Raw genomic sequence first — 57,671 nt, 5'->3', positions numbered from 1 at the left:
CTGAACGACTAATTCACGGATGCGCTGCAGATTGCTGTTCGCCTGCTCCATCGCTGCTTCAGAGTTATCCATCCATAAAAATGCTTCCGAGAGATTTCGGTTATACTGCGTGATTTCATTTAGGTTAGCACGGTAATACATCCCTCTTTGAGCGATGACTGGGTCATCAGATGGCTTGGAGATTTTCTTGCCGCTCGACATTTGCTCTAAGCTTGCCGAGATCCTCCCATAGCTTTGGCTAATATTGCGCAAGGAATGGGACGCAATCATGCTTTGTGTAACTCTCATCTTCTATTCACCTACCTGCCGCCTAATCCTAGGCCGTTAATGATTCGATCTAAGCATTCGTCCAGGAGCGTAACCATCCTTGCGGAAGCATTATACGCCTGCTGGAATTGGACGAGATTCGTCATTTCCTCATCGAGCGATACCCCGCTAACGGATGAGCGTTTGTCGAGAACTGATTGCAGCAAGGTCTCACTATTGCTTGAAAGGCGATCCGCCGTTTGCGTTTTCCCGCCCATTTCTCCAATGACCTTTTGCAAATACCCAATAAGGCTGGATTTTTCCACTGTCGGGGAATCATTCCCGCCCGCATCCTTGTAATTGAATTCGGCATAGATGACATTGGCAAGATTGAGTACATTCGCTCCATCCCCTTTAATGGGGCTTGATGTCGTAGCTGTTGCCAGATTATCTATACTATCTATGATTGCATCCGCAACCTGAATTCGCCCAGCGAAGCCTTTAGCATCAGCGGGCTCTGAACCCCCGTCTTCCTCGGAGAAGAAGAGTGTATCCGTATTCCCATAGCTGATTTCATTCACGCTTAAGCCTGCCTTATGTACCTTATTGAATTCCGTCGCAAAGATGAAGGCCATTTGGTCAAGCTCCTGCATCATGTCAGTCACTTCACCCTTCACATTCCCGTCCGCATCCATGTATCCATAGCCCTCCATCATGGCGAGGAGCTTACCCTTTGATACAAAATCACTCGCCGCAATGGCCGAGTCGCCAATTATCACGGTATCAACAGCCGAATCATCGCCAGCTTGCGTGACAGAAATGACACTATAGCCAGCCTTGTCTACAAGCGTGGTTGTGGATTCGGTTCCGTTCAAAAAGTGAATCACAGCGGTGCCCGCGGCCTGTGCACTGGCATTTCCCCCATTGCTGACATACTCCACCTTGATAGATAACTTTCCTGACAATTCATCAATGAGGTTATCACGTGCGTCATATAGGTCATTCGGCAAAGCGCCATTTGGTTCGACAAGGTCAATCTGCTTATTCAGATTGTCAATTCCCTCAAGCAGACCATTGATTTCCTTTACCGTCACCTGAAGCTCACTCTCGAGATTGCTCCGCACCATCTGCAGGGACTCACTCAAATAATTAAATGTTCCCGCCAAGGCAATGCCCCGCTCACGGACAATGGCCTTGGCTCCTGCATTAACGGAGTTTGCGGCAAGGTCTTGCAATGATTGCCAGAACGTGTCAATCGAATTGGCCAGCCCCGTATCATCCAGTTCATTCATGACACCCTCAATCTCTGTCATCACATTATGAGCCGTGCCATAATAGCCGAGCTTCGAGCTTTCATTACGATATTGGGCGTCGAGAAAATGATCGCGAATGCGCTGGATGGACTCAGCTTGCACACCCGTGCCAAGCTGGCCGGCCATTTGCGCGCGGTTCAAGCCAGGACTCGGGTACGCGGCACCGGCTGTCTGGTTCACACGCTGGCGGCTGTATCCGAGTGTGTTCGCATTGGCGATATTATGTCCCACGACAGACAATGCGGTTTGCTGAGCGACAAGGCCTCGTTTGGCCGTTTCTAACCCATGGAATGTTGACGTCATCATGACTCCTCCGTTTCTTCGTTAAGCCTTTGAGTCAAATAGGGAACGGCTTTGCCTGGACTCCCCAGCCTGCTCTGGCCGTTCATATGTATAGGTGTCCTCTTCAGGCAAGAGGAGAGCCATGTTCATGTTAATGAATTGAAGCGATTGCTGGATCAGCTGCCGATTCAGCTCATTTTGCCCCCGTAACTCTTCGACTAGGCCAAGCAGGCGTTTCCCGTATTCAGAAAGCATCCCCCGTTCATAGCTGGATGCCTTTTCGAGACAATCGGCCAATGTCCCTTCACTGCCGCCTAGATATGTTCGCACGAGCTCGCCACGCTCCTCCTCCAAGCCGTCAATCAGCTGAATAAGCTTCTGTTCCTTGGCGACTATTACGGCAAATGGCTTGAGATTTGATTGCTTGATGGCCTCCGCTTTCTCCTTAGACAGCTTGAGCAAATCCATATGCACTTTTGTTAGCCCATCCATCTTCTCCATAATCAGCTGAACCGTCATCTTTTTCATCCTCTCATCTACATACCCATCAGCCCTTCCCCCCAATATTGATTATTGTTCAATCAGATTATTCGTGGCAGTTAACCACTGGCGGGGGAAAGAGAAAAGCCAGTATCAGCCTCATACTGGCAATTCACGCATTTATTTTTTTGAATAGAAGTTCAGCAGGCTTTCTGCTGTTGCTTTTGTATTGACTTGATAGGTGCCATTTTCAATTTGAATCTTGATTTCATCTATTCTCGCTTGGCGCTCTGCCTGGGCAGCCGGACTGCTTTGAAGCTCCATCGCCTGCTTAGAGATTTCCACCTTATCGGTTTGCGTAGCCTTCATGCCTTCATCAGGCTTATTTATACTCTTTTGATATTGCTGGATTCCATATTGGCTAATTTGATTAATCCTCATCATTGATTCCCTCACTTTCCTATCATTTTGGGCTCTAATGATAGATTCGTTTGCCAACTCCTCTTTATTATCGGCAGGGCAAAACTTTTCTTAACTTTCCATTTGATAAATTATCGCATACCTCTTCAGGCGCTCCAAGCAATCCAGACCTTTACCTTATGCATGACACGCAACCGCTCGGTTTTCATGAACTGGGAGGTGTAGCCCTTTTCTGCAATGCCTGCCCCTTCTCATTAGTGATTTCCGCTTCATTCATCATCTTAATCTCGAAAATTATGAAGCTAGCGTGCAATCGTCACGGAAAGCACCCGCCTTGCTCCTGCCTCTTTTAGAAGGATTCCCGCCTGACGGAGCGTCGTTCCCGTCGTGTAGATATCATCAATCAGTAAAATCGTCTTACCTCTGAATACAGGCGCATCGGGATGTATCTCAAATACTTGACGCCTCTCTATTCGCTCCCGCCTCGTCATTTTCGCCTGCTTCTCACTGTGCATCCGCACCAGTCCCTCCTGCATCTTCAAACCAGCCATCTCTCCAAGCGCCCGAGCCTGATTGAATCCGCGCTCACGCATGCGCTCCTCACTTAAGGGTACCGGCAGAATCATATCTGCCTTCGGTGCAGCCTTTCTTATCTCTTCTCCAAATAGGCGGGCTAGTTCATAATCTCCCCGATATTTGAATCTGGCGATGTATTCCTTCATGAACGAATTATAGGTGTACAGGGAAATATTCTTATCAAGAGCGCCGCCGATCGAAGGCGTTTCCTCCCATCTTATACAATCCTGGCACCTCCCCTGTTCATGCATAGGACGGCTGCATCGATCACACCGATTGCCATGGATAGGCGCTAGCCCGCTCCTGCATCCTTCACAAAGCAAATCAGGCTCTGTCAGAAACAGCAATCCGGCCCACCCTGTCTGTTCCTCAAACGGCATATGGCAATATAAGCAAAGCTCTTTTTGAAAAAACATTAATCAAGCAGCCCCCTTTTCCTGGCTTCCTCATTCATGCGCATGATTTGCTTGACCGCAGCCTTCATCTCCTCTGTTTTGCCGTAATGAAAGAAGATGGCCTCACCTGCTGGATGTTCCTTCGCCCGGCCGACCCTTCCGGCAATCTGGACTAAGGCCGCCTCTGTAAATAAATCATTCTCTGCACCAATCACTGCTACATTTAATTTCGGAATTGTCACGCCTCTTTCCAGGATGGTCGTTGTCAACAAACCTTGGAGCTCTCCGCCGCGGAGCTTCATCACCTTCTCGCGCCGCGCGGGGTCGTCAGCATGGACGGAATCAATCGAGAGAGAAAGTCCGCGGAATAAGGGAAGAGCTTCTTTCATGAGGTCGATGTGGGGGAAGAAAATGAAGAACGGCTCCTGCTTTTTGATAATGGCCGTGAGCCAGCTTAACAAGGGGGAGGGAATCTGTTTTTTCTGTATGCTCTTCTGCCAGTTCCCTCCCCAGCGAATCTCCGGCATCGGAATGGGCTTTCGGTGAAACCTTGCCGGGAGAATAACCCCGCGGAGCTCTCCCTTCCTGAATCGTCTTTGATAATCAGCAGAAGGGGTTGCAGTCAAATAAATGCGCGTGCTATCTTTCTTACCTGCTTTCTGTGCGGCAAATTGCAGGCTAGAATCGAAGGAGAATGGAAAAGCATCGACTTCATCAATAATCATGAGGTCAAAGGCATTGGCATAACGGAGGAGCTGATGGACCGTGGAGAGCACTAAAGGGGCAAAGGCATGCTTCTCCGTACTTTGGCCGTGGAGGGCGATGACCGGTATATGGGGGAACACAGCCTTCAGCCGCGGCTCAAGCTCTAAGATGACATCCGTGCGGGGCGCCGCAATACAGACCCGCTTGCCATCCTTAAGTGCTTCCTCAATCCCGGCAAAGACCATCTCTGTCTTTCCAGCTCCGCACACCGCCCAGACGAGCAGCTCAGCCTTCTCCTGAACAGCCTGGACAATAGCTTTAGACGCCTCTGCTTGAGAAGGGGAAAGAACTCCATCCCAGCTCAGCTTCGCTTCAGCAGAATCCCATTCAACAGGTGAACCGCCCCACCCATACAGGGTACTGCAGGCAGATACCCGTCCCATCATGATGCATTTCCGGCAATAAAGGCAGTCTGTCCCGCATGCCTGATGGGGAAAGCGGGCTAACAGCCGCGGGTCGCTATTGCCGCAGCGCCGACATGCGTTTTGCTCAATAGCTTTCATCGTATAAATATCCGGTGATTGAAGGGAATCATGAAATTCAGAGGGTATTTCTTGAAGGAGAAGCTCTCTTCCAGAGAGGAGGGAATGAAGGGGAGTATAGACCAATAGATTTGGCCTCCTTTTCGATAAAATAAGGGCCAAGCTTTTGATAGCTGGCCCTTTGGTGTGTGTTGAGTATTGTTGAGTATTAACGAATTGTCCAGCCGAGACCCATAGCTCCCTCGCCTAGGTGGGTGCCAATAACAGCACCGAAATAACTGACGATGAATTCAGCATTTGGATAGGATTGCTCCAGCTCTGCTTTCAGCTCCAGAGCTTCTTCTTCGGCATTACCATGAATGATGACAGCCTGAAGCGGTTCACCTTTTTGATATTCCTCTTCGAATAATTCAATGACACGCTTAAGTGCTTTTTTCTTCGTGCGGATTTTTTCGAAAGGTACGATGACTTTATTCTCGAAATGAAGAATTGGTTTCACCTGCAAGAGACTGCCAATCAGAGCGGATGCCCCGTTTAAACGGCCCCCGCGCTGTAAATTCTGCAAGTCATCGACGATAAAGTATGCATCGGACTTCTCACGCAGCTCTTCTAAGCGAGCCATGATCTCACCAGGCTCATGTCCTTCCTGAGCCATTTTGGCGGCTTCTAGGACATAGAAGCCTTGTACCATACAGCTAACTTCTGAATCAAAGGCATGTACATCAATGCCTTCAACCATATTCCCGGCTGCGACGGCGCCTTGGAAAGTACCGCTGATTCCGCTGGATAAATGAATGCTGATTACCGCATCGTATTCTTTAGATAATTGCTCATACAACTCAACGAATTGACCAATTGGCGGCTGGGAGGTAGTGGGAAGTTGGCCATAGCGGCGAACCATCTCATAAAAATCAGAAGCCGTCAGTTCGAGCTCTTCTCGATAGGCTTCTTCACCGAATACAACATTTAGGGGTACGATATGTATATTAAAACGATTACGTAAGTCTTCCGGTATGTACGCTGTACTATCCGTTACTACTGCAGTCCTCATTATTGAAAACCTTCCTTATTTTTGGTATTTACCTTATTTATATTCTCCATTTTATATGATTATCACTCCGTTTGCATTATAATGTTCAAAATGACAAAAATTTAACTATTATGCTTTTCGCTCACGCGTTTCCCTAAAATAACTAAATCACGCTCGACCCCGTCAAGTTCAGCGACGTTGGGCAAATGAGCCCATGTCTCAAATCCGTATCGCTTGAACAGGCGAATACTTGGCTCATTATGGCCAAAGATAAACCCAAGAAGTGTATGGATTCCATAATTCGGCGCCCGACGAATCGCTTCCTCAAGAAAGACTTTTCCAATACCACGCTTTCGGTAGGAAGCATCTATATAAATGCTGACCTCAGCTGTCGCATTGTACGCAGGCCGACCATAAAAGTTTTGAAAACTAAGCCAGCCGATGATGTTCTCCCTTTCTGTCATCACCCATAGGGGGCGCGTGCCTGAATTGTGCTCATGAAACCAATCAATTCGGCTTTCCACCGTAACTGGTTCCAAATCAGCCGTGACCATTCTACCCTCAATAGTTGAATTGTAGATGTCCACAATCCTTGGTAAATCCTCGATAAAAGCCTCTCTAATCGTCAAGTTGGGCTCCATTTCCATCCCCGCCTTTTTGAGTATCTTCCATAAGGGAATGTACCAAAAATCAGCCCATTTGTATAGAAAAAAACGCCTGCCTTAAGGACAGACGCTCATCTTATCGCACCTCAACCCAACCATTTTTGATGGCATAAACCACTGCTTGGGTACGGTCATTCACATTCATTTTTTGCAGGATATTGCTCACATGGTTCTTAACCGTCTTCTCGCTTATAAAGAGCGTTTCCCCAATACCGCGGTTACTCTTACCATCCGCCAGCCGCTTCATCTGTCGCCAAACGGCGATAATCTCTCACTAGATTATGCGTCACTTTCGGATGCAGATAAGACCCGCCGGCTGCGACGACCTTAACGGCTTCAATTAGTGCGTCGGCATCCATTTCCTTCAGTAAGTATCCAAGAGCACCAGTTTTCAAGGCATGCGTCACATAGTTCTCATCATCGTGAATCGATAACATGATGACGCGAGAATCCGGGTATCGCTCAAGAAGCTGAGAGGTTGCTTCAACCCCATTCATCGTCGGCATATTGATATCCATGATGACGACGTCTGGGTGATATGTATCGACAATGGAGAGTGCATCCGGGCCATCATCTCCTTCAGCTACTACTTTAAAGGACGATTCAAAATCAAGAATACGCTTTACACCTTCACGAAAAAGCTGATGATCGTCTATAATTGCAATTGTTGTTGTCATTTTTTGTCTCCTCCATTTCTCGTGCATTTTCTCTACTACTATTATATTCCTGTTTTTTCACAAACTACAAACATTTACCAAAAAATATAACTAGATAACTATTTTCAACATGGATTTACACTTTAGAGGAGGACTTTAGCGGAATATGAATATACACGAGCGTCCCTCCATCAATACTCGACTGGATTGTTAACTCTCCTTCAAGTGTATCAACTCGCTCATTCATACCCATAATTCCAAATGAACCATCAGACTGTTTCTGCGGATCAAAGCCTTTCCCATTGTCACGTACGGTTAATGTCCCTTTATCATTCAACAGCTCCAGTCTAACGACGATTACACTTGCATCTGCATGCTTGATGGCATTTTGGACAGCCTCCTGCGCTAAACGAAACAGAGCCACCTCATAATTGCTCTCAAGCCGCCTTTCTTGTCCGTATACCTGGAACTTAAATTCAATCTGGGGATTGTACTCGCCAATTGTCTGCAAATATTTCCGCAATGTCGGAACAAGGCCAAGATCATCCAGCGCCATTGGACGCAGGTCATATATGATGCGCCGCACTTCTGAAAGGGCACTTCTGACCATCTGCTTCAAGGAGCGAATCTCAAGCAATGCTTCTTCTGGACCGCGTTCCCTGAATATTCGTTCGGTCAAGTCGGAGCGAACCATGACATTCGCAAGCATTTGGGCAGGACCATCATGGATCTCACGCGAAAGCTTCTTCCTTTCAGCCTCTTGCGCTTCAATAATCTTAAACCCAAAATCCTGCTTCTGCTTATACATATCAAGTACATCAGACATCTCTCGCAAATCGCTATTTAAATACTGCAATATAACCGAGATTTTTGATACGAGATTATCGGCCCGGTCAATCGTTTCCTGTAGGCCAACTAGTCGTCTCTCCAGATCATCACGGCGTTTGCGCAGCTGCTTCTCAAGCTCCCTGTTCATCGTTAAGTCAACCTGAAGCATATGCGCCTTCTCATAGGCATCGCGTACCTGTTCTTCCGTAAACTCCTTGAAGCGGGAGGAAACAAAGCTCAGCCGTTTTCTTGATTCCCGGGCCTTTCGCTCTAATTCATCTCCATCAGCGATTACCTTTAACACCATTGACTTCACAGTCTCAAGCTCTGATATAATTTGATCGAAATCCTGCTGGCATCGTTCGCCAATCTCATAGATTTCCGATTTACTATAGTTCACCGTTTCTAGCATATTATCAAGGATATTATCTAATGCTTTGCTATCTATTTTAGGTACTTTCACACAAAATACCTCCTATCCCTCTCCATGTCGTAAATCAAAGACCAATTCTATATCATACGAAAGGCTAGGTAATCATACTATTCGTATATAGTTTTATGCTTTTTGTGGGTACAAGGTCGATATTTAGGATATATTATCTTTATACCGTAAGATAAAATTAGCATTACAGTCAAATAATAACACTTTTTTCTCCTAAATTAAGTAAAATAACTACCTATCTTTCTAATCACACCTACAATAAAACGGTAATAAAAAGTATACTAGACATGAACCAAAGAGAAAGGCGGCAGTTCTCATGCTGAAATCATATAAAACAGTTAAAGGCTATGGAGAGGCCGAACAAACCATCCAAAAGTCCCGCTTTATCACCTATGTAAACCGTGTCGAATCAGAAGAGGAGGCTATCGCCTTCATTCAAACCATCAAGAAAAAACACTGGGATGCCACCCACAATTGCTCGGCATATATGATTGGCGAGCAAGACCTCATCCAAAAAGCAAATGATGATGGCGAGCCGAGCGGCACAGCCGGAGTTCCCATTCTCGAAGTTATCAAGAAAAAGGGCTTAAAAGACACCGTCGTCGTGGTCACTCGCTACTTCGGCGGAATCAAGCTCGGTGCCGGCGGTCTCATTCGCGCATATGGGGGATCAGCCTCCCATGGAATTGACGAAACCGGCATAGTCGAACGCAAACTCATGACGATTATGAAATCAACGTTTGACTACACCCTGCTCGGCAAAATCGAGAATGAACATCGTAATTCTCACTATGCCATCAAGGAGATCCACTACTTAGACAAGGTAATGATTGAATCTTATGTCGAGGAAGACGACAAACAAGCCTTCACCGACTGGATGACCGATCTATCAAACGGCCAGGCATCCATCGAAGAAGGAGAACAGCTATATTTAGAGCAGGACCTATGAGGGAGTTCCGATGAAGGCATTCAGGTACAAGAAAGGTATCTGGATGCCTTTTTGCCAGCGTATTTATTATGACTACGAAACACAAATCCCCTTCAAAACACCCTGAATCTCAATCTTCTACCAGCCAAGCATAAATCGACCTTTATTCTATATCGGCGCAATCCTCAAAAAATAAAGGGACAAACCCGAAAATCAGGTTTGTCCGCACCCATCTTATTTTTCTACAGACACTTTCGCATCCCATTTATTTACGACCGTGACCCCTAGATTTTGAAATGTACTCATCTCTTCGAATATATTCGGCACCTCATCCAGTGAAATGGTCTTGGTCACTAAAGCGCCTGGCCTTAATTTCCCCGACTCAACCATTCCCAGCATATTTGGATAGCGTGATGGCTGCATACCGAGCGATCCAACCAGCTGGATCTCAGCCTGGACGATGAAATCAATCGGAACAGGAATCATTCCATGCTCTTCTCTTGTCGTCAAGCCAATTTGCAGGTGGCGCCCGCGTTTTCGCAAGCCGCTGATGGCTGCTTGACAGGTTTGTTTGATGCCGAGCGCATCAACCGATACATGGGCACCGCCCTTCGTAATCTCCCGTACCGCTTCAACCGGATTGGTTTCCTTCGCATTAACGGTCGCAACCGCTCCAAGCTGCCTGGCAAGCTCTAGCTTGTCCTCCCCAATATCAACAGCGATGACATTTGCTCCGAGCGCACTCGCTATTTGAATGGCAGACAAGCCGACACCTCCGCAGCCATGGACCGCAACCCACTCACCGCCCTTCACATCAGCTTGATCGGTAATCCCATGAAAAGCCGTCATGAAACGGCAACCCATACCGGCAGCCTCCACGAAACTGATAGACTCCGGCAAATGGACCAGATTCAAATCCGCATTGGGCACAGCCGTATAGCGACCATATCCGCCCCATGTCGAAAAACCGAGCAGTTGAATATTCGAGCAAATATTATGATGCCCGCTCTGACAGTAAGGACATGTGCCATCCCCCACCGTAAATGGCGCAATGACACGATCCCCCTTTTTGAAATTCTTCACATTCTTCCCGACCTCTTCAATAATCCCAGAGAACTCATGACCTAATACATGCGGCAGAGGGAGGGTAATCCCAATCCAGTCCCAATCCCCCTGCCATGCATGCCAATCGCTTCGGCAAACACCATTTGCCTCGACCTTGATGACAACCCCGTCATCTGCGCATTCGGGATCTGGCATCTCACGCACGACCAACGGTTTCCGCAATTCCTCCATTACTAATGCCCGCATTTTCTTCCTCCCCAACCAGATTAGAAAGCGCTTACAATTTTAGTTTGACAAGAGCTGCGTTTGAACTAGTTACATTGTACAAGTGCAATAAACAAGAGGTCAATGACAATCGCTCTACATATTCCGGCATGAAACCGCCCATTAAGACAATAAAAGGCCTCCTGCTGCAAGGAAGCCTTCTTTCATATTAACGAATCCGTTTTTTAAACCGCTCTAATGCATCTTTCCAAGTCGGCACAGCAAAACCAGTCTCCTTCACCTTATCCAGTGACATGACTGAATAGGTCGGCCTCTCAGCTTTCTGAGGGAACTCATCTGAACCAACAGGAGTTATCTTTATATTCTGTTCCTTCAGGATTTCCTTTGCGAATCCATACCAGCTAGTCTCACCATCATTAGAGAAATGATAGATTCCTCCCTCAGGGCTTGTATCAATCAAGTACTTCATAAAAAGAGAAAGATCAGGCGCATAGGTAGGACGGCCGAATTGATCTGCCACCGCTCTGAGAGTATCCGTTTTTTCGGCTAACTTCAGCATGGTGTAGACGAAATTATGACCATGCTCCCCAAATACCCATGATGTCCGGATAATAAAGGCATCTGGGCAATACTTCTGGACTGCTTGTTCACCAGCTAGTTTGGCTTTCCCATATTCGTTAAGCGGATTTACTTCATCGTCCGGGGTATATGGTTTGGCTTTCTTTCCATCAAACACATAATCCGTACTTATATAAATTAGCTTGGCACTGACTTCATGGGCTGCTTTACTGATATTAGCTGACCCGTCGCGGTTGATATTCCAATTCGCATCATAGCCATCTTCTTCTGCCTGCTCAACGTTGCTATAGGCTGCACAGTGCAGAATCCAATCTGGCTTCGTATGGACGACCTTTCTCATGACTTGTTCCTCATCCGTTATATCAAGTTCATATCGATTAAAAGCACACACCTCATAATGGCCATCCTGGCGCAACATCCTGACTACCTCTGTCCCTAGCTGTCCGTTTGCTCCGGTCACGAGTATTCTTTTCATTAAATCCCCAACTTTGCCCGTTCTTTCAAAGGACGCCACCAATCTTCATGGTTCAAATACCATTCAATGGTTTCGACAATCCCTGTATCAAATGTATAGTTTGGCCTCCAGCCTAGCTCCGTCTCAAGCTTAGTCGGATCGATCGCATAACGCAGATCATGGCCAAGACGATCCTGGACATACTTGATGCGCTCCTTCGGAAGATTCAAGTAATCAGCAATGATTTCTGCAATCTCATTGTTCGTCCGTTCATTATGACCGCCAACATTATACACTTCCCCGCTTTTCCCTTTATGAAGAACAAGGTCAATGGCGGTGCAATGGTCAGTCACGTGAAGCCAGTCACGGATATTCTTCCCGTCACCATATAAGGGAAGGTCCTTGCCATCAACCCCATTAGTAATCATAAGCGGGATTAATTTCTCAGGAAAATGGAACGGGCCATAATTATTGGAGCAGCGAGTGATATTGACATTCAGCCCATAGGTTTCATGATAAGCGCGCACTAATAGGTCAGCGCCTGCTTTACTGGCTGAATAAGGGCTGTTCGGTGCAAGCGGTGTCTCCTCAGTGAAGCAGCCTGTCTCACCAAGCGATCCGTACACTTCATCTGTTGAAACTTGAAGATAGCGATCCACTCCGCATTCTCTTGCTGCGTCAAGTAAGTTAAGTGTTCCTTGAACATTCGTTTCAACGAAAATCCCTGGATTCGTAATACTCCTATCCACATGGGACTCTGCTGCAAAATTAATAATCGCCTGGATATCATGATCTTTTATTAGACTTTGAACTAGTGCTCTGTCTGTTATGTTCCCTTTTACAAAAAGGTGATTCGGATTATCCTTCAAATCATCCAGATTATGTATATTACCCGCATAGGTCAGCAAATCAAGATTAATAACTTTATAGTCACGGTAAGTTCCAAGGATATGCCGCACAAAGTTGCTTCCGATGAACCCGGCTCCGCCTGTCACCAATAGATTCAAATTCAGCCCTCCCATACAAAATTATTTTCCGCTTCAGATAACCTGGGGTGCCTTGCATCCTTCTCTGATAAAATAGGCTCCGAAACCGGCCAATTAATCGCAAGCTCTGAATCATCCCACGCAATCCCTCTGTCATGCTCAGGTGAGTATACTTCATCTACCTTATACAGCACATTCACATTCTCTGTAATCGTGCAGAATCCATGGGCAAAACCTTTCGGCACAAGCAGCTGGCGCTTGTTGTGCTCACTCAGGATATAACCCTCCCACTTGCCGTATGTTGGCGATTCCTTTCTCAGATCCACGACTACATCATATATGGCGCCAGTCACCACACGAATGAGCTTGACCTGGGCCTTCGGCGCCAATTGATAATGCATCCCGCGAATGACGCCAGCCTCCTTCGACAAGGAATGGTTATCCTGGACAAATCTCTCCGTAATTCCTGCTTCGTGGAACAAATGCTCATTATAGCTTTCAAGGAAGAACCCCCGATGGTCTCCATAGGCCTTTGGCTCAATTAACTTTACACCTCGTAATAGACTTTCGAATATCTTCATGGCAAACCTTCTTCCGCTAGTAACTGTTCTAATTCGACTTACAATGGACAAGCTACTCCTATTATTCAGATTCCTTTTATAAATGATTAATCATCAACAACCAAAATGGAATCCATTGTGCGTTATAAAGAATATGCATTGTATATTATCGTATCCAATACAGGTAAATTATTCTAGTGCTTCGACATTCTTTTTGTAATTTTTTATTTTCTTAAGCAAAGGCTAAATTTAGACGACAAATATCTGCTTATCTCATCCTTTTTCGACAAATAAAAAAACTGCCTCTTCAGGCAGCTTTTTTTATTTTAGAACTAAACCACTTTGCTTACGTATAGCTGATTCACGGAATAGTTTCCGTTCCACATCCGTCATGGCTTTATATTTTTTCACGAAATCCTTATATTCCGGTATGACTTCATCTGTTGTTCCATACTTTTTTAACTCACCATATTCCAGCCAAATAGCCTTATTACAAAAGTCATTGATTTGTTTCATGGAGTGGCTAACAAAGAAGATTGTTTTTCCACTGTCACGAAAGCTGTACATTTTATTCTTCGATTTCTCTGCAAACGCTTGATCACCGACAGATAAAGCTTCGTCAATGATGAGTATATCTGGATCTACCGTGACCGAAATGGCAAATCCTAGCCTGGATTTCATCCCGCTTGAGTATTTCTTGACCGGCTGGTCGATGAACTTGCCAATGTCGGCAAACTCAATAATATCAGGTTCCATCTCCTTGATTTGCTTTTTGTTAAAACCAAGCATAAGACATTTTAATTCAATATTCTCACGTCCGGTCAATTGATTATTTAAACCAGAAGCAATCGCAATCAATGATGTTTCCCCGATTGTTTCCACCGTACCCGAGGACGGCGGGATTATACCTGCAATAATATTTGAAAGCGTCGATTTTCCGGAGCCGTTAACCCCAACGAGGCCAATTACATCCCCTTTTCCTGCCGTGAAGCTGATGTCCTGCAAGGCATAGAAATCTTCGCCACGGCCGCCTGGCAAGATAATGTCGAGCAGCTTATCAGCCGGTTTGGTATGCATACGATACTTTTTAAAGACATTCTTTAGAATTACCGTTTCACTCATAATAAGCTCACTCCATTTTACAAATAATCCACGAATTGATTTCTAAATTTTAAATGTAGCGCGGACCCAATCATCAAGAGAATAATTGTCAGTCCCCAAAAATAGAACGTGTAATTAATATTATCAATAAAATACCAACCTGTGCCTAGTAAGGACGCTCTATAACCCTCCGCAATATAAGTAAGCGGATTGACTTTAATTAGAAACGTCAAGGCTTCTGGAAGTCTAGGATTGTACCAAATCAACGGTGTTATATAGAATACCATCCTCATAACAGCTTGGACAATCATTTGCACATCTCGAATAACCATTGCCAATGTTGATGTAATCAACGTCAGCGCCAAGATAAAGATAACTGCAGCAAGAATGAAGTAGGGCAGCTGCAAATAGTAGGTCGATACATAATAACCTGCAAATTGCAGTATTATAATGACCGGAACTAGAATCATAAAGTGCTGATATAGCTTAGACGTGATAACATATGACGGAATTGTGCTCATCGGAAAGCTCATTTTCGCAATCATATTAATCCGCTTATGAATAGACTTTGTTCCTTCCAAAATAGCCGGACTAGCAAAGAACCAGACGACAATCCCAGAGAGCATCCAGTAAATAAATGGTACACCTTCAATATCTTGGTTGCCTCGGATTCCGAAACCGAAAATCAGCCAGTAAATACCGATTTGAATCATCGGGTTGATAAATTCCCACAAAATCCCCAAGTAATTATTATTGTTGGCACTTTTTATTTCAAACATGGCCAACCGCTGGATCAAATAAAATGATCGGATTTGTTCATGTATTACCTTAAACATTGACTTCATAAGAGTAGAAATTCCCTTCCCATGTTGTTCCGGGCTTTATTATAGTGCCCGCCGCTTTGTAAATGCCGGTTTTCGATCAAATAAATAGGTCACAAGATTCTCACTTGAACGCCCTGTAGAATACTTATTCCATCTACGTGAAAATTCTTCGATTTCGTCTATATTGAATTCATTCTGTTGAATCGTACAAATGATTTCCTCTGTCGTTTTTACGACAGGACCTGGCACATGCTGTTCATAATCCTCCCACAAACCTCGTCCTGCCTGATAATCCTCCAAATCATATGCATAAAAAATCATTGGTTTCCTCAACAAGGAATATTCATATAGGATAGATGAATAATCCGTAATTAACAAATCTGTCACGATGAGCAATTCATTGATGTCATACTCAGAAGAGGAATAATCCAAGACGAAATCTGGGTATTTCTCATTATAATCCTCTACATTCTTAATCGCTGGATGCAAACGCAAAACAAGCACATACTCGTCACTTAATTCCGCGTACATTTTGTCGAGGTCTAACTCCAGCCTAAAGTGATCCAGTTCTCGATCACGATAAGTTGGTGCATACAAGATTACTTTCTTGTTCCATAATAACTCATTTTGCTTAGTAATTTGATTAAATATCCGCTCTTTTTCATTTTGGTTATAATAAAAGTCCGTTCTGGGAATACCAGTTCTAAGGATATTCTCTCCCTTAACTCCAAATGCATTCATGAAATACTGCGCCATGGAATCAGAACCGACAATAACCTTGTGGAAACGGGAATAGACCTTTAGGAAGCGTTCTTTCGCACGCTTTGTTCGAAATTGGACCGAGGAATCTTCAAGCCCGAATTTCTTAATCGCACCTGAAGCATGCCATAATTGGACGCAGTCTACCTCTGGCTTGAAATTTGTTACTGCTAAGAAACCGTAATAATTATCAACCATTACATATTTGGAAGTCGCCAAATGGTAGATGGATTTCATAAATTCTAAGGGATTTAAAGTAACAAGGTGAACAAGACTTACGTCCTCATAAATATGAAATCGATTATAACTGCTTCCTTTACATAAAAAAACCACGTCAAAGGGTATACTTTTTCGACGCATTTCTTCATAAATATATTGAACATTATCACCAAATGAAACCACAAATGTAACTTTATCCCTTAGTGGCATAAGACTACATATACCAAATAACAATCTAAATACGAATAGATATGCTTCTATCAATAATTCTCTAATCATTTTTCACCTTATTGATGTCTGACTTTTATTAATTCCTTGATTGATGTATACAAAGATATAACTTTCACAAGCTATAATAGCTAATAATCTTATACACTTTAACCTAGTAAAATCTTAAAATCCTTTATCTTACTTAAAAACCTCTGGTTTATTATATAACTCATCTCAATAAGTTTCAAACCCGCAAAGAAAGGGTTCATAGCAATTTGATAGTGAAATTTACTTTTACCCGGAAGTTTTTTTGAATACAATGAGAGACTCCTCTATGTACGATTTTGATAGATAAGCTTTTTCAATTACAATGCTTTCTTCTATGGCCCTTTTACGGAATCGCTGGATTTACTATAACCATTGCAGATATTCAACTACATTTTACCAAACCGCACCTTAAATATTCTCTCATCTCAGCTATAGAATGTTTTTCTGGTAAATAATCTTCCATAGTATGCTGCTTCAATTCTTCTAAATATACCTTATTTTTATTAATGGTTCAGCACTGCCGTATTGTAAAACGCTATATAATGATTCTTTTTCAAGTGTTGGTGTGTAAGCTTCTACTCTGCCCCCCTTATCCTAATGAATGAACGATGGTTTTTATATTGATGGTAAAGGAAGATTCTCACATAGAATCGAGTGAAATCCCAGCTTCTTTGTGATTTTAAAGCAGGAGATGTACTATGGGAAAAATATGATGAGCTAAAATAAAGATCGAAGAGTATATCGATTACTATACCAGACTCAAACCAGCCAATCAGCTGCGTAATAAAACTCTAGCTTTTAGATGTCACTATCATGTGTTTGCTCCTTGTTATGTTCATATGTATGGACACCCCAACATTTAGTGTAGAACCTATAAAAAAACCCTTTTCAGCAAGTGAAAAGGGTTTCTATATTATTCAATCAAATCACGCGCAATATATAGGCCAGAAACCCAGCCGGTTTTACCATTGGACAATTTTACCTGATACCAATTATTCTTTGTGACTGGCTTTTTGCTTTTATCTAAAACAAGCTCAACGTAAGTGTAATTAGACAAAGTAGCAACCTTATTGTAACCGGTGCCCGCATCAGCACGAACGTTTAAAGAGTTAGTGGTTATATGGGCTAGATTATAGACGTTCATAAAGTTATTATATCTGCTTAAGCTGATGGCATTTGTATAGTATGCTTTTCCCTTATACTGAATCTTGAACCAGTTATCATTCCATTTTTCCAGTAAATTAAAAGTCTCACCTTTTTTCATTGTTACAGCCACTTTATCAGTCGACCCTTTGGCAGCATAGAGCTTAATAGATGTTTTAGCGGAAGCGAGAATACCGCTTGGGAAAACATCCTTTCCGCTTGGCCTTTCTGGCGCAGAAATAATCCTTGTATCTGGTTTTCTGCTGACTGCCTTCTCATTGCTATAAGATAAAATGTTATTCATATGTGATGCAATCTTCGCTCCCCAGCCCGAATCACTCGCATAGTAAAAGTTCATACCTGTACTTAAGAGATCTACGCGAGCTCCGTTTACATTCTTGACGGTATAACCGAGTGTCGGCCCTTTATACTTCCAATTCCCTTGCGTTAAATATGTTGCTTTTATTTCTCTCGCTATATAGTTGATGTTTTCTTCAATTGTAGCGAAACGGACAGCACCGACAAACGGGGCTAAATCATAGGCGCCAAAGCCGAACAAATTATTCTTCGCTAGTGAAATTGCTGATGTGCCATACCCGCTCTCATGCACAGCATGAGCAGCCAAATAGGCAGCATTGACCCCATATTTCTTGCCTGCATTGATAAAGGCTTGTCCTTTATTAGTGAGGACGCTCGCCCTTCCTGTTCTCTTCACATACCCATCAATATATCCATTGATTTGAGCAGCCGTAACGGATGACTCCTTACGCAAGTCAAGCGTTAAATAAGAGTTTTTTGTGTTTAACAAGGATTTGTAGCGATCATACTCCGCCTTTGTGATTAAATACTGGCCAGAGACATATCCTGTCTTATTCTTATAGTTCACCTCATACCATCCGGTCTTCGTTTTAAAGGCACTAGTCACAGCTGTATTAGCGGGAATCTCATCCAATTTGGCTGAATCAGTCGAGTCAGATTCACGCAGGTTGAGTGACTTATCGACAATGACATAATAAGTACCTTCATTGATGACCTGCCCATCTGGCCGATTCTCTGGAATGGCTGACGGCTTGTATTCTTCGAAATGCTGACTCATAACATAGCCTTTTTTTCCATTTAGGATAATTTCATACCAATCGCCAATTTTGTAGGAAACGGTAATGACCGTTCCTTTGGCTATATTCGCTATTTTGGGATGAGCTGTCCCTGCCGAAGAGTATAGATTTGTGTTTTGGACAGACTTAAAGCGAGTCTTCTCCATAGCTGCAGCTTTTTTGGAAGTAACATTCGTGCTCAGGATGAAATAGTTCTTTTTGTTATAAGAGACACGATACCATGTTTGGCCAATACTGTTCACCACTTTTTGCGTGCTTGTCAGCAAATAATCCTTCGGCAGCGTATAGATCTGCTTTTTCTTCGTGTTTGGGTTCTCATATATACCAACAGATGCCTTTGTGGAATAATAAGTTAAGGCAGTCGTTGAATAGGCATTGTATTCCTTTAAATAGTCATCCAAGACCCAGCCCGTTTTGCCGCCATAGGTAACCTTATACCATTCTCCTGCCCTCTCCTTCGAGACAACCCGCTTCCCTTTTGGAATGGTTAACAATAGCTTGCCTTTTGCAGATGCGCTTGATCTCATCTGAAGATTTGCTTTTGTCTCATATGTGGTAGGTGTGATCTTGGTTATTTTTACAGAAGTCGACGGAGTAGTCGTTTTCTTTGTCGTCTTCTTTATGTATTTGGAGCTAACATAACCGGTCTTGGAACCATATTTTACCTTAAACCAGCTTCCGCTTTTCGAGATATAGGCAACTTCCTTTCCTTTAGGTATGGTAATCAAAACCTTCCCAGATGTCGAAGCCTTCGAACGCAAATTCAAGTTAGAAGTGGTCGTATAGACTGTTTTCGTAGTTGTCTCTGTCTTTGATACAGTCGTAGTCGTAGCTGCCCCACCCTTCTTTAGATAGGAACTGCTCACATAGCCAGTTTTCGAACCATACTTCACCTTATACCAGCTTCCGCTTCTCGAGATATAGGTGACTTCCTTCCCTTTAGGTATGGTAATCAGAACCTTCCCGGATGTCGAAGCCTTCGAGCGCAGATTCAAGTTAGCAGTCGTCTTATAGACTGTTTTCACAGTAGCTGTCGATGTCTTTGATGCAGTCGCAGTCGTTGCTGCCTGAACCTTCTTTAGATAGGAGCTGCTCACATAACCAGTCTTCGAACCATACTTCACCTTAAACCAGCTTCCGCTTTTCGAAATATAAGTAACCTGCTTCCCCTTTGGAATTGTCATGATAATGCTTTTCTTCGTGCTAGTGCCGGACCTCATATTAAGATTGCTGGTCGTCTTATAATAAGTGACTGATGCTGCCTCAGCATGGATTCCCCCTAATCGATAAACGCCTTCGGTATCCATCGATATCAACCCCGTTGATAAAAGCAGAGAGGCGCTGACTGATATAATCATCAGCTTTGTTGGTTTATTCATCATCTTCTCCCCTTTTTCTCATAATTAATCTTTAATAACCGCAGCATTGCATTTACAAAAAATCACATTGATTTACTAAAATACGGCAGATAGTTCAATCTTTTTGATTATCAATATGTAAATATATTGAATATAAATGATTAATTAGACTGAATAATAATCTATATATCGACAATTGAGTTTAAGATTTTAAGACCATTTTACTATATAATTAAAATGCTGAGAACTTTAATTATTATATGAGAATGGATTTCCATGAAAATTGAAGTCATTCTCTTCAAATAACTGTGTTTTCTTATTCGACTTATTAACTACTGTTGGGGTTGTGTTTTGAAATTGAGGTTGAGAGGTTATATATATTATAGAAGCTTTGGTGAACAATATCAGGAGGGAAAATCAATAATGATCTAATACAGGATGTAATATAGGTACGACACCAACACTTAGATGAAAAGTTTTAATAATATACACACATACCTATAACATCGGAGCCAAAAGAGTAAACTCTTTACATTCTTGATAGAGAATATTAAACCTTTTATGCTTTAAGTTAATTAAAAGTAAGTTTTAGGAGATATCAAATATGAAAAATAACTATAGAAGTACAGCACAAGAATTACTACAAGACAAACAATTAAACATTCTTAATCATCCTAATTCATTGAAAAACAAATTATTCAAAAAAAAGAAGCTTGTAACAGTTATCTGTGCCTCCTATAATGCAGAAAAAACCATTAGCAAGATGATTGAATCCGTCATTGACCAAACCCTTGGGATGGAAAACATAGAACTAATCATTGTAGATGATTGTTCCACCGATAAAACGACTGAGATTATTCAAAGCTATACGAATTCCTATTCAAATATTTCATTAGTGAAGCTCAAACAAAACACTGGTACACCAGGAATCCCAAGAAATATTGGTATTGAGCTTGCAACCGGAAGATACATCTCCTTCATTGATGCAGATGATTGGTTTCATCCAAACGGGCTCAAAACTTTGAGTGACATCTTGGAAGAAACAGGAGATTATTATGCAGTAGGCAAAACTATTAAAGTTAGCACCAACGGTGAGAGCATTATTGGTGAATGGCAATCAAATAAAGAAAGACGGAGTGTATCTCCTTTTGATATCCCATATTTCTTCTATCATTTGGGGCCGCCTGCTAGGATGGTAAAATCCTCATTGCTTTATGAACATCATATTGGTTTTCCTGAAATGAAGTTTGCCGAAGATAAGTTATTTTTCATGGATGTCCTATTAAATAGTCCTTCCGTATCGACGACAAAAGAAATTATTTATTATGCCAATCGGCTAGAAGAAAATACACAATCTCTCACAAGAATAACTAGCGTGCTAGATAAAAGATTCTCTGATTTAAAGGTTATCAAGCATATCAAAGACAAGAAACTTCCTGTCGAGCAGGAGAAGGTGCTACTAAATCGTATTTATGAATATGATTTTTTAAGAACGTTTGACAGCATGGTATTCGTCAATTCTAAGGAAAAGCAAAAGTTTTTCGACTTGCTAGGAATGGCATATGAAACGACAAAGGACTTATCCTATAACTTTCTTGAAAATATTGAGCATCCAACATACAAGCTTGCGATGGAGCTTTATATCGAAGGTCAGATAGAGGATTTCATCAAGTTATTTACGTGGGTAAAAAAGGATAAATATAAAAAGTACGTTATCCAAGATAATATTGCCTATTTTGAGGTGCCATTCTTAACTGATGAACGAAGATTTGTTGAAATTGCCATGTTTGTTAGAGCCTTAGACTCTTATTATTCAAACAACCAATTTGTTCAGCAAGTAGAAGTATACAGCAGAAATATAGAGGAAATTAACTCTATACTCATCAGAGACCGTAACCGTGTTGATAATGAAATAGAATGCAGCTTGAAGTTTCTTCCTGGCTCAACGTCTCTGGCCTACTTTGAAGTGGACGTAGCAGCAATTGAACAATTACAGAATTCTGCATTCACATTATTCTTGAAGTATGCTGACTATAAGTTAGCTAATATCAAAAAAATTAACAAAACATCAATTAACTATAAAAACAAAACGCTAGAATTTTATATCACCCTCGCTAATAATCTAGGGCTTTCTATAAAAACCAAATAATTTTCTTTAATAATAAAAACAAAATAGAAGTTTCTATTTCAAAAATGCAAAGCCGGTGAAGGTTTTACAATAAGTAAAACCTTCACCGGCTGTTTTTACAGTAGAATATACATTTTTCTCTTTTCTCTAAATCTCACTTATTCAATTCACGATATAAATATGTGCCTGAGCACCAGCCAATCGTTCCATCATTCAGCTTAACTTGGTACCAGCCATTGCTAGTGACAGGTTTATGATTAGCATCCACAACTAGTTCTACATATTCATAGTTATAGAGTATGCCAACAACGGACCCGGCTGTGCTAGCGCTTGAGCGGACGTTTAATGATGTCGCTGTTACGCGCGCCAGATTTTTCACCGTCATATAATTATGATAGCTGCTAAGGCTAACTTTATTGGTATAGTAGGTTTTCCCGTTGTACTTGATCGTTAGCCAGTAATCATTCCATTTCTCAAGGAGGTTGAAGGTTGCTCCTTTCGAGATGGTTGCAGCGACTGTGCTTGTGCTTCCTTTTGTGCTATATAAGTTAATGCTTGCATTCGAAACCGCGATTGTGCCAGCTGGGAAAACATCCTTGCCGTTCGGATAAGATGGTCTTGATGGCACCGTCGTGTTAGCGGTTTGGCTTTTCGCCCCTTCATTGCTGTAGGAGAGCATCCCAGACATATGTTTCGCAATGGCATTGCCCCAATTGGAGTCACTCGCATAATAGAAGTTCATGCCCTTACTTAAGGAATCAATGCGTCCGCCATTAACATTTTTAACCGTATAACCAAGGTAAGCACCTTTATATTTCCAGTTGCCAGGATTTAGATAGGTTGCTTTCATTTCTTGAGCAATATATTCAATATTGCTTTTAACTGTTGAAAATTTCACTGCCCCGACAAACGGCGCTAAGTCATATGCCCCAAAGCCGAATAGATTGTTTTTCGCCATGGAAATGGTTGATTTTCCATAATTGCTTTCATGAATCGCATGAGCAGCTAAATAGAGAGCGTTCACACCATGCTTCTCAGCTGCCGCAATAATGGTCGCTCCTTCTCCATGCAGTACACTATTAGAGGATGTTGCACTTTTAGCAATATAAGCATTGATTTGAGCTGCTGTTACGGATGATTTTTTCCGTAAATCCATGAATAAATAACTGCTTTGGTTACTTTCATAGCTCTTGATTTTTGCCGCGTTCGCTTCTGTGATCAAATAATTGCCTGAAGCAAAGCCCGTCTTTCCATTATAGGTTACCTGGAACCAGCCGTTTGAAGTTTTATAAGCAGTTGAAACCGTCGTTCCTGCCGGAATCGATGTCAATAAAGTGGCTGATGTTGTATCAGAAGCACGTAAATTAAGGTTACTGGCTGTAACATAATTCACTTTTGTGATGGCTGTACCATTAGGCAAATCAGACGGCTTTGTCGTTGTTGAACCAGATGTCGTACCTGAACCTGTAGCAGCCCCCGTACTTGCCGTAACTTTCGAGAAGTTATTGATTAACACATAACCCGTTTTCCCCTTATAAGTCGTTTTATACCAGTTACCTATCTTATAGGTCGTGGTGATTGACGCTCCTTTAGGAATCGTGATAAGTGACGTATGTTTTGCTCCCGCAAAGGAATAAAGAGTTGCATTCACCTTCGCCTTATAAGTCAATTTCTTGAAGGAGGAGGCCGTCACTTTGGTTACCTCGGTTGATTTAACAAAATAGTTTTTGCCCTTATACGAAACCCTGTACCATGTTTCACCCTTGCTATTTACGACCCTTTGGGTTGACTCAAATGCATTATCTGCCGGTATGGAATATACAGTGGCTTTCTTCGTATCCGGTGTAGAACGCAAAGATGCTTTTTTGGTCGTCTTATAAAGCGTTTTGTTCGTCGATGTATACTGATAATACTCTTTTACATATGTATTTTTGACCCAGCCAGTTTTCGAACCATACTTCACCTTATACCATGACCCTGATTTGGCCGTTGCCGTAACTACCTTGCCTTTCGGAATCGTCGTCAGCACCTTGCCTGATGTCGATGCCTTCGATCGTATATTAACATTAGCCGTTGTTTTGAATTTTGTTGCGGCGATGCTCGTTGAGGTCGTAGTCGTTGTCTTTTTTACATATTTAGAGCTAACCCAGCCAGTTTTCGAACTATACTTTACCTTATACCATGATCCTGATTTAGCTGTTGCCGTAACTATCTTGCCTTTCGGGATTGTCATCAAAATCTTGCCTGATGTCGATGCCTTCGATCGCATATTAACATTAGCCGTTGTTTTAAATTTTGTTGCGGCTATGCTTGTTGAAGTCGTAGTCGTTGTCTTTTTTACATATTTGGAACTGACAAACCCTGTTTTCGAGCTGTACTTAACCTTATACCAGCTTCCTGAAGTGGAAATATAGGTTATCTTCTTCCCCTTCGGAATCGTTAATAAAATGGCTGAAGAAGTACTCGCACTTTTCCTTAGATTCAAATTGGCCGTTGTCGTATACGTTGTTACAGTTGCTGCATCGGCTTCTCCACTAATTGCAGGAACAGCCATGCCACTGGCGAGCATTCCGAACAACAAAAATAGAGACAGCCCTACTACCCTCAGCTGTTTCACTCCAAGTCTCAGCAAAAATAAAACCCCGCTCTCATTTCTGCCGGATTAAGTTGTAATAATATCAATCTCTCAATCTCCTTTACATTTTTTCAGTTTCTTTACATATTACGACAAAAGTTTCGAATTTTCGGGGGGACTAGCAAAAATTCAGCGTAGCAGCCTTAACCAAAATAATCGCCTTGCACCATCACTCTCACTGGCAAATAAGCAAAAAAAGACAGATAGAGACTTGTTCTCCATCTGTCTAGCTAACTTTATTGTGTAATGCTTGTATCCATTTCTGCTGGTGTCTCTACAGCCGGGTTCTCTTCTGCTTGATTTGGCTCAGCTGTTTCAGCGGCCAGGGGTTCTTCAGCCGGTTCTTTCAGCAACTCTGGTTCAGCTTCTAGTTCTTTCTCTGTTTCTGGTGCTGGTTCAGGGGCTGGGGATAAGGCAGCTTCAATTTGCTTGATGAGCTTCTGCTTCCAAGTATTTAAGCTAGCCTCGTAAGTCTTATAGGTTGGATAACGTTTGGAATCTGCCTTTAGTTTCTTCGATTTATCCTCCATGACTTTCAGGCTGTCAAGATTCTTCTTGGCTTCCTCGTATTTCTTCTCTTTTACTTGCTTTTCCATCACAATCAGCAAGTTAACACGGTCTTTTTCATACTGATTATTCATTCTTGTGTTCACAGCTGGTGTGATGTATTTAGTCTTGAAGAGGCTGCGCACTTCAGCTGTATAGACGGCGCCTATTTTTTTCTCCATTGTCGTGATGGATTTGTTCAACGTATTGTATTTTGAGTTAATATTCGTATCTGCTTTACCAGCCTTCATATAATTAATCATGGCTGTTTGGTTCTTTTGTAGTATCGCCCCTTCCTTCACTGCATTCTGGAAGGCGAGCGAACGTTTTTGATGGGTCTTCATATCATTGATGTCAGCCTTGATTCCTTTTGTATATTTAGAAGGAAGAGATTTCACCTTCTTCTCAAGCGCCGCGATATCCTTTGTTACCGTATTATAGAGTTTCTGATGGGCACTTGTGATTTTCAAATCAGCTGTCTTCTTAATGTTTGTTGCATAATACGATTTTAATTTAGCGGCATTTTTCTTCTTCGCCGTTGAGTCCTTCTTCACAGCGTCGGCTGCCTTTTTGTCACGCGCATCCTTCAACTTGATGCTTTCCTGTGCCGCATACAGACTAACCGCTTTATTTTGGCTCCATACACGCGAGAAGGCAGAAAGCGGCAATTCTGTTTCTACGACATATTTGCCGATCTCAGGCGTAAAGCCAGGCTTTTTCTTTTTACTGATGAACCAGTCTGTGAAGCCGCCGCCAGACGGATTAGGGCCCGGATAGACGAGGGAATAGCCTGTCATGCTGCCAATTTTCTTTGCATATATGAGGTCGCGTTTTTTGTTTGCAGCACTTTGTTTATAATTCCAGTATAATACCTCTCCGCTTGAATGATAGGCAATCGCCATTTCTGGGTTGATTTGATTAACGAAGGAGATGATTGCTTTTACCTCTTTTGCGCTTTCAGGGGTCTTTCCTTTGTAGTTTTTGTAGCTTGGTGATTTGGGAGAATTCTTAATTGCGCTCCAGCCGGCATTATATTGCCTGTTCAAGTCAATGCCTTTCGCATTAGCCTTCCATCGCTTGAAATTCTTGCTGCCTTTATTCATCTTAATCAATGAGCTATGTGTGCTTTTCGGAAAAGCATTCAGTCCTTGCTGCTGCAAGGTAACTCCATCCGGATTGACCATGGGCACGAACCATAAAGTTGAGGAATTCAAGAGGCTCCTCACATTGTAGCCGCCAATTTTCTTATTCCCTTTATAGGCTGCCGCATACTGATCAATCAATTCCATATTCAAACTTGTTGTCATCCATTCCCGCGCATGATGGGAACCATTGATGAACACCTTTGCGGAGCCTTTCCCAAGACTGACCGCATAAATATTCCGTCCATATTCTGACTTGCCTATCGTTTTAACCTTAACTAAGTCCGGGTATTGCTGCTGCAGCTCTTTAATATCCTTGCCAAGCTGTGTGTATGTATATTTCTTTGTTGGGTCAACAAATGACTTTGCCGCCGCATTTCCCCCTGTCGGCAGGAATGCCATGATGACTATGATAGACAAAATGAACAACCCATACCTTAATCGAATCCCTTTCACTAATTGTGTACCTCCTCTATATTCGTTCAACTCACAAAATAGAGTATATACTATTTTAAATATTAATAATGTTAAAAATATAATACAAAATTAAGATTCACTGACACCCCCGACTCACAGGTGTATCGCAAAGCTGACTTCATATCATAAACCCCATCTCCCCTCCACCTCTCCTGCGGCTAAAAGACAATCTTCATCTATTCTGTTCAGCACTAACAATCTCTTTTGCTTTTATGAGGCAATCTAGTAAAATGAACAAAGGAGTTCTATTTCGAAGGAGATTTATATGCAGAAGAATGCAACAGACATACAGGGCATCCCTTTTTACCCCACTACCATAAAGGAATTTGTTCATCAGGAATTAAAGGAGCGCATCGATGAGGAAAAACAGACCTTCATCGTGACAGCAAATCCGGAGATTGTGGAATATGCCCGCGTCCATGAAGATTATCGCAATATGATTTTACAAGCTGACTATATTGTCCCTGATGGTATAGGAATCATCATTGCTTCCAAAATACTGAACAAACCGCTCAAGGAACGCGTAACTGGCTTTGACATGATGCATGAATTTTTCAAGATGGATACAAAGCGTCCTCTTCGTGTTTATATGCTCGGTGCAGAGGAAGAGGTTATCGTCGCAGCAGCGAAGAAAGTGACGGAAATGTATCCGCAGATTGAACTCGTTGGATATCATAATGGCTTCTTTGACCTGGAGGATGAAGAATTGGCAGCAGGAATGGCTGCACTTGAACCAGATATTATTCTGCTTGGGATGGGATTTCCACGACAGGAAAAGTGGATTATAAAGTACCGGAGGAAATTTAGAAAAGGCCTGTTCATCGGAATCGGCGGCAGCTTTGACGTTCTCGCCGGCAAATTGAACCGTGCGCCTGACATTTGGATTAAACTCAATCTCGAATGGCTCTATCGCCTCCTCCAGCAGCCAAGCCGCTGGAGGCGTATGATCGCGCTCCCTTTATTCCTGCTAAGAATCATCAAACAAAAAATCACAAACCCATGAATGGATGATGACCTTTCCACCTACCTTCAACAGGTTTAGGGGAAAAGTCATCTTTTATGTTTCGACATAACATGTTAACATTAACCTAACATTTCCCCATGAATCTCCATAGTTAGGTGATTCCAATTTTCATATTTTGGAAGTAATTGTTAAACTATATTGTCATTTTTATTTTTTAGTAGTGTATTTTAGGCAAAACGTATATAATTTATATTTGAGATTGAGATATGCAGGTTATAACAACACTGTTATGTTTCATAAATACACGTCATGGGTACGTGTAATCCAGATATCAAAAGAGGGTGGATATATTGTATCTAATCGCAGCTTTTTTAGTTGCCGTCGTACTGACTTTACTCTTCACCCCATATGTCATTAAATTGGCACACAAAATCGGTGCAACTGATAGACCTAATAATCGCAAAGTACATTCCAAGATCATGCCAAGCATGGGCGGACTGGCTATATTCTTGAGCTTCATCATCACAATGTCGATTTTTTTACCCGGACTATCAAGCTCTAGAACATACACTTCCATCCTTATTGGCGCAACGATTATCATCCTTCTAGGAATCTATGATGATAAATTCGAAATTAGCGCGAAGGTTAAGCTCTTGGGACAAATTGTTGCAGCACTGATTATTGTTGTCGGCGGTAATATCCAGGTGAATTTCATTAACACACCATTTGGCGAACCAATCCATTTCGGGTTTTTAGCTATTCCGCTAACCGTCATCTGGATTGTCGGGATTACCAACGCAATCAATTTAATTGATGGGCTTGATGGGTTAGCAGCCGGAGTATCAACGATAGCTTTGTTAACTATTGCTGGTATGGCCGTATTCAAAATTGGCGATATGTTCGTTGCCTTGATTGCCTTAGTACTGGCAGGCAGCACATTAGGCTTCTTGAAGTTTAACTTCTTCCCTGCAAAGATTTTCATGGGAGACACTGGCGCCATGTTCCTAGGGTTCATGATTGCCGTATTATCCCTGCTTGGATTCAAAAACGTCACGGTGATTTCCTTGATCATTCCAATCGTGATTCTTGGTGTACCAATCTCAGATACATTCTATGCAATCGTGCGAAGGGTCCTTCACAAAAAACCCCTGTCTGCACCAGATAAATCACATCTGCATCACTGTTTATTACGTCTCGGTTATTCACACCGTACAACAGTCCTGCTGATTTATGCAATGGCTGCATCATTCGGCGTGGCAGCGTTCATCTTCTCCATGGCAACATTATGGGGTGCAATTTTCATGATTGCGGTTCTCCTCATTGCCCTAGAGATCCTAGTCGAACGCATCGGGCTGCTCGGCGAAGATTATCGCCCGCTTCATAAATTAATTGTCCATGTTAGAAATCGTCCATAATGTTTCTAGATAACTGCCGTCCCTTGTTGGAGCGGCAGTTTTTTTGTGGTTCCGAGGACTTCAAAATGCTGTCTTGAATAGCTAACTCGAAGTCGGGTTCCGAATGGTTCGGAGGATGAATAATCAGTAATTATAGGATGAGCTAACTATGCGGGAGTTATGTATTTGACTGGCTTATGTTAGAGTACACTTGGAGCGGCTTCCCTAATTGGAACTTCCTTGGTTATAGAAGCCATGCTATTTTCAGCATAAACAAAAACAGACAAAGAGCCAATGCTCCCTGTCTGTTCAGACTATACAATTATTCAGTTTCACTGCTCTCCTGCATAATCACCAGTTGCTGAGGCATCAGTGCTTGATTCCGCTGTTTTTTTCACGTCCATGTGGACTTGCAGTTCTTCTATCGTGGAGGCTAGGGCTGCTTCATCAAGCTGGTAGTAGTACGTTCCGTTGATGTAAGAGTCCGACCCCTTAAGATTAAGTGTTTCAATTCTTAAGTTGCTCGCCATCACATAGTGCGTGAAGCCTTTCATTTCGGAGAATGTCATGTTCGTTTTCATGTTATGACCGATGCCTTGGATGACATTGGCGTATTTCGTGATGGATGAAGCGGATGAGGCTTTCTCCACAATCGCTTGGATGAGCTGTTGCTGGCGTTTTCCGCGTTCGATATCACTGTCTTTCTTTCTTGTACGGGCGAAAGCAAGTGCTTCTTCCCCGTCCAAGGTCTGCTTGCCCTCTTCAATTGTGATGGCACCTGCTTTATCAGTGGAGTCCTGTTCCGTAAATGTGTACGGTACATCCACTGTAACACCACCGAGTGCATCAACAACTTCAACGAAAGCGTTGAAGTTCATTTTGACATAATAGTCTACCGGCACTTTAAGCAGGTTTTCGACTGTGTCAATCGTGTATTCTACTCCGCCATAGGCATGAGCATGAGTGATTTTAGAATAACGATCCTTGCCAGGGATATAGACGTAGGAATCACGCGGAATGCTTAATAATTTAACGGACTTGTCATCATCATTAAATGTGGCAAGCAATAATGCGTCTGTCCGTGATCCCTTCCCGCTGTTTCGGACATCGCTATCGTCGACACCCATGAATAGGACGGATACATTGTCATCGGCCGGATTTACTGGCCGTTCTTTAGCTGTTGAGCCATCATAAGAATCCTTAAGCACATCTGAAGCTGTATAGTAAAGATAGCCAGCATATCCGCCAACAGCTAAGATAAGCGTAAGAATGGGTAATACAATAAAAGCGAAAATTCGACGTCTTCGTATCTTTTTTCGTCTTTTTTCGCGAATGACATGCCTGTTCTGCATATTTTTCTCCTTTATAGTAAAGTAAAAGGTAATTTGATTTTTTTATATCAGTATTCATTCTACTCCTTTTCTCATCTGCCGTAAATTTTTTTTTAAATCAGAAGAACCATTTAATACGAGAAAAACCACTTAGACATGAAAGAATAAGTGGTTTTTTCGTCATTCATTTATTAATGTCCCTACCAAAATGTACCGTTCAGGAGCATCACCGATATAGTCAAAGGGATAGCAGGTTGTCACAGTCAAGGTAGCGCGCGGCTTTGGTACGATGACTGTGCGGTCATCTGCATCGACAATGCGTACCTGACGCACTTTGTAGGTAAATTCCCCTGCAGTTGTTTTTACCTTTAGAAGATCACCGACTCCTACCTCTCCAAGCCGGCGAAAAACAGTGTCACGATGGCCGGAAAGCACGGAGTTATCCTTCTCACCGGGAAGGACACTGTTCGCATAATGACCGACGCCCTTCTCCAGCTCATCCTCATCTGTTCCCTCGACAATCGGCAGGCTTGCCGATATTTTCGGAATGATCAATTCCCCGAATGTCTCGCCTTCAGCAGGATATTCGCTATACAATTCTTTTTCTTCCCGCTTCTCTTTCGGTGCCGATTGCACCGGAGCAGGTAGTTCTTTTTCCTTCACTTCTATATCAGGCACATCGGCTTGGGCAAAGAAGGGCAAGCTATTTTTGATGACCAGACCAATTCCCGCGAGGATGAGCAAGATGGACAACAGAAGAGTTAATCTGGCCTTGCTCATTTAAGCGGATTTCCTTCTGCGGTAGATAAGCATGCCAGTTCCTAGGCCAGTAAGCGCAGTGCCTAGCAGGATGCCTTCAGCATAGCTGCCGGCCGTGTTTGGCAATTTACCGCCGTGTTCCGTTTTCGTCACCTTCTTAATAGGCTTCTTTTTCTCCGCTTGGACTAACGGCTTTGTAACCTTGTCCACTTCTTCCTTGATTAGGTCGGAACCGAAATCCTCTGCGGTGAAAATCATGTCAGCGAGAAACACTCCTTCGCGATTGTACAATTCAATAAGAAGATCAGCTCCATTGGTCGTTTCCATGTACATTAGCTTGTTCAATGTTACCGGCTGCTTGGAATCTCCCTTGACGAGATAGTATTTCGCTTCAATCTGGACGATATTCAAGATTTCATTGAAGACGGACACTAGCTCATTCATTTGCGCTTCGGTCAGTTCGTCGGCACTCTCGAATTCAGGCAATTGCATAAGTCGCTCATCAAGGGCCAGTAAGCGTTCAAAGATTGTTTCGTCATTCTCAGCTACACTAATAAAATGATAGATTAGCCTTTCCAGTTCTTGTTCTGTGAGACCGATTTCACCAAAGCCAGCCATAATGGCATCTAGAAATTCGTCCGTCATGTCCTCATTGAAATAATAGTTAATCAATGCTTCCTCTAAATCCTCAATGTACTGGAAGTTTTCTAAGGTATCACCCATCTCTTCCAAGATTGCATCCAGCTCTGTACGTGTAATCTCAAAGCTATCAAGGAGTTCCTGCAGATTTTCGTCCGTAATTGGTGTTAGCTCTGGAGGCTCGTAAGTATCGAGAAGAATATAAAGAGCATTAACATAAATAAATTCTTCCTCCAGCGTGCTGCCTTCTTCAAGGTCACCATACATCAGCAGTTCATCCGTCAATTCCTGCCTGCTCCCGTATCCATAATAGGCAACAAGCTCTTCGATGTTTTCATTATTCATCTTCGCGCCAAGTATCTCCTTCAGCCCTTCGACATCTTTGACGTTGGAGAGTTCATCGACAAAATAATACTCATAATACTCCTCGAATTCTTCCACACTGGAGAAGCCTTCTGCTTTGACGAATGCCTCAAGTGAAGCCTCATCCGTAATGGCAAACCCAATACCCGGCTTCAAGCAGGTGAATAGCAGCAATCCCGCTACAAGCAACAACCAATTCCGTCTCATCTCATTTCCCCCCGAAAAGTTACTTTCTATTACTCAAGTATAGTATCTTTTTACAATTATTTCTATTCTATTTTTTCAGAACTTTTTGGTTATAACCCTTGCTTTTATTGCCAGCTTCATCTATAAGAATGACCTTGATGACGGTGCCGGTCTTTTGCTTCTTGATGCTTATGGCAAACTGGCCATTTTTGTCTGCCTTCACGGGCTTTGCCAACTGTTTTTTCCCAACCTCTAGGATAACCTTTGCCCTCGCCTCAGTCTTTCCTGTGATTTTTGTCGTTGTTTGAGTGATTTTACTGATTTTCTTTAATGCTGGCGGTGTTTTATCCTTTACAGTGACTTTTGTTGCCTTGCTGACATTCTTCGCTTTATCTGTCGCCGTAACCATTAAAATGGATCCGGCCTTTTGCTTTGATTTCAGCTTAAGTGTATACTTGCCGGCTTTGTCTGCCGCTCCGCACGTAATGGTTTGTTTGCCATTTTTGATGGAGATGACTGCTGCCGCCTCTGCCGTTCCCTTTATGGTCATACTGTTGTCAGCCACTTGTTGAACCTTCGGCGCATTTGGCGGTGTAACGTCCTTGACCGTTTTCGTGACCGGCCAGCTCTCATTGCCTTCTCGGTCTATGAGTTTCACGCTAACCTTGCTGCCAGCAGACATTTTCCCTGCGTCAAGCGCCAAGGAAAAAGCAGATGAGTAGTCAGCAGCCCTTGTAATTGTCTTCCCATTAACCGTCACATAAATATTCCCTTGAAAACCGCTTGAATAGGCCAAGGATATTTTCGTTTGTTTATCTGTAACATCTGCCACCTTTGGTGAAGTGAGCAAACGATATTTCAGCACATTCGCTGCATCGACCCTTGGGTAGTCATAATACTTTCCTGTCCGCGGATTCTTCAGCCTCTTGCCCTTATTAAGTATACGGTGGGTAACCTGCTCGGCCGTTAATTTCGGCTCCTTCGACCAGATTAGCGCAGCGACACCGGCTACAATTGGAGTAGCCATCGAGGTACCTGAATAGGTCCCATATTTCCCCTTCGGTAAGGTTGACAGGATGTCTGTTCCTGGTGCCAAAATATCAACCGTTCTGCCGTAATTGGAGTACTTGGCCATGACGTCGTATTGCGTCGTTGCACCGACTGAGATGACATTATTATAGCCAGCCGGGTAATTAACCGTGTAGATCCCATCATTTCCTGCTGCCGCAACAATCAATACACCCTTATTATAAGCCTTCTGGATGGCTTCATTTAACGCTTTGGAATACATCTCCATCCCCATGCTCATATTAATGATATCCGCTCCGTTCTTGACGGCGTATTCTATTCCTCGGATGATTTCAGAGGTATACGCCAATTGCCCACGAAACACATTGACCGGCATAATTTTGGCACCGGGAGCCACTCCAGAGACGCCAACCCCATTATTGGCGCTTGCCGCGATAATGCCGCCAACATGGGTTCCGTGTTCACCGACAGGAACTTTTGAATTGCTTGTTAAAACATTGAATGGTTTGACGATATTACCTTTAAGATCGGGATGCTGGGCATCTATTCCATCATCTATGACAGCAACAACGATTTGTCCGCTGCCCAAACCAGACTCCCACGCTCTCTCGCTGTGAATGATTTGATGATGCCATTGTTCGGCATATCTCTCATCATTCGGAATGACCTTACGGGTTACTGTGTAATCAGGCTCTGCATAGACAACACCCGGCTGACTCTCCAACTCTTTCAAAAAGGCAGTCATGGATTGATTTGATGGTTTCTTCAGAGTGACGAGCTTATCCTGCTTAGCCAGGACTGTCGCACCAGCCTTCAGCAAACGACTGATTCCCTGGAAGTTCTCCATCTTTACAATAACTCGTTCTAAAGTCGGGTTGACAGAATTTCCGACAGCATGTCCCGATGACAAATGTGCCAATGGACTTGCGAATAGGAAAACGAGCACCACGATTAGGGAAATAAGTCTTTTCATGTCGTTTAACCTCCAGTATATTACCCATTTTTCTCTAGTTTATCATTCTTATAATGTAATAACATGATACTTTTTACGCATTACTGTAGAAACATGTTTTATCTTAATTTTTCCTGTGTTACTATAATATAGTAGACAAATTGAAAGGAGCGAAGTCGAAAAAATGAAGAAAGAAGCAGTCGCATTTGCTGCCGTTGCCATCATGGCAACTTCATACGCCAGTTCCGCTTCCGCTGATTCCTTAACCTACACAATCAAAAAAGGCGATACTTTATCAGCCATAGCTAATAAAAGCGGAACAACCGTTGCAGCATTAAAGAAATTAAACAATTTAAAATCTGATTTAATTTTCCCTAACCAAGTCCTTCTTCTAGAGAAAAAGGCTGCAGCCAAACCGGACAAGCAGCCTTCAAAAAGCTCAGCCAAGACCTATACAGTGGTCGCTGGAGATAATCTTTCAAAGATTGCCTCAAAAAACAAGGTAACCGTCAATAACCTCATGGCCTGGAATAATTTAAAAAGCACGATCATTTACCCAAATCAGGTATTGAGACTATCAGGATTCTCTACGAGCACTCCGGTGGAAAATAATCCACCGAAGAAGGATAACCCGCCAAAAAGCGGCAGCACGACAGCCTACACTGTAAAACGCGGTGATACATTAGGTGCCATCGGGAAAGCTTATGGGATGAGCGTCTCTTCACTCAAATCATTAAACGACCTGAAATCTGACATGATCTATGTCGGACAGAAGCTCCAGATATCTGGCGGGATAACTCCAGCCCCATCTGTGACGCCGCCAGCAAAAGAAGCGCCATCTGAATCCAGTGCCTTCGTAAACAAACTCATTGCCGAGAGCAAGAAGCTGATTGGCATTAAATACGTCTTCGGCGGAACAACGATCAATGGCTTTGACTGCAGCGGCTTCATTTACTATGCATTCAATAAGGCAGGCCATAAGATTGGGCGTTATTCGGCCGCAGGCTATTACGACCGCTCCTACTACGTGAATACACCGAAGCCGGGTGACTTAGTATTCTTTGAAAATACGTATAAGAAGGGAATCTCCCACTTAGGTATTTATATCGGGAATAATCAGTTCATCAATGCGGATAATAGCGGCGTGAGGATTGTAAGTTTGGATAATTCTTATTACAAGAAGCACTTTTCTGCTTTTAAACGTTTGTATTAATAGTTTCTAAAAAAGCGCCCTTTTCGAGCGCTTTTCTTTTTCCTATAATCACTGGACAAATTACATAGAGGTTTTATATGATTATTTATGGGTTACTATATAGAGAGTGTTCATTTGCATTCTCATATCATTGTCTATCTCTAAGTCTATGGAAAGTGAAATCACTAGTTAAATAATGACATAGGAGGAGACCCATCATGAAGAAAGTAATCACGTACGGCACATTTGATCTGCTGCACTGGGGTCACATCAACCTGCTCAAACGGGCAAAAGAAATGGGCGACTACCTAGTTGTTGCCATATCATCTGATGATTTCAATAAACTCAAGAAAAAGAAATCCTACCATAGCTTCGAAAACCGTAAAATGATTCTAGAAGCCATCCGCTATGTGGACGAGGTAATCCCTGAAAACACATGGGAGCAAAAGATTCAGGATGTCATCGAACATGACATTGATATATTTGTGATGGGAGATGATTGGAAAGGAAAATTCGATTTCCTAAAAGATTATTGTGAAGTTGTTTACCTTCCACGTACCATCGGAATTTCTACAACCCAAATAAAGAAAGATTTATTAGCCACAAATAATAAGTAATTAAGATAAGCACTCGTATATAAATCCGAGTGCTTTTTATGTATCCATATATTATCCCCAATCACACTAGGATTATGCTTGCTTTCTCAAACCAGACGAAGTTGGAAATATCCGTAACCAAAAAAGCGAATGATACAATCTCTATCCCAACAGAACTGACTAAGCTTCTGTCAAAGTACTAAGAGCTCACACCCCACCTCTTTTTCCCTTTTAACATTTAGGTACTACACCTAGTGTTTTTTCTACAAAAAAGGACTAATTCCTAGCACTTCTCTAAGATAATCCTAGACAATACACCATGTATTTCGTATCATTAATACCATGGACTGCTTTAGCAAAACACGACATTATTTACCATTTATATATACCATTTATCTCTAAGCCTTTAAAAGGCTGCGATAGAATTATTTAGGAGGGGTCTTTATGAAGAAAGTAATTACTTATGGCACATTTGATTTATTGCATTGGGGTCACATTAATTTGCTTAAACGAGCAAAGGATTTGGGCGACTACCTAGTTGTTGCCATATCATCTGATGAATTTAACAAGTTAAAGAACAAGAAGTCTTACCACAGCTTCGAGAATCGCAAAATGATTCTTGAGGCCATCCGATATGTGGATGAAGTTATTCCTGAACACACATGGGAACAGAAAGTTCAAGATGTCAATGATCATGACATCGATGTATTCGTCATGGGCGATGACTGGGAAGGAAAATTCGATTTCTTGAAAGAACATTGCGAAGTTGTCTATTTACCTCGTACAATCGGGATTTCTACAACTCAAATTAAGAATGATTTATTAGCAGTCAATAAATAAGTGCAGGTGCCTGTTTTTAAACAGGCGCTTTTATTAAGTAAAGGGACAAGCGATTTAAAATCCACGCTTGTCCCTACTTACTTATTTGACTATAAAATCAGACGGTCGTTCAGCTGCTAATCCATTTGCCTGCAGAATGGCTTGTACAATCCTTTCGGATGCCTTTCCGTCCCCATAAGGATTTGAAGCCTTCGCCATTTTGTCATGTGCCTCTTTATTGGCGAGCAGCTCATCTGCCATCTGGAATATGGTCTCCTCATCCGTTCCCGCAAGCTTTAGTGTCCCAGCCGCAATCCCTTCCGGACGTTCGGTCGTGTCACGCAGCACAAGGACAGGTACACCAAGGGATGGCGCTTCTTCCTGAACACCACCTGAATCACTCATGATTAAATATGCTCTAGAGGCAAAGTTATGGAAATCAATGACATCAAGCGGTTCAATTAGATGAACCCGCTCATTCTCCCCAAGAATCTCTCCTGCGAGCTCCCTCACAACCGGATTCATATGGACCGGATAGACAACCTGGATATCCGAATACTTGTTAATCAATCGATTGATTGAACGGAATATATGGCGCATCGGCTCACCGATATTCTCGCGACGATGGGCTGTCATGAGGATGAGACGGTCACCGCTAAGTTTATCAAGCACCGGATGATGGTAGTCCTCCTTCACAGTCGTTGCAAGTGCATCAATAGCCGTATTGCCGGTCACATAAATAGACGACTCCTGCTTATTCTCCTCAAGCAGATTCTGCTTCGCCTGCTTGGTCGGCGAGAAATGATAATCCGCAAGAACACCAGTCAGCTGACGGTTCATTTCCTCTGGATAAGGCGAATATTTATTATGCGTCCGAAGACCTGCCTCGACATGACCGACGGCGATGGAATGATAGTACGCAGCGAGGCTCGCGGCAAAGGTCGTTGTCGTATCCCCATGAACGAGTACGAGATCAGGCTTTACCTTGCCAAACACTTCATGCAATCCTTCCAGCGCCCTAGTCGTAATATCTGTCAGGGTTTGCTTATCCTTCATGATATTCAGGTCGTAATCCGGTTTTATTTCAAATATATTCAGCACCTGGTCCAGCATTTGACGATGCTGGGCCGTTACAGTTACATACGGTTCTATGTATTTAGGATATTTCTCCAGTTCCTTCACAAGCGGAGCCATTTTGATAGCTTCCGGCCTTGTTCCAAAAACGGTCATGACCTTCAGTTTCTTACCCATTTCATTCACTCCCTTATTCATCCATGCTGTCTTTAGTATAAATTAGCCTCTCACAAGGGTCTACCTGATTATGCTTTAAATCCATAACCCCTTTATATATTTCCATAAAAAAGCCATACTAACTGCAAATAATAGATAAAATATGCTAAAATTTAATATTGAAGTACATTAACCTATCGTCTATAAGGAGTTAAAGATGCGCACGAATGACTTGCGACAACAATTAACTAAAGTATACAGGGCTATAAGAAGCGGCGGGCTTGTCCAAAGGGCTTTTAAAATAGCTTTTCTCATTGTCGGAAAATTACCGGCAAAGAAGAAGTTGGTTGTATTTGAAAGCTATCTTGGTAAACAATATAGCTGTAACCCGCGGGCTATTTATGAATATATGATTGATCATAAACCGGACTACACACTCCTCTGGAGTGTTGACAAACATTCGACAGAACCCTTCGAGAGCCGCCATATACCATATGTTAAACGATTTACACTGCCCTGGCTTTTCGCTATGGCACGAGCTCAATATTGGGTCAGCAACAGCCGCCTGCCACTTTGGATTCCAAAGCCAAAGCATACAACGTATTTACAGACTTGGCACGGTACCCCATTAAAAAAGCTTGCCAACGATATGGATGAAGTTCATATGCCTGGCACAAACACCGCAGCTTATAAACGGAACTTCACACAGGAAGCGAGCAACTGGGATTATTTAATCTCCCCAAACGCATACTCTTCCGCTATTTTTAGAAGCGCCTTCCTATTCAACAAGGAAATGATTGAATCCGGATATCCGCGCAACGATCTTCTCCATGCACCTGACACAGAAGGAAGAGCAATGGTGATTAAGCAACACCTTAAGTTGCCGCTTGATAAGAAAATCATTCTCTATGCACCTACTTGGCGCGATAATGAGTTCTACGCACGCGGAAAATATAAATTCACTATTCAGCTTGATTTAGATAAGATGAAAAAGGAGCTTGGCGATCAATACATCATATTGCTTCGGATGCATTATCTTGTCGCCGAAAATCTAGACCTTTCAGCTTATGAGGGATTTGCCTACGATTTCTCTCACTATGGGGACATAAATGAGCTCTATTTAATTTCTGATTTACTCATTACCGACTATTCCTCCGTCTTCTTTGACTTTGCTAATTTAAGGCGGCCAATGATTTTCTTCACCTATGATTTAGACACATATCGCGACCAGCTGCGCGGCTTTTACTTCGACTTTGAAGAGAATGCACCTGGCCCGATTGTCAAAACCTCTGACAAAGTCATTGAAACGATTAAAGAGATTGACCGAAATGGCAAGCACGCTAATTACCCAGCCTTTTATGAACAATTCTGCAGCTGGGAATGCGGTGAATCAGCAAAACGGGTTGTGGAGAGGGTTTTTAAATAAGGAACATCTTGGGAGCTAGCTTTGCTAGCTCTTTTATTTGGCTCTATATAGGTTGCTCGTTATAAAGGGATAAAAAAATCTACATGTGTGGACTGTATGTGGCAACATACGGGTTGTTGGTAGGTTTATCAACATTACATATATCTCATTGAAATACGAGATAATGAAAAGCAGAAGATAGCATTAGTAATATTAAAATGGTACCTGTAGATAGAATCCTCTTGTCCTAAAAGCAGGTACCATATAAAATCAGACTATCCTTTTTCTTATTATTTCTTAACTGTTACTGTTTTCGATTTACTTTGGTTCCCCGCTGAGTCTTTAACATAGATTGTTAATTTAGCCCCATTCTTTTGCTTCTTGATACTCACACTATAACTGCCTTTTGCATTTACTTTTGCTGTACCAAGCTTCGTTTTTCCGTTGTAAACATAAACAGTCGCATTTTTTTCAGCTGTGCCTGTTACTTTTGTGGTTGTTGTCTTCACCGTTTTAACAGTTGGTATTGCTGGTGCTGTTTTATCCAATACCTTTATTGACTTTGTCGTTGCATTCTTCGCTGCATCTGTAGCGACGACCTTTACAACGACTCCTGCTTTTTGCTTGCTGATTTTGAAAGAAAACTTACCTTTCGAATCGGCCTTTACGGTTGTCTTTTGTAATTTTCCATTCAGATATAACTTCACCGTTGCTTTTGCTTCAGTCGTTCCTGTTATTGTTGTGCTTTTATCACTGACCTGATTTACAGATAATGTAGGCGCTGTCTTATCGACTACTGTTGTTGACTTTGTTGTTGCATTTTTCGCCTCATCTGTAGCGACGACCTTTACAACGACTCCTGCTTTTTGCTTGCTGATTTTGAAAGCAAACTTATCTTTCGAATCGGCCTTTACGGTTATTATTTGTAATTTTCCATTCAGATATAACTTCACCGTTGCTTTTGCTTCAGTCGTTCCCGTTATTGTTGTGCTTTTATCACTCACCTGATTTACAGATAATGTAGGCGCTGTTTTATCAATCGTAAATACCGTTGTTGTTTTATTTCCTGCCTCATCTGTTACAACTAATGTATACTTGCCATTAGCACTTACCTTGCTGCCACTTGTGAAAGTATTACCGTTTAATGTTGCATTTCCTTCATTAAAAGTTATAATCACATCTTTGTTATAATACTTATTGTGACTTACTCCATCTACTACTGGTGCTGTTTTATCAATCATAAATACCGTTATTGTTGTATTTCCTGCCTCATCTGTTACGACTAACGTATACTCGCCATTAGCACTTACCTTGCTGCCACTTGTGAAAACTTTACCGTTTAACGTTGCATTTCCTTCATCAAACGTTACTATCACATCAGTATTGTAATAGTATTGACTTACTCCATCTACTACTGGCGCTGTTTTGTCAATTCTAAAATCTATTACCGTTTTATTTTCATAATCGTCTTCTACAATTAATTGATAGTTGCCTTCTTCATAAATTGTTGTCCCATTTTCTATTTCATTTATTATGGTATTATTACTCATTAAATGAGCTATTCCTTTATCAAAATAAATAGTTACATGATTATTATAGATACCATTATGACTTACTCCCGTCACCGATGGTCTAATTTTACTACCCAAAAGCTTTTGACATATTCGAGCACTATAACTAAATCGCTGATCTTTTTCTGCCCTTACATATTGTATTAGTTCACCATAAGTAGGAATGCTTTTAATTATGGCTCTTCCTCGCTCAACTTGATAAGTACCGGAATCATTTCCATGCATATTATACAAACTTACACTAGAGTGTCTAGTTAAATTGGTCCCGTCTCTATCGTAAACAACTGGAGGAATATAGGTAAAGTCATCCCCCGGCTTTACTTCCCCCACTTCTTCTAATTCTACAAATTGATCATCCATAGAAATATATGCTGTTAAATCTTTAATTGGACGAACATCTGTAATTTGATTACGTTGCAAATAAATAGTTTCTAATTGATAAAGATTATTCAACGGACTAATATCTTTTATTTTATTATCACTAAGATACAGATATTCTAATTTTGAAAGTTGCGATATCGGTTCTATATTTTCAATCTGATTGTTATTTAAATTCAGCGCAGACAAATTGGAAAATTTAACAACATCATTAATATCCTTTATATTATTATTAATTAAATCCAATGTCTTTAAATTCACTAAATTCTCTAGGATAGACAAATCTTCAAAGTCGTAACCGATAACTCTTAAGTATTCTAAATTAGTTAGATTAGATAAGAAGCACAAATCTCCTGTATTATACTCATAACCTAATGACCTTAAATTACTTAATGAAGATAGATTTAGTTTTTCTGGTTCTAATTCACAATTAGATATCACCAGTTGCTCTAATTTACTAAATCCGTTCGTAAAATCAACATTAAAAATACTACTATCGGAGATATCAATATAAGATAAATTAGGTAGCCCATTAAGTATATCTATACCCTCTATTTCTTTTGCCCCCCTTAAGATAAAACCTCCTAAGTTTTTAGCATGCTCCAATCCCGTTAAATCAACTTTATCCTGAGCCCAGATAGTCAAGCTTTCTAATGAGTTTAATATTTGCGGCGTAATCGGTACATCATCATCAATATCTAATTCATTTCGAACTGCTTGATCCACAGTGTAATCTGGAAGTGTAACCGTTTGTATAGGGGCATCTGAATTAATAATAACTTTCTGTGTTACAGTAACAGTTCCATTAAAACCACTATCATACCGGTATGTTATTTCTCCCATGGTGTTTTCTGCTGTATATACAGTAATACTCGCCTTGTTATCTATAACATCAAATGTTCGAGTTCTTTTTCCATCATAAAGGGAGATGTAATTTATGTTTTTCCTATTTCCATTTCTATCTTTTAGGTCAATAACCTCGTAATCTATTTTTTTCTCCTCTTCAATTATTAAAGTATCTAATTGGATTTCTTGAATACCTTCGCTAAAATTTTCAAGATTTTTCAAGCTTTGTATTGGAGAAAAATCAGCTATTTGATTCCCGCTAATTTCTAAACACTCTAAATTAACCAGAGTCGTCAACGACGAAATATCTTTTATATCATTCTCACCTAAATACAATACCTGCAGATTTAAATTACTTTTCAACGGTGAAATATCTTTTATGTTATTCCCATCTAAATACAGTACCTGCAGATTTAAATTACTTATTGATCTCAAATCTGTAATTTTGTTTTCTTGTAAATATAGTCTTTCTAGTGAATTTAATTCCTTTAGGGGAGTTAAATCACTAATCATATTTTTGGGCAAGCTTAATTCTTCTAAATTAATTGCGTTCTCAATCCCTGATAAATCAGTGATATTTTCATTATATCCATGTAATGAATGTAGATTCTGCATATCATTTGTTGTAATTTCACTGCTAGTGTCTATTCCAAGGCTGTTACAAATAAGCGCTTTCAAATTAGCATCTTTTATATTTACAATTTCTGTTGATTTCACACTCAAATTTTCTTCAAATGCATCATCGCTAATTGCATATATTGACACATTAGGTATAATACAGTTTAAAACCATAATTAAAATTAGATTAATTGATAAAATCCTTGTGAATTTTCTCATAATGATTCTTATTCCTCCACTAAATATTAGTACGCCATATCCCCTTATCAGGGATACCCATAATATTATTTTAACATAATAATTTCATTATATATTTTGATAAATTAAATTATAGATAATTTTGGGGAAGACCTAGTTCCACTTATCCTTATCGAAAATTATATAGATTTTAAGGTAATCACTTATTCTTAAACTCAAAAAATAATTACCAACACACTTCTAATCTGAAATAATCCACCGATGAAAGTTATCAATTAATTTGAAGAGGAATAAACTGAGGTTCTCTCATACCTTGAAGAGCTGACCATTTTATTCACCGGTTAAGAAAATCACTTGTACAGTCGAAGGACACATCCGGATCCAATACACGTTTATAAATCCGATACCGGAAACATAAAAAGGCAGCGCCCCCCTACCTAAGAGGGCTTACTGCCTTATTACAATACAAGCTTTGCGACGTTCTCCACATGTCTGGAGTGTATAGAGCATTCCATTGGTCAGATAGTTCATAATCTTTATTTACCGTTTCTTAAGTTAAATGAAAACATATTAGATTCGATTTTGAAGTAGAAATATGACAAAACAGTATTTATCTTTGAGCCAAAATAGCTATTTCTTACTTATAAAAAGACAACCTACTTAGGTTATCCTTTTTCATTAATGAACATTGAATTTCAAAAAAGTTGTTTAATAATTTTCTAATATCTCATTAGTTAATTCTAATAAGTATTGGAATGTCTTATTAGCCTTAATCAATTCATCATATAATAAACTTAATTTACTTCCGCTTGCATCACTTTCTGGTACATTTGGCTGTTGTGGATTCGGAACCGGACCTATTTGATCATGGCTATCTTGAGAACCACCTGATGAATGATCATTATTACTCCCATTATCTTGCGTGTTACTTCCTCCACCATTATCAATATCGCTATCATTTTGATTAGTATCACTCTGATTGAGATTGCCTTGCGAAACGCTAGATGAAACATCATTATTACCACTGTTACTTTGTGTCATATTCGCAGTACTATTTTCGGAATTACTATTTAGTGAACCACTTTCATTCTTATTCGTTTGATCACTATTTTCTTGAGCTACATTTTCTTCTCTATCTTTCCCCTCATCATTAGGTACTGTATTTGTAATCCCCTGTTCATCCTCAAGACTTTCATCTCTTGAGCAAGATTTAAATGAAAATAACGATACCAGTAACAATACCAATACAATTGCTATTACTACATTTGTTTTCTTAGAGCTCTTAGTAGTTGAACGATTATTTGCCATTATTCTACCTCTAATTCATTACTAACCTGGGGTGGCTCTTCTTGAACGGACTCTAAGCTTTGTATTTGTTCTTCTAATTCTTTTATATAGCTTTCTTGTTCTTGTTTATCTTGTTCTCGCTTCTCTAATTCTTTCTTTAAACGATTAACCTCTGATTCTAGACTATTACTATCCTCTTTATCAGTAGCTTCTTTTAACTTGGTGTACTCTTTATATAATTTCATATACTTATCTATGATTTTTTCCTCATTACGCGAAAAGGCTACTACTTTATCTTTTAAGATATTTATATCCTTTTCAATATTTTCTATTGGGGCAGAATCAAAAGCTGCCACTGAAGCTAAAACGGATGATGCTAGAACAGCACTGCCAACCAACCCAATTACAACACTAGCTAAAGTCTTACTCATCTTTTTCTCCCTTTATATCCAAATTTAAAATAAGGACTAATAAAATTAGTCCTTATTTTAATTATTATAGTGTTTTATTTTGTCAGCTCTATCGTCTTTACTTCGTTATTATTAGTAGTTACTGTAACGATAACCTTAGCCACATTATCTTTATTTAGAGTTGTGGTATAAGTTTTTCCAGCCTTTAAATCATTCGAATAATTATTGGATGGTACGTTAGTGCCTTTACCATATTTGTTACCTTGGGAGTCATTTAAGTATCCAGCCCAAGATTTATTTTTGGTTTGTACTGTATCTCCATTAGCATCAATAAACTTAACGACGATATTCCCTTTTGATGATAAAAGGCCTAGATTTATATCTTCTTTTGGCGTTATATCAACTTGGGTATGTCCTGCATAGAAATGCGCTTTTGCTGTTGCTATTTTTTCTTCCGCAACAATCTCTCCATCTAATCCTGGTAGAGAATCTGCACTTGTCATCGTATAACTATTTGCTACCTCAACAGCTTTATTTGATTGTATTTCTAAACCTTCAATTGCTGCATTAGCTAATTTTAATTGCCCTTCTAGTCTTGCGATTTCCGCCTGTAATTCTGCTTTTTCAGCATCTGACGAAGTTGTATTATTTTTTAATTGTTCTTCTAATTCAGCAATTTTTGTTTGCGCGTCTTCTCTTAACTTATTATATTTTTCAACTAATGCAGCATCATTTTGAGCAAATTCTTGTATTTTTGATTTTAATGCTTCGATGTTATTCATTACCTTTTCAGCTGCATCTGTATTGAATATCAATGTTCCTGCTACAGCTGTTACGCCTACTGCACCTAATATTGTTGCTTTCAAATTCATTCCATTTACTCCCTTGCTAAAATTGTATTTAATGTATATTTTTTGCTCAGGCCATTATATCATAGGTCATTTTAATATATCAATATAACTTAAATAACATTCATTAACAAATAATTACACGATATTTATATACATAAAAATTTAAACAAGTATTAAATACTATTTTAAAATTTCTTTCACTCTCTTAATACGGACCGGTTAGGTCAATGTATTGCTAAAACAATAAAGAACGTTTATCTGAATGTAACCAAAAAATGAAAAAAGAAGCTTCTCATTAATTAAGTCAATTAATGAGAAGCCTCTAATAGTACTTATGCTATGAACAAAATGCGAGCATTTCACTTTTGATCAACTAAAACTCTATCAGGAACTGTAGCAGTAGACTAAAACTGCGTCCAACAATAGTTAGTGCAAAACACGACATTCAAAAATATGACTGTCGTGTTTCATTTTAATTATTCTTGGTTCTGTCCTGCATTTCCCAAAGTACCTTCTGTCGTTTCAATTGCTGGTTTCTCTACACTTCCTTCTATATCATCAGGAACTTCAGTTAGCTGAGCAGTAGAAGGTATTTCATCTATATCCCCATCTAGATCTTTGTTGATTTCTTCATCTGAACCTTCAGTTATATCTATATCTATATTTTCTTCTTCATTTGGTTTAGGTACAGGTGTTGAATCTACAGAATCACCCAATAGATTCGTGTCTTCTAATCCTTCCGTAGCATCCATTTTCTCTTCTGATGGTTTTGGTGTTCCAATTATATCAGTATTTCTAATTGTGTTTTCTCCGCTATACGTTCCCCATGCACTTTCAAAATAGTATTCCCCTGTTGTATTAGGATAAAAAGTAAACGTAATTACTTCTCCTGGCGCTAACTGAGTACTGTATAATGGTAAAAAACCCTCCGGCCCTGAGATACTAAAATACCCTGTGCTTGCCGTACCACTTGCCTTTACAGTAACGGGATACCCTTTTCCCTCTGTCATCTGAGAGAGACTATATTTTCCGTATTCCAGTTCTTCTCCGTCTTTAATATCAACAATAATACTGTAATCGGCAGCTTTTATATTTTGTACAGAAGCGGTAACGTTGTCTGTAAACCAAGACCATGTTGTACCCATTAAGCAGATTATGCATAAAGCCAATCCCAACAAGGAGGGCATAAGCATCTTAACCATACTGTTACTCTCTTTTATATTTTTAGATTTAAATAATAATTTCAATCCCTCTCGCTCCTTAAAAAATGCAGTAATTGAGCAATCAAAAGGCACAAAGACTGTTTATGCCCTTTGATTGCCCCTCCCGTGAATGGACACGGGAGAGGACCAACCCTTAGTTTACGACCTTTACATTTGCACCTAATAGAGAACCTACATTATCTTCAGTAACCAATGTGCCGCCAACTTTACAGTTTTTCACAGTGGTTTCAGCCCTTGCATCAATTTTGAATCCTTCTACAAACTCACAATTTGTGAGACTTGTTTTGGCGTATGGACGCATAAACTTATAACCGGCACCCTCACCGAAGTTACAATTTGTGAAAGAAACTTCTGAAAGGGTACCTGCATAAGAAGTCCAACCATTTAATGTAGAATTAGTAACAATAAGCTTTTTGCCTCCACCAGCGTCACAGCTTATCGTATAAACAGGTCCGTCAATAGTAACATTATCAACAATTACGTCACTTTTAGCCCCACCAATAAAAATACCACGGAAGCCACTATCAATGGTTAAATTTTTAATTGTACCACCTTTAGTAGAGAGAGCACTATCCCAGGTACCATTTGCACCTTTAACAGAAAGAGTTTTTCCGTTACCGTCAATCACACCACCATTATGTTGTTCAATTCCTGTTGCACCATATCCTGAACTACCAAGCGCTTCTTTCTTTACAACTAAATCAGAATCAAGAATAACATCTTTACCTTCTTTAACTGCATCTTGTGTCTCTTTCGTATTTGTAACTACAGTATATTGATTATATGCAGCATTTTTATCATATTGGTTATTGTAGCTATCTTTTTCTACAGTATCTTGAGTTGCAACTACTGTAATTGAAATATCTTCAATTGATTTACCCTGATATTCATTACCAGCAGTTCTTTTCATGGTACCGCTGATAGTAATCTTTTCAGAAGCACCGGCAGCTAATTTGTATTCCTTATCAATATCCGCACCAGCAATTTTCCAATCAATAGCTTCGTTTAGCTCTGCATCACCATCGATGCCAGTAATGAGAACTTTATACTTAGCTGCTAGGTTACCATTATTCTTTACAGTCACTGGTTCTAAATCGTATGTAGCACCCGGCTCCCAAAGGATTTCTGATCTTCCATCAGCAGTCTTCCAGTTAAGCGTTTCACCTTCAACAGAATTTCCTGCTGCGTTTAAAAGTGCAATGTCCAGAGTCCCTGCTTGAATTTTGTTTACACCTGTGCTTGCTGTATCCGTAAACCAAGCAAATGTTGCACCGGCTAGCATTGTTACGCTTGCACATGTTGATACTATGCTCGTAACTAACGCTCTTTTAGTTGATCCTTTTTTCATTCTTTCTCCTCCTAAAATATTTTGGTATCAGTCGAGAGATTCCCCTCTCCATCGTTACCTTGTGTATATGTAGCAGCATCATTGCTGTTTACACCAATGGTAGTCGTTCCAAGCTGTTCTTTTAATTTTAAGAGCTCTTCCATCATCTTTTGAGATTCAGCTCGTTCTTTTGCAATTTCATCTCTCTCTGCTTGCAGCTCGGCTTTTTGCTCAGATTTGTATTTTCTAAATAATCGAATACTATCTATTAAATGAATGAGAATTAACAGCATAAACGGAATGAAAATACAGCAAATATATCCTGGTGTAGTTTTTAAAAACTGGAAGAACGTACCCACTTTTGGAATGTGAGTTTCATATTTACCTAATACATATTCGTGTGTAACTACTGTTTCATCATCTGTATTTGTCGTTGTTCCATATGTAATGAATCCGGGATTTCCATTCGCATCCGTTGTTAAACTCCTGATTTTATGAGTGACCGTTTCTCCGTAATTGTCAGAATCTGTGGAAGTATAGGCAATAATATCTCCTTCCTTCAAGGTTGACGGATCTATCTCTTTTATAAGAACTAAATCCCCTGCATTAAAATCTGTCTTACTCATGGAATCAGATAAGACAATAAAGGGTTTATACCCAAAAAGATTTCGGTCCGGCTGATCAAAGGTCGTTACAGAGATAATGGTAAACACCATCATCCCTATACTCGCTACCATAAGGAACCACGTCACGATGGCTTTTATGGTATGTAATGCTTTTTTCATTTCCTTGTTGTTTCCTCCTTAGTCAAATTCTCTAGTCGGATTATTTTTTGTTTGTACGGCATCTGCACAAAGGGTAAATGTTAGTGTCGCATCTTCCGTACTACCGCTCTCTTTTGGATAATAGAACTCAATTTCCAATTCTTTTTTTTCATCTAAACTTAATGGATCATCAGCTGAAGATACCTTCTGTTTTGTGAGTTCGCTCGGTTTTCCAAAAAACAGAACTTGTTGATCGTCACGAATGGCCACTTCAATTACATCAGCAAGTCCGCCTTTTATGTCATCAAAATATATCTTGTAATAAGCTTCACATGTGCTATTGTTTTCAAGAAAGAAATCCTTTACAACAGTCATACCCGGCTTAAAAAGATACTCATGTTCCTCAATAACCGGCTTACCATCATTTAGATCAATATCTATTTCCCCGACACTAAAAATATTGCTATTTACCCACACCATTGACCATACAAGAGCAAAAGTAGAAATACATAGGCAAATAGAAAGTATGACAATTGCAGCAACACTTGTTTTCAACTTTTTGCCTGTTTGTTGATTATTTTGCATCTGGCTCGCCCCCTATTTTTTTGTTTTTTCGGAAGGAGAGTTTCAATATCAGCAGTGAACCTGTTATTAAACCAAGCGATAAAGCAACATTTGAATAATCTAGCTTACCAGGTGCACGAACTAAATTAGCTTTTTCATCTACCCACCATTTAAAATCAGCTTTCAATTCCGTACTTCCCATATACTCATTTCCAACCGCAGTATCAAGATAGGCGGAAATTTCGTAATACAATTCTTCCGTTTTTGCAGTATCTGATTCTTTCAAAGTATATGTTTCTAATTCACCCACATCTCTTATTAGTCCGTCATATAGAACATCTCCACTATTAAGAAGAACAACCTTTAGTTTCAATACTTCTAATAATTTTTCTGGTTTGTTATGTAAATCTACAGAAAATTTAATTGTACTGGAGTTTTTATATGACACCTTAAGACAGAAATTCTTTACTTCTGAATCACCTGGCAACATATTGATTACCTTAAAAGGCGCATTATCAGTGAACTGCCCTTTATGAAGCGATATAACGGTTGATGCAGGCTTACTACTGTCACTGTCGCTATCGTTAGGACCATCATTCGAATCATTATTTGAATCATCATTTAAATCATCGTCTGAATCATCATTCGAGTCATCATTTGTGCCTTCGTTCGAATCATCGTTTGAGTCATCATTTGTTCCTTCGTCTGAATCATCATTTGAGTCATCATTTGTTCCTTCGTTCGAATCATCGTTTGAGTCATCATTTGTGCCTTCGTTCGAATCATCGTTTGAGTCATCATTTGTGCCTTCGTTTAAATCATCGTTTGAGTCATCATTTGTGCCTTCGTTCGAATCATTGTTTAAGTCATCATTTGTGCCTTCGTTCAAAGAAATGCTGCTATCTATTCCAGTAATATTTTCCGTATTCTCTGTTTGATTATTGGTATTACCGCCTTCTTCAGGGATAATGAAATTTTCAGGCACACTAACAGATGTCGATTCTTTCGATGCAAAATGTTTATATATCTCCAATCCTGTTAAAGCAATAAGGCTTATGCATAGTAGGATCAATAGCATGGTTATTATCTTTTTGTATTTTTTATCACGTTCCACTGACCTTCCTCCATGTTTCTTTTTTCAAACCTTTAGAAACAAAAAATGCATTCCAATTTTAAAGGAATACACATTAAAACGGAGTAGCCTGCAGTTATGCGTACTCCAATTTTCAATAAATTTAGCAATGTGATTACTTGCAATCTCTAAATATAAACACTATATAGCTGTTAATCGTAATGATTTATATCTTACTCTAGCAAATCTGTATATTGAAAAAATATACATTTTCAGAAGTTTTCATTCTTTTATTATTATATCAATAAAACTTTTTTGGGGAAATATTTTTTAAACCAAATTTGCTCTCTTTACCGAAATTTATCGCTATTCTATTAAACTTTATAATACCTAAATTTATAAATGAAAGTTAACCTGCAGATCTGCCATTACATCCCCAATAAAACTTGTTTCTATACCAATCATTTAATATATTAAAAAAATATTTTAATTTTTATGCCTGCCAAGCTTTTAACAAGCAATGCAAACCAACTAAGTGTTGTTTTCTATTAACTATATATATTAGCTAGGAAGGTGATGGACCGGTTAAATCACCGTAATGATGAAGTCACGAAAATGTTTACCTGCATGTATGTAACGAAAGAAATAAAAAAGAGGCTTCCCATAAGTTTGCAAATTAACGAGAAGCCTCTAATTGTGAGAGAAATGTTAGCCCTGTTATATCATAGGCAGGCAGCAAGAGGAATTTAGGCTAATAGTACGTCATCATGCCCCTATAAACAGCAATATAGTTTCATCAGGTGGTAATTAAGAAGGGAAATTGACACTTCACTAACATTAACCATTCATCGCATGCAAAAAGAACGCACGAGCAAACTCGTGCGTTCTTCTATACTATATAAAATAAGATAATAACGGTTATTTCACTTTCAATTCTGTATAACTCTTCACGTATTGCTCCATAATTTCCAAGACTTCATCACGAAGGTCCTCGTGCTGAAGCGCAAAGTCAATCGTAGTTTTGACGAAACCGATTTTTTCTCCGACATCATGTCGCTGTCCCTCGAAATCATAAGCATAGACTTCTTGAGATTGATTCAAGGTTTGGATGGCATCAGTCAGCTGGATTTCTCCACCTGCACCTGTTTCTTGGTTCTCCAGAATCTCAAAAATCTCCGGAGTTAGCAGATAACGACCCATGATCGCCAAATTGGATGGCGCCGTGCCTTGCGCTGGCTTCTCAACAAAGTTCGCAACCTGGTAGCGTCTGCCTTCCTGCATGCTCGGATCAATAATCCCATAGCGATGCGTCTCGTTTTCAGGTACTTGTTGCACGCCAATCACGGATGAACCCGTCTCTTCATACTGATTGATCAGTTGCTTGATGCACGGTGTATCACTTTGTACGATATCATCGCCAAGAAGAACGGCAAATGGCTCATCACCAATGAAATTACGTGCGCACCAAACGGCATGACCAAGCCCGCGTGCTTCCTTTTGTCTAACATAGTGGATATTCGCGAGATCGGATGAGTATTGAACCTTTTCGAGAATATCAAATTTTCCTTTCTCAAGGAGGTTTTGCTCAAGCTCTAAAGCACGGTCGAAGTGATCCTCAATCGCACGCTTACCCTTACCGGTAATAATGATGATATCCTCGATTCCAGCTGCGACAGCTTCTTCAATAATGTATTGAATGGTCGGCTTATCGATGATTGGAAGCATTTCTTTCGGTACAGATTTCGTTGCAGGCAGGAACCGTGTCCCTAATCCAGCTGCTGGAATAATTGCTTTTCTAACCTTTTTCACACAAACTCTCCCTTTTTATACATTATTATTTACTGTGAATCTATCAAAATGACCCTTACAAATGATGGCTAATAAGTAAATACTTATCTTACACTAGACCCTAAGACCTATGTATAATCTTAATCAATTCAACTTTTATTTCTTCAACAAACTCATTGACTGTAATATCTCTAGAAGCTGTTCCACTCTTGTATGCAGATTTTACTAAATTGGCAAATTCCACATCTCTCTTTTCCGTCTTTCCATTTATGCGGTTAGACATGATTCATTAGTCCTCCTAAAGATATTAATCAAATCATAATTTTAGCATGATTTGGAATCATATTAGGTATAAATATTCATCATTCTATTATTATACCTTATCCAATATATCTATCAATACATCTATAAAAAAAACTTGAGCACTCTCATTTGCAGAGTGCTCAATTCAAACATCCTATTCAATCCGCAAATACGTTAATTGTCCTGCATCATTATTGATTGAGATCATCGCCTCATCTGTATAAAAGGCATATTGGGACTGGTCTTCTGACTGAATAACTTCATTATCATCTAATGACAAATTCTCCATGTCAATAGAACCAAATTGATTAAAAATAATTCCCTTAGCTACATCTTGTTCATCAAGGATATAATATACATTCTCGTAAGGTAGATGCATCATTCTCTTCCCATCAGCCTCGATTTCTTCTATTCCATTCATTACTTCTTGCATCCTGGCTTTATCCGAGCCAAGGAAAGACAAAAGGAACTCATATGAATTCGCAGCATTCGATGAGATATATCCGCTTAATTCCTCAATTGTAAGCTCTGCTGGTTCAACCTTTCGGCCAGCTGCTTGTATATCATTTAGCTTCATGTAACCTGATACACCACCAGATTGAATGAAGACATAGCTGTCATTCTTCTCTGTAATTGTAATAGGTATGCCAAAAGGAAGTAAGCCTGCTGCTTCCGTTAACTCCTCATCAGAATAGAACGTTGCTCCATCACTAATAATATAGCCATCTTCATTAACCTCTACAGCTTCAGATATGGAATCTTCAGCGCTTTTGTCAGATTGTGAAACGGAAGTACTGCCAATAAGACCAAATGAAGCAATTGTACGAAGAGGCTTCTCACTGAACATGGTCCCAGCCACTCCAACCATTAGCAGAAACATGATAACGATTGGCATGAAAGAGTAGTTCTTCTTCTTTTTATTCTTTTTCCGCTGTTTCTGACTTCTCTTAATACCTTGCTGACTATTTGATTGACCAATTGCAAGGGGCTGTTTTCGTTTTTCTTTATTCTTTGCGTTATACTCTTCTTTTTCACTCTTAGAAAGGCCATTATACCAGTTAATAAATTCCTTATATTCCTTTACGACAACCTTTGTTTCATCAAACATCTTTAACTCACCGTAATGCATCCAAATGACGCGATCACAGATTTTTTCTATTTGACCGATAGAATGACTCACAAAGAAAATTGTTTTCCCCTGTCTCTTGAAATCGGTAATCTTGTTTACACATTTTTGGTAGAAGGTTTGATCACCGACAGATAAAGCTTCATCAATAATCAAAATATCCGGTTCAATATGGACAGAGATGGCAAAGCCTAGACGGGATTTCATTCCGCTGGAATAGCTTTTGACCGGCTGGTCGATAAAATCTCCAATATCGGCAAACTCAACGATTGAATCATAAAGCTCATCAATCTCTTTGGTTGAAAGACCCATCATTAAACACTTTAAATATATATTGTCTTTCCCTGTAAGGGCGTTATTCAAACCAGCTGCAATTGCAATCAAGGACGGTTGGCCATTCATCTTGATTGTACCCTTTGTCGGTGGAATGATCTTTGCCAGTAAATTAGACAATGTCGATTTTCCAGAGCCATTGATACCGACAAAGCCAATGGTCTCCCCTTCATTCACCTCGAAAGATACATTGCGGACCGCATAGAACCCACCCTTGTCAAAGCGGGAAGAAATCATGCTCTTCAATTTATCGGCTTTCGTCTTCGTTAAATAATATTTCTTTGATACATTTTTAAATGATACCTTACTACTCATTGTTCTCTCCTATCTGTTATAGAAAATCAACAAAGCGATCTCTAAATTTCATATGCATCATGGATCCAATCGTCAACAGCAATAAGGTTAGCAGCCAAAAATACAAACCGTATTTCACATCGTTAAAGAACCATGTGTCATAAAGAAATGTATTGCGGAAGCCATCAATAATATAATAGAAAGGATTAAGCTTAACCAACGTGCCAATAGGTCCTTCCAAGTGATCCATAGTCCAAAAGATAGGCGTCAGGAAGAACAATAGTCGTGTAATGGCTTGAAGCATTTGCTGATAATCGCGAACGATAATGCTGATGGTCGAATTAAATAAGCTAAGCGAGAACATGAATGCCACCATACAGAATAGATAATAGAAATACTGTAGCCAATAAAGGGTTGGGTAATAACCATTTAAGAGAAGAACGATAATATAAATGATTATCATGATGAAATAGGTAAATAAATTTGAAACAATCGCTACGGTAGGCAAGGCACTGACAGGGAAGTTCATCTTTGCAACAAGATTAATCCGCTTGTAGATACTGCTTGCTCCCTCAAGCAAGGTCGGGCTGATAAAGAACCAGGGGATAATACCCGCCAGCATCCAGATAATGAATGGATATCCGCCTTCAACATTTGCTCCCTGCTTTAACCCCATACCGAATACAAACCAATACGCAAACACTTGAATCAGAGGATTCAGCCATTGCCACAGAATCCCCAAATAATGAATCTGGTATTGCGATTTCATATCATAAATCGCCAAACGAAAGATCAAAGGCAATGAACTCACTTGCTCTCGAAGAATCTTGAAGCTTTCCTTCATAACATCTAACATCCTCAACAGAAAATTTATGGATATGCACAATTCTTCAGTATTCTAGATTAGTAGTACGATTGCTATTTTAATCAAAAATAAGTAAGCCAGGAATAACTCTTATTTCCTAGCCATGAATTTCCTCATACTATGTAATCCGCTTCTACATATATCCTAGCTGAAAAATATACATGATTCACCACAATTATATATTTTATCAAATATCCTATCATAATTCACCATCAGCCTTTCTTACAATTTATACTCTTTAAGTCAAAAAACTTGGCAGCCTGACAAGAAAACACATATTTTATCTACTAGATAAATCATATATAATAACTATAGGAAAAAAATTCAGAAAATCAGGGGTTGCTATATGAGAGCAGAAAAGAAAAAAACAAAGAAGAAACGCACCTGGGTGAAGGTAACCCTTATTACCTTAGGCATATTACTACTTGCCGCTGGCGTCTATACGTTTATGGTTTATAACTCCTTTAACGATGCAGTAAGCAATATGCATGAGGAGACAAATCGAGAAGTTTCCAGTAAACGGACCGAGAAAGTAAGCCTAAAGAAGAAAACACCTTTTTCCGTCCTCCTGCTAGGAGTTGATGCAAAAAGCGGTAATTCAGGTCGTTCCGATACAATGATTGTATTGACGGTCAACCCAATTCTGGAATCCATTAAAATGGTCAGTATACCAAGGGACACGAGAACTGAAATCGTAGGACGAGGTACAATGGACAAAATCAATCACGCCTTTGCATTTGGCGGTGCAGAAATGGCCATTGACACCGTCGAAAACTTTCTAGACATCCCGATTGATTACTATGTAAAGGTAAATATGGAAGGATTTGCGGATATTGTCGATGCAGTTGGCGGCGTAACAGTTGTGAACGATTTAGACTTCTCCTATGACGGATTCCACTTCGCGAAGGGAACGATTGAGCTCAGCGGAAAAGAGGCTTTAGCCTATTCTCGAATGAGGAAGCAAGACCCACAGGGTGACTTCGGTCGTCAGAAACGCCAACGACAAATTATTCAGGCTGTCATTAAAGAGGGAGCGAGCCTATCCACACTCAGAAATTATGACGATATCTTTGATGCATTAGGTGAGAATGTCAAAACAGACATCAGCTTCTCACAAATGGTTTCCATTCAACAGAATTATAAAGAAGCTGCCAAGTCATTGGAGCAAATCCAGGTAGAAGGCAGCGGTACGAGGATTGATGGAATCTATTATTATGCAGTATCGGATGAGTATAGATCTGAGTTGCAGAATACTCTTAAGAAGCATTTGCAGATTGCGGAATAAACACTTAAAAAAGAAGCCATGTTCATGGCTTCTTTTTCATATTATTTTTCAAAAGTAAAGGAAATAATACTCACTCTCCGAGCCCGTATGTCTGTCTGCGACCATTATATACATACAAACAGGCAAGGAATACATCATGGTTATATTCTTGCTAGTACAAGTTAAGATGTTGCTAGAGATGCTGAGAAATATAATCCTCAATAAAAATGCTGCACCTCCGATTACCAGAGTAAATCTAACAATTGGGAGTACAGTACACCTCATTAGTTTCAGTCCTCCAAAAACTAATAAGCTAGGTTAAAAAACTTTTGGGCAGCTCAAAGAATTAGCTGTGATTTTTCCAACTTTTAACGAAATATTTCTCCAATATACGGTTCCGTTCCTCATTAAATATGGACCAACCTTCATATACTTTCCAGTAAATGGTTTTATCGTGATTGAATAGCTTGTCCATTCCCCATCCTGAATCCCTTTTATATCAGTTATTCGGATGTTTTTGAACCATTTTGCGGCTGATTGGGAATGCTCGTCAGGCTTGTTGAATGTTCTTATAGAAAATATAAAACCATGACTGTCAATAGCAGATGCATTGTCTGTCTTGATATCAAATGATAGTGTGAATTCTTT

Annotated in this window: 46 protein-coding genes and 2 pseudogenes (2 of these 48 only partly in view); 9 read left to right on the top strand and 39 right to left on the bottom strand. The window is 40.4% G+C overall.

Going from position 1 to position 57,671, the window contains the following annotated elements; all coding sequences use genetic code 11:
* The 10 genes and pseudogenes from flgL to CYL18_RS06410 all read right to left on the bottom strand — a co-directional run.
* Positions 1-288: the start of a flagellar hook-associated protein FlgL gene (flgL, locus tag CYL18_RS06455; protein WP_104848659.1), read on the bottom strand. Its footprint begins 591 nt before the window's first position; only the first 288 of its 879 coding nucleotides appear in the window; the start codon lies at positions 286-288; its stop codon lies off the left edge, out of view.
* An 11-nt stretch (positions 289-299) separates the two neighbouring features.
* Positions 300-1,862: a flagellar hook-associated protein FlgK gene (gene flgK, locus CYL18_RS06450; RefSeq protein WP_104848658.1), complete on the bottom strand. Its 1,563-nt coding sequence runs from the start codon at positions 1,860-1,862 to the stop codon at positions 300-302.
* A gap of 21 nt (positions 1,863-1,883) precedes the next feature.
* A complete protein-coding gene (locus CYL18_RS06445) occupies positions 1,884-2,360 on the bottom strand; it encodes a flagellar protein FlgN (protein WP_161497093.1) in 477 nt (158 codons plus the stop codon).
* A 141-nt stretch (positions 2,361-2,501) separates the two neighbouring features.
* Positions 2,502-2,765: a flagellar biosynthesis anti-sigma factor FlgM gene (flgM, locus tag CYL18_RS06440; protein WP_104848656.1), complete on the bottom strand. Its 264-nt coding sequence runs from the start codon at positions 2,763-2,765 to the stop codon at positions 2,502-2,504.
* A 278-nt stretch (positions 2,766-3,043) separates the two neighbouring features.
* Positions 3,044-3,733 carry a ComF family protein gene (locus CYL18_RS06435; RefSeq protein ID WP_104848655.1) on the bottom strand — a complete coding sequence of 230 codons (690 nt, stop codon included), beginning with the start codon at positions 3,731-3,733 and terminating at the stop codon, positions 3,044-3,046.
* The gene (locus CYL18_RS06430; protein ID WP_236636278.1) at positions 3,733-5,085 is read right to left on the bottom strand and encodes a DEAD/DEAH box helicase; all 1,353 of its coding nucleotides are present in this window, start codon (positions 5,083-5,085) and stop codon (positions 3,733-3,735) included. The genes CYL18_RS06435 and CYL18_RS06430 overlap by 1 nt, the downstream gene beginning before the upstream one ends.
* An 82-nt stretch (positions 5,086-5,167) precedes the next feature.
* Positions 5,168-6,010, bottom strand: coding sequence for a DegV family protein (locus CYL18_RS06425; protein ID WP_104848654.1), 843 nt, complete (start codon positions 6,008-6,010; stop codon positions 5,168-5,170).
* A 101-nt stretch (positions 6,011-6,111) separates the two neighbouring features.
* Positions 6,112-6,630: a GNAT family N-acetyltransferase gene (locus CYL18_RS06420; RefSeq protein ID WP_104848653.1), complete on the bottom strand. Its 519-nt coding sequence runs from the start codon at positions 6,628-6,630 to the stop codon at positions 6,112-6,114.
* A gap of 100 nt (positions 6,631-6,730) precedes the next feature.
* A pseudogene (locus CYL18_RS06415) lies at positions 6,731-7,331 on the bottom strand (response regulator).
* A gap of 115 nt (positions 7,332-7,446) precedes the next feature.
* Positions 7,447-8,601, bottom strand: a complete 1,155-nt coding sequence (locus tag CYL18_RS06410) for a sensor histidine kinase (protein ID WP_104848652.1) — start codon at positions 8,599-8,601, stop codon at positions 7,447-7,449.
* Positions 8,602-8,896: 295 nt separating this feature from the next.
* Between CYL18_RS06410 and CYL18_RS06405 the strand changes: the two genes are divergently transcribed.
* Entirely contained in the window at positions 8,897-9,529 is a 633-nt protein-coding gene (locus CYL18_RS06405) for a YigZ family protein (protein ID WP_104848651.1), read from the top strand.
* A 213-nt stretch (positions 9,530-9,742) separates the two neighbouring features.
* On the opposite strand, the gene CYL18_RS06400 is transcribed toward CYL18_RS06405, so the two are convergent.
* The 8 genes from CYL18_RS06400 to CYL18_RS06365 all read right to left on the bottom strand — a co-directional run bounded on the left by CYL18_RS06400 (position 9,743) and on the right by CYL18_RS06365 (position 20,178).
* Positions 9,743-10,819 carry a zinc-dependent alcohol dehydrogenase family protein gene (locus CYL18_RS06400; protein WP_104848650.1) on the bottom strand — a complete coding sequence of 359 codons (1,077 nt, stop codon included), beginning with the start codon at positions 10,817-10,819 and terminating at the stop codon, positions 9,743-9,745.
* 187 nt (positions 10,820-11,006) lie between these two features.
* Positions 11,007-11,852: a dTDP-4-dehydrorhamnose reductase gene (gene rfbD, locus CYL18_RS06395; RefSeq protein WP_104848649.1), complete on the bottom strand. Its 846-nt coding sequence runs from the start codon at positions 11,850-11,852 to the stop codon at positions 11,007-11,009.
* The gene (gene rfbB, locus CYL18_RS06390; protein ID WP_104848648.1) at positions 11,852-12,838 is read right to left on the bottom strand and encodes a dTDP-glucose 4,6-dehydratase; all 987 of its coding nucleotides are present in this window, start codon (positions 12,836-12,838) and stop codon (positions 11,852-11,854) included. Before rfbB ends, rfbD begins: the two co-directional genes overlap by 1 nt.
* Positions 12,839-12,840: 2 nt before the next feature.
* A complete protein-coding gene (gene rfbC, locus CYL18_RS06385) occupies positions 12,841-13,398 on the bottom strand; it encodes a dTDP-4-dehydrorhamnose 3,5-epimerase (RefSeq protein WP_104848647.1) in 558 nt (185 codons plus the stop codon).
* 300 nt (positions 13,399-13,698) lie between these two features.
* Positions 13,699-14,499, bottom strand: coding sequence for a teichoic acids export ABC transporter ATP-binding subunit TagH (gene tagH, locus CYL18_RS06380; RefSeq protein ID WP_104848646.1), 801 nt, complete (start codon positions 14,497-14,499; stop codon positions 13,699-13,701).
* A 17-nt stretch (positions 14,500-14,516) separates the two neighbouring features.
* Positions 14,517-15,323: an ABC transporter permease gene (locus CYL18_RS06375; RefSeq protein WP_104848645.1), complete on the bottom strand. Its 807-nt coding sequence runs from the start codon at positions 15,321-15,323 to the stop codon at positions 14,517-14,519.
* A gap of 39 nt (positions 15,324-15,362) precedes the next feature.
* The gene (locus CYL18_RS06370) at positions 15,363-16,490 is read right to left on the bottom strand and encodes a CDP-glycerol glycerophosphotransferase family protein (RefSeq protein WP_269089186.1); all 1,128 of its coding nucleotides are present in this window, start codon (positions 16,488-16,490) and stop codon (positions 15,363-15,365) included.
* Between the two features lie 961 nt (positions 16,491-17,451).
* On the bottom strand, positions 17,452-20,178 hold the full coding sequence (locus CYL18_RS06365; protein WP_104848643.1) for an SH3 domain-containing protein: 2,727 nt from the start codon (positions 20,176-20,178) through the stop codon (positions 17,452-17,454).
* 580 nt (positions 20,179-20,758) lie between these two features.
* Here CYL18_RS06365 and CYL18_RS06360 point away from each other — a divergent pair.
* The gene (locus tag CYL18_RS06360; protein WP_104848642.1) at positions 20,759-22,303 is read left to right on the top strand and encodes a glycosyltransferase family 2 protein; all 1,545 of its coding nucleotides are present in this window, start codon (positions 20,759-20,761) and stop codon (positions 22,301-22,303) included.
* 133 nt (positions 22,304-22,436) lie between these two features.
* On the opposite strand, the gene CYL18_RS06355 is transcribed toward CYL18_RS06360, so the two are convergent.
* Complete coding sequence (locus CYL18_RS06355) at positions 22,437-24,914, bottom strand: SH3 domain-containing protein (RefSeq protein WP_146102821.1); 2,478 nt, start codon at positions 24,912-24,914, stop codon at positions 22,437-22,439.
* Between the two features lie 239 nt (positions 24,915-25,153).
* Positions 25,154-27,061 (bottom strand): M14 family zinc carboxypeptidase, encoded by a 1,908-nt coding sequence (locus CYL18_RS06350; RefSeq protein ID WP_161497092.1) that lies wholly within the window; start codon positions 27,059-27,061, stop codon positions 25,154-25,156.
* Between the two features lie 286 nt (positions 27,062-27,347).
* Between CYL18_RS06350 and CYL18_RS06345 the strand changes: the two genes are divergently transcribed.
* Positions 27,348-28,085: a WecB/TagA/CpsF family glycosyltransferase gene (locus CYL18_RS06345; RefSeq protein WP_104848640.1), complete on the top strand. Its 738-nt coding sequence runs from the start codon at positions 27,348-27,350 to the stop codon at positions 28,083-28,085.
* Between the two features lie 308 nt (positions 28,086-28,393).
* Entirely contained in the window at positions 28,394-29,461 is a 1,068-nt protein-coding gene (locus tag CYL18_RS06340) for an MraY family glycosyltransferase (RefSeq protein WP_104848738.1), read from the top strand.
* Positions 29,462-29,772: 311 nt separating this feature from the next.
* On the opposite strand, the gene CYL18_RS06335 is transcribed toward CYL18_RS06340, so the two are convergent.
* The 4 genes from CYL18_RS06335 to CYL18_RS06320 form a co-directional block, all read right to left on the bottom strand.
* Entirely contained in the window at positions 29,773-30,792 is a 1,020-nt protein-coding gene (locus tag CYL18_RS06335) for an LCP family protein (protein WP_104848639.1), read from the bottom strand.
* 159 nt (positions 30,793-30,951) lie between these two features.
* Positions 30,952-31,551 (bottom strand): class D sortase, encoded by a 600-nt coding sequence (locus CYL18_RS06330; RefSeq protein ID WP_104848638.1) that lies wholly within the window; start codon positions 31,549-31,551, stop codon positions 30,952-30,954.
* Positions 31,552-32,739, bottom strand: coding sequence for a processed acidic surface protein (locus CYL18_RS06325; RefSeq protein ID WP_104848637.1), 1,188 nt, complete (start codon positions 32,737-32,739; stop codon positions 31,552-31,554). It abuts the gene before it with no gap.
* Positions 32,740-32,806: 67 nt separating this feature from the next.
* On the bottom strand, positions 32,807-34,720 hold the full coding sequence (locus tag CYL18_RS06320) for a S8 family serine peptidase (RefSeq protein WP_104848636.1): 1,914 nt from the start codon (positions 34,718-34,720) through the stop codon (positions 32,807-32,809).
* A 163-nt stretch (positions 34,721-34,883) separates the two neighbouring features.
* Between CYL18_RS06320 and CYL18_RS06315 the strand changes: the two genes are divergently transcribed.
* The 3 genes from CYL18_RS06315 (at position 34,884) to tagD (CYL18_RS06305) (ending at position 37,327) form a co-directional block, all read left to right on the top strand.
* On the top strand, positions 34,884-35,912 hold the full coding sequence (locus CYL18_RS06315; RefSeq protein ID WP_104848635.1) for a C40 family peptidase: 1,029 nt from the start codon (positions 34,884-34,886) through the stop codon (positions 35,910-35,912).
* A 197-nt stretch (positions 35,913-36,109) separates the two neighbouring features.
* Positions 36,110-36,508: a glycerol-3-phosphate cytidylyltransferase gene (gene tagD / locus CYL18_RS06310; RefSeq protein ID WP_104848634.1), complete on the top strand. Its 399-nt coding sequence runs from the start codon at positions 36,110-36,112 to the stop codon at positions 36,506-36,508.
* A gap of 423 nt (positions 36,509-36,931) precedes the next feature.
* Positions 36,932-37,327: a glycerol-3-phosphate cytidylyltransferase gene (gene tagD / locus CYL18_RS06305; protein WP_104848633.1), complete on the top strand. Its 396-nt coding sequence runs from the start codon at positions 36,932-36,934 to the stop codon at positions 37,325-37,327.
* Between the two features lie 81 nt (positions 37,328-37,408).
* On the opposite strand, the gene wecB is transcribed toward tagD (CYL18_RS06305), so the two are convergent.
* Positions 37,409-38,557 (bottom strand): non-hydrolyzing UDP-N-acetylglucosamine 2-epimerase, encoded by a 1,149-nt coding sequence (wecB, locus tag CYL18_RS06300; RefSeq protein ID WP_104848632.1) that lies wholly within the window; start codon positions 38,555-38,557, stop codon positions 37,409-37,411.
* Positions 38,558-38,768: 211 nt separating this feature from the next.
* Here wecB and CYL18_RS06295 point away from each other — a divergent pair.
* Positions 38,769-39,962: pseudogene (locus CYL18_RS06295) on the top strand (CDP-glycerol glycerophosphotransferase family protein); the annotation flags it as partial.
* A gap of 269 nt (positions 39,963-40,231) precedes the next feature.
* On the opposite strand, the gene CYL18_RS06290 reads toward CYL18_RS06295, so the two are convergent.
* The 13 genes from CYL18_RS06290 to CYL18_RS06230 all read right to left on the bottom strand — a co-directional run bounded on the left by CYL18_RS06290 (position 40,232) and on the right by CYL18_RS06230 (position 55,738).
* A complete protein-coding gene (locus tag CYL18_RS06290) occupies positions 40,232-43,573 on the bottom strand; it encodes an Ig-like domain-containing protein (protein WP_104848630.1) in 3,342 nt (1,113 codons plus the stop codon).
* Between the two features lie 687 nt (positions 43,574-44,260).
* Positions 44,261-44,860, bottom strand: coding sequence for a hypothetical protein (locus CYL18_RS06285; protein ID WP_104848629.1), 600 nt, complete (start codon positions 44,858-44,860; stop codon positions 44,261-44,263).
* Positions 44,860-45,270 (bottom strand): hypothetical protein, encoded by a 411-nt coding sequence (locus tag CYL18_RS06280; protein ID WP_104848628.1) that lies wholly within the window; start codon positions 45,268-45,270, stop codon positions 44,860-44,862. Before CYL18_RS06280 ends, CYL18_RS06285 begins: the two co-directional genes overlap by 1 nt.
* Positions 45,271-45,344: 74 nt before the next feature.
* Entirely contained in the window at positions 45,345-46,121 is a 777-nt protein-coding gene (locus CYL18_RS06275; protein WP_104848627.1) for a hypothetical protein, read from the bottom strand.
* A gap of 455 nt (positions 46,122-46,576) precedes the next feature.
* Positions 46,577-47,347, bottom strand: a complete 771-nt coding sequence (locus CYL18_RS06270; RefSeq protein ID WP_104848626.1) for a hypothetical protein — start codon at positions 47,345-47,347, stop codon at positions 46,577-46,579.
* A 109-nt stretch (positions 47,348-47,456) separates the two neighbouring features.
* Positions 47,457-48,671 (bottom strand): TasA family protein, encoded by a 1,215-nt coding sequence (locus CYL18_RS06265; RefSeq protein ID WP_104848625.1) that lies wholly within the window; start codon positions 48,669-48,671, stop codon positions 47,457-47,459.
* Between the two features lie 11 nt (positions 48,672-48,682).
* Positions 48,683-49,435 (bottom strand): signal peptidase I, encoded by a 753-nt coding sequence (locus CYL18_RS06260; protein ID WP_104848624.1) that lies wholly within the window; start codon positions 49,433-49,435, stop codon positions 48,683-48,685.
* 18 nt (positions 49,436-49,453) lie between these two features.
* On the bottom strand, positions 49,454-49,999 hold the full coding sequence (locus tag CYL18_RS06255) for a hypothetical protein (protein ID WP_104848623.1): 546 nt from the start codon (positions 49,997-49,999) through the stop codon (positions 49,454-49,456).
* Complete coding sequence (locus CYL18_RS19245) at positions 49,989-51,092, bottom strand: hypothetical protein (RefSeq protein ID WP_161497091.1); 1,104 nt, start codon at positions 51,090-51,092, stop codon at positions 49,989-49,991. The genes CYL18_RS06255 and CYL18_RS19245 overlap by 11 nt, the downstream gene beginning before the upstream one ends.
* An 876-nt stretch (positions 51,093-51,968) precedes the next feature.
* Positions 51,969-52,859: a UTP--glucose-1-phosphate uridylyltransferase GalU gene (galU, locus tag CYL18_RS06240; RefSeq protein ID WP_104848621.1), complete on the bottom strand. Its 891-nt coding sequence runs from the start codon at positions 52,857-52,859 to the stop codon at positions 51,969-51,971.
* Between the two features lie 100 nt (positions 52,860-52,959).
* Positions 52,960-53,121 carry a hypothetical protein gene (locus CYL18_RS19240; protein WP_161497090.1) on the bottom strand — a complete coding sequence of 54 codons (162 nt, stop codon included), beginning with the start codon at positions 53,119-53,121 and terminating at the stop codon, positions 52,960-52,962.
* 174 nt (positions 53,122-53,295) lie between these two features.
* Positions 53,296-54,915, bottom strand: a complete 1,620-nt coding sequence (locus CYL18_RS06235; RefSeq protein WP_104848620.1) for an ABC transporter ATP-binding protein — start codon at positions 54,913-54,915, stop codon at positions 53,296-53,298.
* A gap of 16 nt (positions 54,916-54,931) precedes the next feature.
* Positions 54,932-55,738 carry an ABC transporter permease gene (locus CYL18_RS06230; RefSeq protein WP_104848619.1) on the bottom strand — a complete coding sequence of 269 codons (807 nt, stop codon included), beginning with the start codon at positions 55,736-55,738 and terminating at the stop codon, positions 54,932-54,934.
* Between the two features lie 367 nt (positions 55,739-56,105).
* Between CYL18_RS06230 and tagU the strand changes: the two genes are divergently transcribed.
* Positions 56,106-57,044, top strand: a complete 939-nt coding sequence (gene tagU / locus CYL18_RS06225; protein WP_104848618.1) for a polyisoprenyl-teichoic acid--peptidoglycan teichoic acid transferase TagU — start codon at positions 56,106-56,108, stop codon at positions 57,042-57,044.
* A 297-nt stretch (positions 57,045-57,341) separates the two neighbouring features.
* Here tagU and CYL18_RS06220 read toward each other — a convergent pair whose 3' ends face one another.
* Positions 57,342-57,671, bottom strand: partial view of a DUF6270 domain-containing protein gene (locus CYL18_RS06220; protein ID WP_104848617.1) — the 3' portion only. Its footprint extends 1,029 nt past the window's final position; 330 of the gene's 1,359 nt are visible here — the last part of the coding sequence; the start codon falls outside the window, past its right edge; its stop codon occupies positions 57,342-57,344.

This window comes from Pradoshia eiseniae (assembly GCF_002946355.1).
Lineage (GTDB): Bacteria > Bacillota > Bacilli > Bacillales > Pradoshiaceae > Pradoshia > Pradoshia eiseniae.
This window is presented reverse-complemented; position numbering and strand designations above follow the sequence as displayed.

Excerpts from the sequence above, each read along its gene's own strand:
- flgK (WP_104848658.1), bottom strand. The coding sequence starts at position 1,862 with ATGACGTCAACATTCCATGGGTTAGAAACGGCCAAACGAGGCCTTGTC.
- CYL18_RS06445 (WP_161497093.1), bottom strand. The coding sequence starts at position 2,360 with ATGACGGTTCAGCTGATTATGGAGAAGATGGATGGGCTAACAAAAGTG.
- flgM (WP_104848656.1), bottom strand. The coding sequence starts at position 2,765 with ATGATGAGGATTAATCAAATTAGCCAATATGGAATCCAGCAATATCAA.
- CYL18_RS06435 (WP_104848655.1), bottom strand. The coding sequence starts at position 3,733 with ATGTTTTTTCAAAAAGAGCTTTGCTTATATTGCCATATGCCGTTTGAG.
- CYL18_RS06425 (WP_104848654.1), bottom strand. The coding sequence starts at position 6,010 with ATGAGGACTGCAGTAGTAACGGATAGTACAGCGTACATACCGGAAGAC.
- CYL18_RS06420 (WP_104848653.1), bottom strand. The coding sequence starts at position 6,630 with ATGGAGCCCAACTTGACGATTAGAGAGGCTTTTATCGAGGATTTACCA.
- CYL18_RS06405 (WP_104848651.1), top strand. The coding sequence starts at position 8,897 with ATGCTGAAATCATATAAAACAGTTAAAGGCTATGGAGAGGCCGAACAA.
- CYL18_RS06400 (WP_104848650.1), bottom strand. The coding sequence starts at position 10,819 with ATGCGGGCATTAGTAATGGAGGAATTGCGGAAACCGTTGGTCGTGCGT.
- rfbD (WP_104848649.1), bottom strand. The coding sequence starts at position 11,852 with ATGAAAAGAATACTCGTGACCGGAGCAAACGGACAGCTAGGGACAGAG.
- rfbC (WP_104848647.1), bottom strand. The coding sequence starts at position 13,398 with ATGAAGATATTCGAAAGTCTATTACGAGGTGTAAAGTTAATTGAGCCA.
- tagH (WP_104848646.1), bottom strand. The coding sequence starts at position 14,499 with ATGAGTGAAACGGTAATTCTAAAGAATGTCTTTAAAAAGTATCGTATG.
- CYL18_RS06375 (WP_104848645.1), bottom strand. The coding sequence starts at position 15,323 with ATGAAGTCAATGTTTAAGGTAATACATGAACAAATCCGATCATTTTAT.
- CYL18_RS06370 (WP_269089186.1), bottom strand. The coding sequence starts at position 16,490 with ATGCCACTAAGGGATAAAGTTACATTTGTGGTTTCATTTGGTGATAAT.
- CYL18_RS06365 (WP_104848643.1), bottom strand. The coding sequence starts at position 20,178 with ATGATGAATAAACCAACAAAGCTGATGATTATATCAGTCAGCGCCTCT.
- CYL18_RS06360 (WP_104848642.1), top strand. The coding sequence starts at position 20,759 with ATGAAAAATAACTATAGAAGTACAGCACAAGAATTACTACAAGACAAA.
- CYL18_RS06345 (WP_104848640.1), top strand. The coding sequence starts at position 27,348 with ATGCAGAAGAATGCAACAGACATACAGGGCATCCCTTTTTACCCCACT.
- CYL18_RS06335 (WP_104848639.1), bottom strand. The coding sequence starts at position 30,792 with ATGCAGAACAGGCATGTCATTCGCGAAAAAAGACGAAAAAAGATACGA.
- CYL18_RS06330 (WP_104848638.1), bottom strand. The coding sequence starts at position 31,551 with ATGAGCAAGGCCAGATTAACTCTTCTGTTGTCCATCTTGCTCATCCTC.
- CYL18_RS06325 (WP_104848637.1), bottom strand. The coding sequence starts at position 32,739 with ATGAGACGGAATTGGTTGTTGCTTGTAGCGGGATTGCTGCTATTCACC.
- CYL18_RS06320 (WP_104848636.1), bottom strand. The coding sequence starts at position 34,720 with ATGAAAAGACTTATTTCCCTAATCGTGGTGCTCGTTTTCCTATTCGCA.
- CYL18_RS06315 (WP_104848635.1), top strand. The coding sequence starts at position 34,884 with ATGAAGAAAGAAGCAGTCGCATTTGCTGCCGTTGCCATCATGGCAACT.
- tagD (WP_104848634.1), top strand. The coding sequence starts at position 36,110 with ATGAAGAAAGTAATCACGTACGGCACATTTGATCTGCTGCACTGGGGT.
- tagD (WP_104848633.1), top strand. The coding sequence starts at position 36,932 with ATGAAGAAAGTAATTACTTATGGCACATTTGATTTATTGCATTGGGGT.
- wecB (WP_104848632.1), bottom strand. The coding sequence starts at position 38,557 with ATGGGTAAGAAACTGAAGGTCATGACCGTTTTTGGAACAAGGCCGGAA.
- CYL18_RS06290 (WP_104848630.1), bottom strand. The coding sequence starts at position 43,573 with ATGAGAAAATTCACAAGGATTTTATCAATTAATCTAATTTTAATTATG.
- CYL18_RS06285 (WP_104848629.1), bottom strand. The coding sequence starts at position 44,860 with ATGGCAAATAATCGTTCAACTACTAAGAGCTCTAAGAAAACAAATGTA.
- CYL18_RS06280 (WP_104848628.1), bottom strand. The coding sequence starts at position 45,270 with ATGAGTAAGACTTTAGCTAGTGTTGTAATTGGGTTGGTTGGCAGTGCT.
- CYL18_RS06275 (WP_104848627.1), bottom strand. The coding sequence starts at position 46,121 with ATGAATTTGAAAGCAACAATATTAGGTGCAGTAGGCGTAACAGCTGTA.
- CYL18_RS06265 (WP_104848625.1), bottom strand. The coding sequence starts at position 48,671 with ATGAAAAAAGGATCAACTAAAAGAGCGTTAGTTACGAGCATAGTATCA.
- CYL18_RS06260 (WP_104848624.1), bottom strand. The coding sequence starts at position 49,435 with ATGAAAAAAGCATTACATACCATAAAAGCCATCGTGACGTGGTTCCTT.
- CYL18_RS06255 (WP_104848623.1), bottom strand. The coding sequence starts at position 49,999 with ATGCAAAATAATCAACAAACAGGCAAAAAGTTGAAAACAAGTGTTGCT.
- CYL18_RS19240 (WP_161497090.1), bottom strand. The coding sequence starts at position 53,121 with ATGTCTAACCGCATAAATGGAAAGACGGAAAAGAGAGATGTGGAATTT.
- CYL18_RS06235 (WP_104848620.1), bottom strand. The coding sequence starts at position 54,915 with ATGAGTAGTAAGGTATCATTTAAAAATGTATCAAAGAAATATTATTTA.
- CYL18_RS06230 (WP_104848619.1), bottom strand. The coding sequence starts at position 55,738 with ATGAAGGAAAGCTTCAAGATTCTTCGAGAGCAAGTGAGTTCATTGCCT.
- tagU (WP_104848618.1), top strand. The coding sequence starts at position 56,106 with ATGAGAGCAGAAAAGAAAAAAACAAAGAAGAAACGCACCTGGGTGAAG.